The organism is Halorhodospira sp. 9622, from assembly GCF_022228025.1.
In the GTDB taxonomy this organism is placed as follows: Bacteria; Pseudomonadota; Gammaproteobacteria; order Nitrococcales; family Halorhodospiraceae; genus Halorhodospira; species Halorhodospira halophila_A.
In genome coordinates, this window is record NZ_JAJNRE010000003.1 from 113527 (window position 1) to 169540 (window position 56014).

Consider the following 56014-nt stretch of genomic DNA (forward strand, 5'->3'; position numbering starts at 1 on the left):
ATCCTCTTCGCCATCCGGCTCGACGGCGACCAGGGAATCCCAGAACAGATCGCTCTCCTGATGCCTTTGCGGCTCGGACGCAGTCCGGGCAATCGCGATGCGGTCATCGGCGCTTAGCTCATCAACCCGTTGCCAGCCCGAAGCCGTCAGTAAACGGTGCCGTCCTGTAGCCCGCAGCCCCCGTCCGCTCGCCAGCTGAACACGGTAGACCGGACGCCGACCAACACACCAAACCTTCTCCGCCCTCGCGCGCACCAACCGATGGCGCTCGTTGGCGGCAATGACCTCTGGCTCCTCTCCAACCAGTTCAGAGATGGGTGTGCGCCGCCCATCGGCGAGGAGCACCGGGGTATCACCGGTCACGCACTCCCTCAAATCCGACATGATCGGCCGCTTGTTCGGCCGCTGCTCCAGCGAGCGGTTGAGCTGCGACAGGGCGATGACCGGTGTGTTGAGTTCCTTGGCCAGCGCCTTCAGGCCCCGGGAGATCTCCGAAAGCTCGCCGGCGCGGTTCTCCCGGAACCCGGGGATCTGCATCAGCTGCAGGTAGTCGATGACGATCAGCCCGAGCTCATCGTGCTCCCGCTGCAGCCGCCGAGCGCGCGCGCGGATCTCTGTAGGCGTCAGCCCCGGGGAGTCGTCGATGAACAGCGGCGCCTCGGCGAGCAGGCTCATCGTCGAGGTCAGCCGCGGCCAGTCGTCGTCCTGCAGCTTGCCCGAGCGCACCCGCTGCAGGTGCACACGCCCGAGCGAGGCCAGCATGCGCATCGCCAGGGCATCCGCCGGCATCTCCATGGAGAACACCGCCACGGGCTTTTTCAACTGCATGGCCACGTGCTCGACCATGTTCATGGCCACGGTGGTCTTGCCCATGGACGGCCGCCCGGCGACGATCACCAGATCGCCATCCTGGAGCCCGGAGGTCAGGTGATCGAGGTCGTCGAAGCCGGTGGCCAGACCGGTGACGGCCTCTTGGGTGTTGTAGAGGGTATCGATCCGATCGATGACTTGCGGCATGAGCTGCCGCATCCCGACGAAGCCCTGCCGGTGGCGGCCGGTCTGCTCGGCGATCTGGAAGATGGTCTGCTCGGCGTAGTCGAGGAGATCCTCGCTGCTGCGCCCTTCCGGGCGGAAGGCCGCCTCGGCGACATCGGAGCCGGCGCGGATCAGCTGCCGCAGTACCGAGCGCTCGCGGACGATATCCGCATAGGCGCGGATGTTCGCCGCCGAGGGGGTCTCGCGGGCAATACCCCCGAGATAGCTGAGGCCACCAGCCTCTTCGAGCCGGCCCTGCTTGCGCAGCCACCCGGAGAGGGTGACCACGTCCATGGGGTGATTCCCCTCCGCGAGCTCGCCCATGGCCCGGTAGACCAGGCGATGCTCGCGGCGGTAGAAATCCTCCTCGTGGAGACGGTCGGCGACCTGATCCCAGGCGGCGTTGTCGAGCATCAGCCCGCCGAGCACCGCCTGTTCCGCCTCCAGGTCGTGCGGCGGAACCTTCAGGGCCTCGGAGTCCGAGGCGGATCCGTCACCCTGCACCGTCTCCTCCCCGGGTTACCCCCGGCTGGCGATCAGGACTCGTCGCCCTCGACCACAACCTTCACCGTGCCCTCAACGTCGGTGTAGAGCGACACCTGCACGTCGTACTCGCCGGCCACACGGATCGGCCCCTCGGGCATGCGCACCTCGCGCCGGGCCAGCTCGACACCGGCCTGCTCGGCGGCGTTGGCGATATCCGCCGGGCCCACCGAGCCGAACAGCTTGCCCTGCTCGCCGACCTTGGCCGCGATGGTCAGAGTCAGCTCCTGGAGCTGCTCCAGGCGGGCCTGGGCCGCCTGCTCGGCCTCCCGGGCGGCCTTCTCGAGCTCGGCGCGACGCTCCTCGAAGTAACGGATGTTCTCCTCCGTAGCCATCTTGGCCTTGCCGTACGGCAGGAGGTAGTTGCGGCCGTAGCCCGGACGCACCCGGACGCGATCACCCAGGTTCCCCAGGTTCGACACCTTTTCCAGAAGAATCAGTTCCATGCCTTGCACCTCGATCGTTCGTATTCGGTTGTGACGGCGCTACTGCGAGGACGTCCCGCCGCCGAGTCTTCGCCGCCACTGGAACAGCGCATCGCCGATCCCCACCAGCGCCAGCGGGCGGAACAGCAGTGGCGCCAGCACATACACCGGCACCAGCCACCCACCGCTGAGCCCCCGCGCCGCGACGATGGCGTGGCTGAACGCAATCGCCTGGACCACAAAAGCCGCGCCGGTGACCAGCGCCAGGTCGGTGATCAGACCCGGGCCGGCGAACAGCCCCCCGAGCCAGAGCACCAGGGCAACCAGCGCCGCCTCGCGCCCCAGATCAAGGGCGTGAAACTCCGCGCGCAGGCCGCCCGGATTGAACAGCAGCGCCTGCAGCCCCCGGCCGATGAGCAGCCCGGCGAGGACGACCAGCATCAGATTCACCGCCCAAAGACCGGTCATCACCGGCAGCAGCTCGTCCTGCAGCAGGACCCCGGCCTCGCCGCCGAGTTCCGCCTCACCGCCGGCGACGGCCAGGAAGGCCTCGACCACCGAGCGCCAGTAGGCCGCCGGGTCCGGCACCACCAGATGGAACCCGATCACGGCAACCGCGCCCAGGCCCATCCACAGCAACAGGGTAAGCGGCAGGGAGACGCTCCGGCGCAGCACCTCGGCAAGCAGGAGCACCGGCACCCACTGCTCGAGGATCAGTCGCAACGCGGGCTCGCCCGTTCCCAGCGCGGCGAACATCAGCGCAAACAGCGCAGCCCCCGCCATGGCGCCGACCACCACACCCTGGCGCAGCCCGTCGCGCAGGGTCACCAGCGCCAGGGCGCCGGCGGCCAGGACGGAGAGCAGCGGCAGCAGTGCCGCTGCCACCATGACCGTGGCCGCCTGGAACGGCCCGCGCAGAATGAAGGCGGCGAACGCCTTCACGGCCCCGGCTCAGTGACGGTCCGTGTACGGCAGCAGCGCCAGGAAACGGGCGCGCTTGATCGCCCGCGCCAGCTGGCGCTGGTAGCGCGCGCTGGTGCCGGTGATCCGGCTCGGCACGATCTTGCCGGTATCGGTGATGTAGTTTTTCAGCGTGTTGAGATCCTTGTAGTCGATCTCCTTCACGCCCTCCGCGGTGAACTTGCAGTACTTACGGCGCCGGAAGAAACGTCCCATGGTCTAGCTCCTCGTTGATCGTCGGTGTCGGCGGGCGCGTGGCGCGGTTTTACTCCGCGTCCTCGGACTCCTTGCGGTCCTCGCGCTTCTCGTTGCCCTTGGCCAGCGGCGACGGCTCGGTGACGGCCTCGTCGCGGCTCAGCACCAGGTTGCGGATGACCGCGTCGTTGAAGCGGAAGGCGGAGGTGAGCTCGTCGATCTCATCCTTGCCGCACTCGACGTTCATCAGCACGTAGTGGGCCTTGATCAGCTTGTTGATCGGATAGGCCAGCTGCCGACGACCCCAGTCCTCCAGGCGGTGCACGGTGCCGCCGCTGGACTCGACGATGCTGCGGTAGCGCTCGACCATGGCGGGAACCTGGTCGCTCTGGTCCGGGTGGACCATGAAGACAATCTCGTAGTGTCGCATCCATCACTCCTTACGGTTATTCGAGCCGCAGGCTCAAACAGCCTCCACCCCCACGGATGTGAGGCAAGGTTGCACCTCGGGTTAAGCGGGCAAGTTTACCCGAGATCGCCGCCCTGTGGAAAGCGCTGACGGACAGCCTCGAAAAGTAGGACGCCCGCGGCCACGGACACGTTGAGGCTTTCCATCGTACCGGGCATGGGGATCGCCACCAGTGCGTCACAACGCTCCCGGGTCAGCCGCCGCAGGCCCTCGCCCTCGCCGCCGAGGACCAGCGCCAGCGGGCCGCGCAGATCGATCTGATAGCAGCTGCGCTCCGCCTCACCAGCGGCCCCCACGGTGTAGACCCCAGCCGCGCACAGCTGCTGCAGGGTCCGCGCGAGGTTGGTTACCTGGAAGAAGGGGATGCGCTGAACCGCGCCGGCGGCGGTCTTGTGCACTGCCGGGCTCAGCGCCGCCGCCCGGTCCCGCGGCGCCACCACGCCGTGGGCGCCTGCCGCCGCGGCGCTGCGCATGCACGCGCCGAGATTGTGCGGATCCTGAACCCGATCGAGCACCAGTAGCAGCGGCTCGGGCTCGGTAGCCAACAGATCCGCCAGCTCCTCTTCGCCGCGGGCTGGGGTACCGCTGTAGCGCAGGATGACGCCCTGGTGGTTGCCCCCTTCAGCCATCTCATCGAGCGTCCGCCGATGCACGCGCTCGACGCTCACTCCCTGGCGGCCCAGCTTGTCGAGCAGGCGCTCGAGCCGGGCATCCCGTCGACCGCGCTCCACCCACACGGCTTCGACGCCGGCGGGATCGTAGGCGGCAGCCTCGCGCGCGGCGTGTTGGCCGTAGACCAGTTGAGCCCCGTCCTCGGCGGTGTCCGCAGCCGCGGACCCCTTGCCGCGGCTACGGCGTCGTCTGCCCTGTGCCATGACCGTCAGTTACTGCGATCGCTACCGCTGCGGCGCCGTCCGGAGCGCCGGCTCCGGCTGCTGCGGCGGCTCTTACCGCTGCCGCCCCCCTCCTCCTGCGATTCGTCGCCCGACTCGCCGCCCTTGGCGGCCGTTTTGCGCTTCCCGCCGCTCTCGGACTTGGCGGATTTCGACGACCCGCTGCCGGACGGGCCGGCGCCGGAAGCCGACTTGCGGCCGCGGTTCGTACCGCCCTTGCCGCGCTTGCCCGACTTACGGCTGCCATCCAGAGGCTCGCCGTCAGCGTCCACCGGATGAGCGACCATCTCCAGATCGATCTTGCGGTCGTCCTTCTCCACGCGAGCCACGCGCACCCGGACCCGGTCGCTGAGCCGGTACTCCTTGCCCGTCCGGTCACCGACCAGCCGGTGTCCCACCGAGTCGTAATGGAAAAAGTCGCTCTCAAGATTGGTGATGTGCACCAGGCCGTCGACGTAGACCCCCTCCAGCGAGATGAACAGCCCGAAGGAGGTGACCGCCGCGATCACCCCGATGAACTCGTCACCCAGGTGGTCCGAGAGATACTCACACTTGAGCGTCATCTCGGCATCCCGCGTCGCCTCATCCGCCCGGCGCTCGGCCATGGAGCAGTGCTCACCGAGGGTGACCAGATCGTTGTGGGTCACCGGGAAACTGCGCCCGCGGTGACCGTCGATCACATGGCCGATGCCCCGGTGGACCACCAGGTCGGGGTAGCGGCGGATCGGCGACGTGAAATGCGTATAGGCGTCCAGCGCCAGCCCGAAGTGACCGGCGTTGTCCGGCCGGTATTCGGCGGCCTGCATCGACCGCAGCAGGACGGTCTCGATGAGGTGGCGATCGGGGCGCTCGCGGGCCTGCTCCATCACCCGGCCGTAATCCTTGCCCGTGGGCTCTTCACCGCCACCGAGTTCGAGCCCGGCCTGGGCCAGGAACTCCTTGAGCTGCTCGAGCTTCTGCTCGCCGGGGCGCTCGTGGACCCGGTAGAGCGACGGCACCTTGTTCTTGGTCAAGAACTTGGCCGCGCAGACGTTGGCCGAGATCATGCACTCTTCAACAACCTTGTGGAAGTCGTTGCGCTCCGTCGGTTCGACGGAGACCACACGCCCCTCGTCATCGAAGTGCATCTGCGTCTCGGTGGTGTCGAAATCGATGGCACCCCGCTCCTCACGGGACTTGCGCAGCGTCTTGTAGAGGTTGTGCAGGTTGCCCAGGTGACGCACCACGTCTTCGCCGATGGCCGAGCGCGCCTTGCGGTCGCCGTCGACCACCGCCGCCGCGGCCTGGTCGTAGGTCAACCGCGCCGCCGACTGGATCACCGCACGATAAAAGCGCGAGCGCAGGACCTTGCCGTTGCCCTGCAGGAGCATGTCGCAGACCATGGCCAGTCGATCGACCTTCGGGTTCAGCGAGCACAGCCCGTTGGACAGGGCCTCGGGGAGCATCGGCACGACCGATCGCGGGAAATAGACCGAGCTGCCACGCAGTCGCGCCTCCTGATCCAGCGCGGAGCCGGGGCGCACGTAGTGGGACACGTCGGCGATGGCGACCACCAGCCGCCAGCCCTTGGCGGTGGGCTCACAATAGAGCGCGTCGTCAAAGTCCTTGGCATCGGCGCCGTCGATGGTCACCAGCGGCAGCCGACGCAGGTCGGTGCGCCCCTGCTTGTCGGCCTCGGGGACCTCCTCACCGAAGGCGGCGACCTCCTCTTCCACCTCGGCCGGCCAGTCCATCGGGATGCCGTGGATGCGCGCGGCCACTACATCCTCTTCACCGACGTGGATCGTCCGCCCGAGCACCTGAGTAATGCGGCCAATGGGCTGTCGACGCTCGTTGGGCTGGGCCAGGATCTCGGCCACCGCCAACTCGCCGTCCTCGGCCCCGCCGCGCCCGTCCGGCGTCAGCAAAACGTCCTGCTGCAGCCGCTTGTTCTCCGGCACCAGGAACCCCACCCCGTGCTCCTCGAAGAACCGGCCGGTGATCTGCCGATTGCCGCGCTCAAGGATCTCGACGAGCTCACCCTGCGGCGTACCGTGCTCGTCGCGGCCGGTGATGCGCACGATGGCCCGGTCGCCGTGGAGCAGGCAGCGCATCTGGCGCGGTGACAGGGCGATCCGATCGCCGGTACCATCCGGCAGCAGGAAACCGGAGCCGTCCGGTCGCCCCATGACGCGGCCGCGAACCAGCTCACTGTGATCCACGACCAAGTACCCGCGGCGGCGATTGCGCACCAGCTGCCCGTCACGCTCCATGGCGCGCAGCCGGCGGCGCAGCGCCTCATGCTGATCCGGGCTCTCCAGCCCCAAGGCCTCGGCGATCTCGCGCCGACCCAACGGGCGACGGTGGGCGGCCAGGAGCTCCAGCAGATACTCCCGGCTGGGGATCGGGTTCTCGTACTTGGCCTGCTCGCGCTCCTGATACGGGTCGCGCTTGGGGGGTCGCTTCTTGGTTTGCTTCGCCATTTTCTATTCCTTGGATCAATCCCGGGAGGATACGCCAGCGGGCCGGGCCTCCACAAAGGATTCCGACCGCCTGGCGATGGCCTGTTGACACCTGCCCGGGGGCGCCGTTACAGTCTTGCGCACTCGCTGACGAGGTCTTCAGCGGGCATGCCGAGGTGGCGAAATTGGTAGACGCGCTAGCTTCAGGTGCTAGTGGGGGAAACCCCGTGGAGGTTCGAGTCCTCTCCTCGGCACCAATTTCGCAGAGCTTCTGAGCCACACGGCTTGGAACGTCGAAAGCCCCCGGGAGGCATCCTCCCGGGGGCTTTTTTGTTGCCGGGTCAAAACCCAGTGTCGCCGCTGACCCCTCGCGGGGAATGGTCAGCGGCGCTGGATGCATCGGATCACTGGGGAGGCGTCGAAGCCAAGGCGCAGAGCCCGCGCCGGGCGGATCAGAACGGGCTCTGGCGGACGATGGTCTCGTTGCGATCCGGGCCGGTAGAGATCATCGCCACCGGGACACCGACCAGCTGCTCGATGCGCTCTAGGTAGGCGCGAGCGTTCTCGGGCAGATCCTCGTAGTGCTCGATGCCCGAGGTGGTCTCCGCCCAGCCGGGCATGTCCTCGTAGACGGGCTCGCACTCCGACAGGGTTTCCACCTCCGACGGCAGCGTCTCGCAGAGCGCCCCCTGGCACCGGTAGCCGACGCACAGCCGGAGCGTCTCCAGGCCGTCGAGGACATCGAGCTTGGTGATGCACAGCCCGCTGAGGCTGTTGATCTGCGCCGCCCGGCGCGTGGCCACGGCGTCGAACCAGCCGCAGCGGCGCTGCCGCCCGGTGGTGGCGCCAAACTCATGGCCCCGCTCGCCCAGGTGCATACCCATCTCGTCGTCGAAGTCGAGTTCCGTGGGGAACGGCCCCTGCCCCACCCGGGTGGTGTACGCCTTGGTGATCCCCAGGATGTAGTCGAGGGTGCGCGGGCCGACGCCGGTCCCCGCGGCGGCGGCACCAGCGCAGGTGTTCGACGAGGTCACGAAGGGGTACGTGCCGTGATCGACGTCCAGCAGCGTACCCTGCGCGCCCTCGAAGAGGATATTGCGTCCGGTGCGCATCTCCGCGGTCAGCAGGGCACCGACGTCGGTGGCCAGCGGCCGCAGCTGCTCGCCGTGGGCCAGCGCCTGATCGAGGACCTCCTGGAAGTCCATGGTCGGGGCGCCGAAATAGTGCTTGAGCACGAAGTTGTGGTAGTCGAGCAGCTCGCCGAGCTTCTGCGCCAGGCGCTCGCGGTGGAACAGATCCGACAACCGCACGCCGCGCCGGGCCACCTTGTCCTCGTAGGCGGGACCGATGCCGCGGCCGGTGGTGCCGATAGCCGCCTTGCCTTTCGCCTTCTCCCGGGCGTGATCCAGCGCCACGTGGCAGGGCAGGATCAGCGGGCAGGAGGGGCTGATGCGCAGCCGTTCCCGCGCCGGAACCCCACGGGCCTCGAGCTCGCGGATCTCTTCGAGCAGCGCCTCGGCGGAGAGCACCACGCCGTTGCCGATCACGCAGGTAGCATCATCGCGGAGGATGCCGGACGGGATCAGGTGCAGCACCGTCTGCTCGCCGTCGATGACCAGCGTATGGCCGGCGTTGTGCCCGCCCTGGAAGCGCGCCACGACCCCGGCGTTCTCGGTCAACCAGTCGACGATCTTGCCCTTGCCCTCGTCGCCCCACTGCGTGCCGACTACGACCACATTGGTGCCCATACTCACTCCGTATCCAGTTCCCAGGTGCCGTTGCGCTCGACCAGGCGTCGATCGCAACCGTGGTTGTCCTGCTCGTCGCCGGGCAGCTGCCAGACCACCCGCTCACCGGCGGCGCGCAACTCGGCCACGCGTGCATGCAACGCCGGATCATCGCCCCAGGGGGCGAGCACGCCACCCCCAGCCGGCCCCGCAACGCCGCCGCCGAGGTTGAGCAGCGCCTTGAGGTCGGCGCTGTAGCCGGTGGCCGGCCGCGGCCGCCCGAACGCCCGGCCGATGCCGTCGTAGCGCCCACCGCGCGCCAGCTCCTGCCCATAGCCCGGGGTGTAGGCGGCGAACACCAGCCCGGTGTGGTAGCGGTAGCCGCGCAGCTCGCCCAGATCCAGGTGCAGCGGCAACTCCGGCTCGCGCCGCGCCAGGCTGTCGGCCACCACACGCAGCTGCTCCAGCGCCTCGGCCACAGCCGGACCGGCCCAGCCGAGCACCGTCTGCGCCCGCTCTAGGACCTCCACGCCGCCGTGCAGCCCGACCAGCGCCGAAAGACGCTCGGCCTGCGCCGTCTCCACGCCGGCCTCGGCGAGCACGACGGCGATCTCGTCGCCGGCCTTGCGCTGCAGGGCATCAAGCAGGGCCTCCTCGGCGGCCGGGCCGAGGCCGAGGTCCTCAAGCAGGGCCTCGAAGATACCCACGTGCCCCACATCCAGATGCAGCTGCTCCACCCCGGCGGCGCGCAGCGTGGCGAGCATCAGCGAGATCACCTCCAGATCGCTCTCCACCCCGGCGTGGCCGTAGAGCTCTGCGCCAAGCTGCACGGCATTGCGGCTGCCGGCGGGCCCTTCGGCCCGCGCCTGCAGGGTGCTGCCGATGTAGCACAGCCGGGTGATGCCCTCGCGGCGCAGCTGATGGGCGTCGATCCGGGCCGCCTGCGGGGTGATGTCGGGGCGCACGCCCAGCGTCCGCCCGGAGAGTTGATCGGTGACCTTGAAGGTCTGCACGTCCAGATCCCGGCCGGTGCCGGTGAGCAGTGCCTCCAGGTACTCAATGAAAGGGGGCATGATCAGCTCATACCCCCAGGAATCGAAGAGATCCAACAGCCGACGGCGCAACGCCTCGGCCTGTGCGGCCTCCGGCGGCAACAGCTCGTCGACGCCGTCCGGCAGCATCCACCGTGCCTTGCGATCCATTAACCTCGCACCCAGTATAGCAGCAGAACGCCCACCCCCATGGACAGGAGGCCGACGGTCCGCAGGCTTCGATCATCCATCTCGGCGGCCTGCAGGAACACCCGGCGCAGGGCGCCGGGATTCGCTGCAGGGAGGATGCCCTCGATCACCAGCAGGAGGGCGATCGCGGTGAGCAGGTCACCCATCTCCACGGCGATCCCCCCTCTCGGTCAGTCCTGATCGGGGGACCCGAGCTCGCCGTTCATCCCCGGCAGCTGCTCGCCGCCGTCGAAGAAGCGGAAGAACTGCGAGTCCGGCGACAGGACGAACAGATCGTCCTCACCCTGGAAGGACTCGCGATAGGCCCTGAGGCTGCGCTGGAAGGCGAAGAAATCCGGCTCCTGGCTGTAGGCGCTGGCGTAGATCTCCGCCGCGGTGGCATCACCCTCACCACGCAGGGACTCACCGTCCCGGTAGGCCTCGGCGAGGAGCACCGTCCGCTGACGGTCGGCGTCGGCGCGGATGCGCTCGCCGGCCTCCTCACCGCGGGCGCGGATCTCGCGGGCGACCCGCTCACGATCCGCCACCATGCGGTCGAAGATCGAGTCGGTAACGTCCTCGGGCAGATCGATGCGCTTGAGGCGCACATCGAGCACCTCCAGCCCCAGGCTCTGCGCCGCCTCGGCGGTGGTCACGCGCAGGATGTCCATGATCTGCACGCGCTCGCCGGAGATGATGTCCTGCACCGTGCGCTTACCGAACTCGGCACGCAGGGCATCGCGGATGATCTCGCGCAGGCGTTGGTTGGCCCGCTCCGGCTCACCACGGACGGTGGTGTAGTAACGCTCGGCATCATCCACGCGCCACTTCACGAAGGAGTCGACGATCAGGTTCTTCTGCTCCACCGTCAGGAACCGTTCCGGCTCCTCGTCCAGGTTCTGCACCCGGGCGTCGAACTTGCGGACGTTGTTCACGAACGGGGTCTTGAAGTGGAGCCCCGGATCAAAGTCCGACTTGATGATCTCACCAAGCCGGAACTTGAGCGCGACCTCCTTCTCGGAGACGGTGAACACCGAGAAGTAGCCGAGGATCGCGGCCACCACCAGCAGGGGCAACACGACGTTCTTCAGGATTCGCATCAGCGCGTCCCCCTATCACGGAGCGCCTCTCGTGCTCGCTGCGTCGGCGAGATGGCGTCCCGTTCCTGCGGTACATCGATATTGGATTCGCCGGCAAACGCCGTCGTGCCACTCCGGCGATCCATGAGCTTGTCCAGCGGCAGGTACATCAGCGACTGGCTGGACTCGGAGTCGAGCATCACCTTGGGCACGCGCCCGAGGATCTCCTCCATGGTCTCGAGGTAGATCCGCTGACGCATCAGCGACGGTGCGTTGCGGTACTCGGCCACCAGCGCCTCGAAGCGGGCCGCGTCACCCTCGGCCTGGGCGATAACCTGCTCGCGGTAACCGTCTGCTTCCTCGAGAATGCGCGCCGCCTGGCCCTGGGCCCGCGGGATCAGCTCATTGGCGTAGGCCTGGGCCCGGTTGATGGTGCGCTGCTCGTCCTCCCGGGCGCGGATGGCGTCCTCGAAGGCCGGCTGCACCGGCTCGGGGGGCTGGATATCCTGGACCGCCACCTGCACCACTTGCAGCCCGGTGCGGTACTCGTCCATCACCTCTTGGAGCAACCGCCCGGTCTCCTGCGCCACCTCGGTGCGGCCTTCGGTGAGCACATACTGCAGTTCACGCTTGCCGATGATCTCGCGCACGGCACTCTCGGTGACCTGCTTGAGGGTCTGCTCCGGCAAGCGGAAGTTGAACAGGTAGAGGAAAGGATCATTGACCTCGTACTGCGCCGCGATCCGCACATCGACGATGTTCTCGTCGCGGGTGATCATCAGCGCCTCGGCCGGCACGGGACGGGCCCGATTCTGCATCGACTCGTAGCCGACCTCGGCGATGCGCCGCTGGTCGACATTGACCCGCTCGATCTGGCCGATGGGGCGCGGCCAGTGCCAGTGCGGCCCGGGCTCCGTCGTATCGGAGTGGCGACCGAAGGTCAGCTCCACCCCGCGCCAGCCCTGGTCGACGATATAGATGCCGGATAGCATCCAGACCACGAAGGCGCCGAGCGCCAGCAAGCCGATGCCGGTTGCGCCGGGCCCGCGGGAGGGCCCGCTGGGCATGCGCCCGCCGAACAGGCCCTGCAACTGCTCACGCAACTTGCGGAAGACCTCATCCAGATCGGGCGGCCCCCCACTGCCGCCGCCTTTGGGGCCGCTGCCCCAGGGGTCGCGGCTGCCGCCGCCGGGCTCATTCCACGCCATTCGGGACTCCGTATGTGACTAAGACGATCCGCCGTCAGGTCGGTCGAACGGTCAGATTCTAGGGAGCTGCCCCGCCAACCGCAACCGAAGTCAGGTAGGGACAACCTCTCCGCGCGGCAGCCCCTCACGGACATGGAGCCTTTCCAGCTCATGCACGGGGAGCTCCACCTCCAGAGCGAGCTGGCCGTCGTCGGCGCAGTGCTCCTCGATGACACAGCCGAGCCGGAACAGCTGGGCACGCAGGCGCCCCTGATCCGGCCGCAGATGGACACGGCGCCGGGTGCGCTCCGGGCCGAGCCGCTCGGCCACCGCCTCGAGCAGGGCTTCCACCCCCTCACCGGTGGCCGCCGAGATCCGTACGCCGGTCACCAGGCCTTCGTCGTCCTCGATCCGGCCCGGCGCCAGGGCGCAGGTATCCACCTTGTTGTAGACACGCAGCGTGGGCACCGCATCGGCACCGAGTTCCGCGAGGACCGCCTCCACCTGCTCGATCTGGTGCTCGCGCTCCTCGGCCCCGGCGTCGATGACGTGAAGAAGCAGATCCGCGTCGGTGACCTCCTCGAGGGTCGAGCGGAAGGCCGCCACCAGATCGTGGGGCAGCCGGCTGATAAAGCCCACCGTATCCGAAACCACCGCCGCCGAGCCACGGGCCAGCTCCACGCGGCGCCACGAGGGATCGAGTGTCGCGAACAGCCGATCCTCGGCCAGGCGCTGTGAGCCGGTAACGTGATTGAACAGGGTGGACTTGCCGGCGTTGGTATAGCCGACCAGCGAGACCACGGGCAGCTCGCGCTTGCGCCGGGCCTTGCGGCCCTGCTCACGGGTTCGGCGCACCTTGGCCAGGCGCCGTTCGATCTGCTGGATGCGCCCGCCGATGAGCCGGCGGTCCATCTCCAGCTGCTTCTCGCCCGGGCCACGCAGGCCGATCCCGCCTTTCTGCCGCTCCAGGTGGGACCAGCCGCGGACCAGGCGACTGGCGACGTGCTTGAGCTGCGCCAGCTCCACCTGGAGCCGGCCCTCGAAGGTTCGCGCCCGCTGCGCGAAGATATCCAGGATCAGCCCGGTGCGATCGAGCACACGGCAGCCCAGGTCGGTCTCCAGGTTGCGCTCCTGAGCCGCCGACAGCGGCTGGTCAACCAGCACCAGCCCGGCGTCCAGTTCGCGCACCCGCTCGGCCAGCTCGGCGACCTTGCCGCGGCCGATGAAGGTCCGCGGATCCGGGGTGTCGCGTCGGTGGCGAAAGCGGCCCACCACCTCGGCGCCGGCGGAGTCACCCAGCGCCTCGAACTCCTCCGCGGCGTCCAGGGCGTCCCCTGGAAGCCGGACGTGCAGCACCACGGCCCGTTCGCCCCCAGAAGGCCGCGCGAACAGATCCGCCGGACCGCTACCCTTGCGCTGATTAGTTATCGCTTGCCTCCTCGCCGACGACCGCCTCGGCGGATGCCTCTTCGCCCTGCTGCGGCAGGCGCACGCGCCGTGCCGGGACGATGGTCGAGATGGCGTGCTTGTACACCATCTGGTTGACGTTGTTGCGCAACAGCACCACGAACTGATCGAAGGACTCGATCTGCCCCTGCAGCTTGATCCCATTGACCAGGTAGATCGAGACCGGAACCTTTTCCTTGCGCAGGGTATTCAGAAAGGGTTCCTGCAATGACTGCCCCTTCGCCATGACGATTCGCCCCCAATGATTGTTGTTGTTATGACCCGCGAACCCCGCCGCAGGGGCGCCACTTGCTCATGGGAAAAGTGTATCACACGCCCCCGAGGGCCCCGGTGACATAGCTGTGAACCCGCGCCTCCAGCCCGTCGCCCGCCATGAACCGGACTCCGTCGTCCTGCCCGCGCAACCAGGTGATCTGCCGCTTGGCGTACTGACGCGTGGCGCGCAGCCCCTGGCGGATCATCGTGGGGTGGTCGCAGGCGCCTTCCAGGTAATGCCAGACTTGCCTGTATCCGACCGCACGAATCGCCGGGAGTTCCTCGCCCAGATCGCCGCGGCGGTGCAGCGCCACCACCTCGCCCACCAGCCCGGCAGCGAGCATGGCCCGGAAACGGGCCTCGATGCGCCGGTGCAGCCAGGCACGCTCCGGCGGCTCGAGGATGACCTTCAGCGGCGCCTCGTCCAGCCCCGGCAGCCCCGGCTCGCGCTGGACCTCGCTCAGCGGTCGGCCGGTGAGCCGGTAGACCTCCAGCGCCCGCTGGATGCGCTGGCTGTCGTTGGGGTGCAGCCGTGCGGCACTCTCCGGATCCAGGGCCCACAGCCGCCGATGCAGCGCCTGCACGCCGTGGGCCGCCTCCTCCGCCGCCAACTCGGCGCGGATCCGGGTATCCGCCGGCGGCATGGGTGAGAGCCCGTGCTGAAGCGCCTGGAAATAGAGACCGGTCCCACCGACAAGCACCGGCAGCCGCCCGCGGCCGCGGATGGCGGCGATGGCCGCCTGGGCGTCGCGGGCGAACTCCGCCGCCGAGTAGCGCTCGACCGGGTCGCGGATGTCGATCAGATGGTGCGGGCAGCGCGCGCGCACCGCGCGGGAGGGCTTGGCGGTCCCGATATCCAACCCTCGATAGATCTGCGCCGAATCGACACTGACGATCTCCCCGCCCAGCCGCTCGGCCAGGGAGAGGGCCAGCTCGCTCTTGCCGACGGCGGTAGGCCCCATGATGAAGACCACCGGCGCCGCCATCACCGCCCCCGCATGAACAGCCGCGCCAGCGCCTCGTCGTCGAGCACGGTGTAGGTGGGCCGGCCGTGGTTGCACTGTGCCGCCCGCGGGGTGCGCTCGATATCACGCAACAGGGCGTCCATCTCGGCCCGCTCCAGGCGGCGCCCGGCGCGCACCGAGCCGTGGCAGGCCATCTGCGCGAGTAGCGCGTGCACCCGGTCCTCCACGCCACCGCCCGCCCCTTCCGCCTCCAGCGCCGCCACCGCGTCGCGGACCAGCGCCGCCGCGTCGGCCTCGGCGAGCAGCGCCGGCACCCGGTGCACCCGCACCGACTCCGGGCCGGCCCGATCCACCTCCAGACCGGCCTGCGCCAGGGTGGCTGCGTGCAGCTCCACCCGCTCGGCTTCGGCGGGGGGCACCGGAACGCTCACCGGCACAAGCAGCGACTGGGTGGCGATCCCCGAGGCCGCCAGCTGCGCCTTCATCCGCTCGTAGACCACTCGCTCGTGGGCGGCGTGCATGTCCACCACCACCAAGCCCCGCTGGGACTCGGCAAGGATGTAGGCGTCACGGATCTGCCCCACGGCGTGGCCGAGCTCCGGCTCGGCCTCCTGCCGGGTGGCCGGATCCCCCGGGGTGGCTGGCTCTGCGGGGGCAGCCGGTGCCCCCGCGCTCCCCGGGGTACCGGCGGGCGCACCGGCGCCACCGCCATAGAGCTGCCGGGCCTCAGCCAGGGGCAGCCCCAGCTCCGCGGTGCCACCCTGCGATCCGTCGGCCCCGGCACGCGGCGCTACAGCCGACGCCGCCCCCGGGGCCGTGCCAACACCGGCGGACGGGGCCCTACCAGGCGAACCCGTCGCCGCGGGTGCCGCCGCGCCGGCCGGATCCACCGTCGCCAGGGCGTCGGCAATCCGCCGTGCCAGGAAGTCGTGCACCGTGCGCCCGTCACGGAAACGCACCTCGTGCTTCATCGGGTGGACGTTAACGTCGACCCGCGCCGGATCCATCTCCAGGAAAAGGACATAGGCGGGGTAGTGGTCCCGGTAAAGGCAGTCGCTGTAGGCCTGGCGAATCCCGTGGGCCGCCCCCCGGTCACGCACCAGCCGCCCGTTGACGAACAGATACTGCAGATCCCCCTGGCGCCGCGCCGCGGTGGGCAGTCCCAGCCAGCCGCTGAGTTGCAGCCCGGCGCCCTCCAGCTCCACCGCCAGGGCGTGATCGGCGAAGGCACGCCCCAGCAGCTCGGCAAGGCGCTCGTGGCGCTCCGTCTCACTGACCGCCGGGGCCACCGACCACAGCCGCCGCCCCTGGTGGGCGAGCGAGAAACCGACATCGAACCGGCTCAGCGCCAACCGGCGCAGCGCCTCCTGGACGTGGTAAAGCTCGGTTCGCTCGGTGCGCAGGAACTTGCGCCGCCCCGGGGTGTTGTAGAAGAGATCATCGACGGTGACGGTGGTCCCCGGCAGCTGGGCCACCGGCTCCGGCGCGCCCAGCGCCCCGCCGTCGCACCGCAGCTGATAACCGAGCTCGTCGTCGGCGGTGCGCGAGGCCAGGGTCAGCCGCGAAACGGCGGCGATACTCGGCAGCGCCTCGCCGCGGAACCCGAGGCTGGCGATCCGCTCCAGCTCCTCGAGGCCGGTGAGCTTGCTGGTCGCGTGCCGACGCAGGGCCAGCTCCAGCTCCCCGGGCGGGATGCCGCCGCCGTCGTCGGCGATGCGGATACGCTGCTTGCCGCCGCGCTCGATCTGCACCTCGATGCGCCCGGCGCCGGCGTCAAGGCTGTTCTCGACCAGCTCCTTGACCACCGACCCGGGGCGCTCGACCACCTCGCCCGCGGCGATCTGGTCGATCAGATTATCCGGCAGGGGGTGAATGCCGCGCGTACTCATGCGCGCATTCTAAGGGATCACCAGTGTGCTGCCAGCGCGGATCTGATCCCCGGAGAGGTCGTTGGCCTCGCGCAGGCGCTCGGTGCTGACCTCGTACCGCTGCGCAATCACCGACAGGTTCTCACCGCGCTGAACCTCGTGCTCGCGCTGGCCGTTCTGGCCTGCATCGGCCATGCGCAGCTCAGGGAGGATGTGGCGCTCGGCGTACTCGCGTACGCCGGCGACGATCCCCTCGGCCAGGTCACGCTGATAGCTGCGGGTGTTCAGCCGGCGCTCCTCCTCGGGGTTGGTCAGAAAGCCCAGCTCGATGAGCAGCGAGGGCATGTCCAGGGACTTGAGCACGGCAAAACCGGCCTGGTCGACGCGGTTGCGCAGCAGATCCGCGTGGCGGTCGAGCTGGGGCAGCAGGTACTCACCCATCTCCAGGCTCGCCTCAATCGTGTGCCCCCGGGAGAGGTCCACCAGCACCGAGGCCACGGTGTCGTCCTTGTCCTCCAGCGAGACCCCGCCGATGAAGTCGGCCGCATTCTCCCGCCGCGCCAGCACCCGCGCCTGCTCCGAGGTGGCCCCGTCCAAGGACAGCGCGTAGACCGAGGCGCCCTTAACGTTGGGATTCTCCGCCCCATCAGCGTGAATGGAGAGGAAGATGTCGGCGTTGCCCTCCCGGGCGACCCGGGTGCGGTCGCGCAGGTTCATGTAGTAGTCGCCCTCGCGGACCATCAGCGGCCGCAGGCCCTGGGCCTCCTTCATCAGGTCGTAGAGCTTGCGCGACACATCCAGCGCCACGTCCTTCTCGAAGGTCCCGTCGGGACCGATGGCGCCGGGGTCGACCCCGCCGTGGCCAGCGTCGATGGCGACGATCACCTCGCGTGTCTCGCGCTCCGAGGCAGAGCGCACCGCCTGCCGGCGCTCGCCCTGCTTGCTGCCCAGATCCACCACCAGGCGCTGGCCGCCGTCGTCGCCGCCGCCGATCACGAAGCTGCGCGCCTCCACCTCGCGGCTGACGTCGAGGACCACGCGCAGCCCCCCGCCTTCCTGCCGGCCGGTGCGGATTCCATCGAGCACCCCGCCCCGCGGCAGATCGGCGGCACCGAGCTCGACGCCTTCGAAGTCGATCACCACCCGGTGCGGATCCGGCAGGGTGAAAACCCGATGCTCAGGCACCTGATCCAGGTCGAAGACCACCCGGGTGCGGTCGTCCTCATCCGAAAGCCGCACATTGTCGATAGTCGCGGCCGGCGCCGCATGGGCCGCCAGCAGCCCGATCAGCAGCCCGATCCATGCCAGGCCATAGCCCCGCCTCAATGCTCCTCCTCGCACCTCGCGGTCGCCCGTTGCTGCCTCTCAAGGCTATGCCGGGCGCCGGCCGGCTTCAAGGGTTTTTTCCCGATAGACGAGAAGATAAGGAGCAAAACTCAAGCGCTACCTGAATCCAGCGCCGCCACCGCTCCGCGGCCTCGCGCCGTCTCGGCGCGGACCGTCGCACGCCGTGCGGCGCCGATGTACCCCAACGTCACCGACAGATCCGCGGGCGGCAGCACCCCGGCGCCGCGCCCCGGCCACTCGACCAGCGCCAGCGTCCCCGTCGCCTCGATCTCCTCGACGCCCAGGAAGTAAAGCTCCTCGGGGTCGGCCAGGCGGTAAAGATCCAGGTGTAGGACGGACCCGGCGGCCGTGGCGTAGGGCTCGAGCAGCGTGTACGTGGGGCTGCGCACCGGGCCGGCCACCCCGCGGGCGCGCAGCAACCCGCGGGCCAGGGTGGTCTTGCCCGCTCCCAGGTCGCCGTGCAGGTAGACCACCCCCTCGGGGAGCACCGCGGCCAGCGCCGCCCCCAGGGCTTCGGTGGCCGCGGCGTCGGCGAGATCACACTGCCACATGCTCACGCCGCCGCCTCCCCCTCGGCGAGAACCGCCGGCAACCAGCCGAGCAGGTCGCTGGCGAGCAGGCCGCGCTCACCGCCCAGAGCCGCAGCGGCCCGCTCCCCGGCCCGGCCGTGGACGTGGGCCGCCACCGCCGCCATACGGGCCCGATCGGCCCCCGGACACTGGGCCCACAGCCCGGCCACCACCCCGGTGAGCACATCCCCCATGCCGCCGCTGGCCATCCCCGGCGTCCCGGCGCTGGCCAGATAGCGCGCTCGACCGTCGTCGACCAGGGTCCCCGCCCCCTTGAGCAGGGCCACCGCCTGCCACCCCGAGGCCAGCTCGCGCACAGCGGCGAAGCGGTCAGCGGCGATCGCCGTGGTGTCCCAGTCGGCGCCGAGCAACCGCGCCGCTTCACCGGGGTGCGGCGTCAGCACAGCGTCGGCCAGCGGCCGCCCGTCGGCGGCGAGCAGGTTGAGCCCGTCCGCATCGACCACGCGGGGGCGGGCCACATCCCGGCAAGCCGCCCACATCGCACGCCCCCAGGCCCCCTGGCCCAGCCCCGGACCCAGGGCGACCACGCTGGCGCGGCTGAGTAGCGGCGCCAGCTCCTCGGCACGATCGATGCCGTGGGCCATGACCGCCGGACACGGACCCACCACCGCCGGCACGTGCTCCGGGCGCGTCGCCACGCTCACCAGCCCGGCGCCGCTGCGCCCCGCCGCCTCGGCGGCCAGGCGCACCGCACCGGCCATACCGCGATCCCCGCCGACCACCAGCACATGCCCCTGCTGCCCCTTGTGCGCATCCCGCGGCCGGGGCGGCAGCAACGCGCCGACATCCGCCGGTGTCGCCTGCCACGCATGGGGCAACTCCGCGCCGGCGGTCCACGTCGCCGTACCGAGATCGTCGAAGACCACCGCCCCGGTGCAGGCCGGGCCGCGACCGGTGAACAGCCCACTCTTGCGGGCGACGAAGGTCGCGGTAAGCTGCGCCCGGACCGCGACCCCCATCTCGGCCCCGGTGCGCCCGTGGATGCCGGAGGGGATATCCACCGACGCCACCGGCGCGGGGGTGGCATTGACGGCCGTCACCGCCTCGGCGAACGCCCCGCTCACCGGCCGATCCAGCCCGGTGCCGAGCAGCGCGTCGACGATCACGTCGACCCCGTCCAGGGCCTCGGGCTCGAACGGTCGACAGATCCCGCCCCCGTCGAGGTAACGCTGCGCGTGGCGGGCCGCATCCCCGCTCAGCCGCTCCGGCGGCACCAGGTAGAGGACCTCCACCGCCAGCCCGGCCCGGCCGGCCAGACGGGCCACCACGTATCCGTCACCACCGTTGTTGCCGCCGCCGCAGACCACGGCCAACCGCCCTGCCCCCGGCCAACGCTGGCGTATCTCCTGCCAGAGCCGCCGACCGGCACGGTCCATGAGCACCTCGCCGGCGATACCGGCACGGATGGCCGCCTGATCCAGGCGGGCCACTTGGTCGGGGGTGTAGAGCTCACGCATGGGGTTCTGCTCACCTCCAGGTCGAACGCGCACGGCGGGGGGGGTTCCCCCCGGCCCCGGAACGCTCCATTCTGAACGGTCTATGCCCGACGCTGAACCGACCGCACTCCAGTCCGCCGCCCTCGCCGGCTCCATCCGCACCTGGGCCGCCGAGTTGGGCTTCTCGGCCTGCGGCATCGCCGGCACCGAGCTGGCGCAGGACGAAGCGCGCCTGATCCGCTGGCTGCAGGCTGGTCACCAGGGCGAAATGGGCTTCATGGGCCGCCATGGGCGCAAGCGGGCGCGGCCCCGGCAGCTGGTCCCCGGGACCCGTTCGGTGGTCGTGGTGCGCATGGACTACACCCCGGATCGGGCGGCGGAGCCCCGCGCCGTGCTCGAGGCCCGCCAACGCGCCTTCATCACCCGCTACAGCCTGGGCCGCGACTACCACAAGCTGATGCGACGGCGGCTGCAGCGACTCGCCGAACGCATCCAGTCCACCATCGGCCCCTTCGGCTACCGCGCCTTCGTCGACAGCGCCCCGGTCCTCGAGCGCGCGCTGGCTCGCGAGGCCGGGCTGGGCTGGATCGGCAAGAACACCATGCTGCTCAATCGCCACGCCGGGTCGTACTTCTTCCTCGGCGAGCTATTCACGGACCTGCCGCTGCCCACGGACGATCCGGTCCGCGCGCATTGCGGCAGCTGCCGACGCTGCCTGCGCGCCTGCCCGACGAACGCCTTCACCGGCCCCTACCAGCTCGACGCGCGCCGCTGCATCTCTTATCTGACCATCGAGCATCCGGGCTCGATCCCCGAGCCCCTGCGCCCGGCCATGGGCAACCGCATCTTCGGCTGCGACGACTGTCAGCTGGTCTGCCCCTGGAATCGTTACGCCCACCCCACCGCCGAGGACGATTTCCAGCCCCGCCACGGTCTGGACGACGCGGATCTGGTGGCGCTGTTCAACTGGGACGAGGCCACCTTCCTCGAGCGCACGGCGGGCTCCGCCATCCGGCGGATCGGCCACGAGCGGTGGCTGCGCAACCTGGCGGTGGCACTGGGCAACGCCGCACCCACGCCCGAGGTGGTGGAGGCGCTCGGACAGCGGCTCAACCACCCCTCGGCCCTGGTACGGGAACACGTGCGGTGGGCCCTAGCGCGGCACGGAGCCACGCCGCGGGGGACGGACTAGGCGACCTGCAGCGGGATGCTGCCGCGCCGCTGGGTAATGCGGTTGTCCGCATCGAGATAAGCCAGACGGGGCTGGAACTCGCCCAGCTCCGACTCCGGGACACCGGCGTAGGCGCAGATGATCACCCGATCACCCTCGCTGCACTTGTGGGCCGCCGCCCCGTTCATGGAGATCATCCGCGAGCCCCGCTCACCGATGATGGCGTAGGTCACAAAGCGCTCGCCGTTCTCGATGTTGTAGACGTGGATCTGCTCGTACTCGTGGATGCCGACTGCTTCCAACAGGTCCAGATCAATGGCGCAGGAGCCCTCGTACTCGAGCTCGGTCTGCGTGACGCGGGCCTGATGCAGCTTGCCCTTGAGCATGTTCAGTTGCATGGCTCAAACCTCTATGCCGCGAAATCACATGCCGATCCGATTGATGAAGAACCGGTCATGTGCACCTGCACAATCGGCAGCTCAGCGATTATGCACGCCCTCGGTTACCGGTTCAATCGCGCCTCGACGTTGTCGATCAGCCGCGCCGTACCCAGGCGCGCCGCCCCCAGGCACACCAGCCGCGGCTCATCCCCGCGCGGCTCGGCCAGATCATCGCAGCGGCGGACCGCTACGTACTCGGCGGCGTCGAACCCCGCCGCCTCCAGCCGCCGGCAGGCCTCGGCTTCGAGCTGCTGCCAGTCCCGCCGCCCGGCCTCCAAGGCCGCCGCCAACTCGCGGAGCGTGACGTAGAGCGCCGGCGCCCGCCGACGCTGCTCCGCATCCAAGTAGCCGTTGCGTGAACTCAGCGCCAGACCGTCGCCCTCGCGGACGACGGGCACCTCGACGATCTCCACCGGCAGATCCAGATCGGCCACCACCCGGCGCACCACCTGCAGCTGCTGGTAATCCTTGCGCCCGAAGGCCGCCGCATCCGGCTCGACGATGTTGAGCAGCTTGATCACCACCACCGCCACCCCGGCGAAGTGGCCCGGCCGGGCCGCCCCGCACAGGGTCTGCGTCAATGCCGGCACGTCGACCCCGGTCCAGGGCGGCTCGACGCCGGGGTACATCTCCCGCGCGGTGGGCGCGAAGACGGCGTCCACGCCGCGCCCCTGCAGGGCGGCCAGATCGGCGTCCAGCGTGCGCGGGTAGGCGTCGTAGTCCTCCCCGGGGCCGAACTGCAGCGGATTGACGAAGATCGACACCACCAGCCGGTCCACGCACCCGGCCAGGCGGTCGACCAGCTCCAGGTGGCCGCGATGGAGGTTGCCCATGGTCGGCACCAGCCCGACGCGCTCGCCGCGCCCGCGCCAGGCGCGCGAGAGCTCGCGCATGGCGTTGCGTTCGGTAACCCGCCTCAAGCCTCGAACCCGTGCTCTGACCCCGGGAAGGTACCGGCGCGCACCGCCTCCACATAGGCCGCAAGCGCCGCCTGCACACTGCCCGTCTCGGCCCCGAAGGCCCGCGCGAAACGCGGCGGCTGTTCGGTGACCCCCAGCACGTCGTGGAGCACCAGGATCTGCCCATCGCAGCCGCCGCCGGCGCCGATACCCACCACCGGGATGCTCAGCTGCTCGCTGAGCTGCCGCGCCAGGGGGGTGGGCACGCACTCGAGGATGAGCAGATCGGCCCCGGCCGCCTCCAGCGCCCGGGCATCGGCCTCCATGCGCTCGGCGTCGGCCTGCTCGCGCCCCTGCACCCGGTAGCCGCCGAGCTTATGGACCTGCTGCGGCTTCAGCCCCAAGTGGCCGCAGACCGGGATCCCGTTCACGGCCAGGCGCTCGACCAGCGCTGCCTGCTCGGCACCGCCCTCGAGCTTGACCATTTGCGCCCCGCCCTCCTTCATCAGACGCCCGGCGTTGTGCAGCCCCTGCTCCACGTCGGTATGGCTCATGAAGGGCAGATCCGCCACCACCAGCGCCCGCTGGCAGGCCCGTGCCACGCAGCAGGTGTGGTAGACGATGTCGTCCACGGTTACCGGCAGGGTGGTCTCGTGACCCTGGACCACCATGCCGAGGGAGTCGCCGATGAGCAGCAGATCCACCCCGGCGCGCTCGCAGGCGGCCGCGAAGCCGTAGTCGTAGGCCGTCAGACAGACCAGGGGCCGGCCCTCGCGCTTCATCGCGCGCATGCGGGAGACCGTCACGGCCCCGCCGGAGGCGTGCTTGCGATCACCGCTGGACATGGGAGTCAACCTCGGCTTGAGAAAGGTGGGACAGAGTACAGCGCCACTGGCTCCCGATTGAAGTACCCATCGCCGTAACGCGTCCAGCCTTCAGGCCGGTTCCTGCAGCGACCGGTGCTCGAAGCCGGCCACGGCGCCAACCCGCTCCAGGGCATCGACGCCGAGCGCCGCGGCGGCGTCGGCCAGCGCCCCGGCGCCGGGCAGGCGAACCCCGGGGGCGATCTCAAGCAGCGGATGGACCACGAACGGCCGCCGGGCCAGCTCCGGATGCGGCACCTGCAGCCGCGGCTCCTCCACCTGCATCTGACCGTAGAGCAGCAGGTCCAGATCCAGGGTCCGCGGCCCCCAGCGCACCCCGTCGCGCCGCCGCTGCTGCGCGGCCTCAATGCCGAGCAGGGCGTCGAGCAGGGCCAGCGGGCCCAGCCGCGTCTCCAGCGCCGCCACGGCGTTGATGAAATCGGGCTGTGCCGGCACGCCCGGCGCCTGCAGCGCCGGGTTGCGGTAGAGGCTGGAGACGGCCTGGACCCGGCAGTCGGCGAGCAGATCCAGGCGCACCACCGCCCGCTCGACCTGCCGGCGCGGCTGCTCGAGGTTACTGCCCAGGCCGACGTAGGCCGTGATGGCCGTGCTCATTCCGCCGACTCCTCCGGGGTCGACGCCGCGGTGCCATTCCCGCCACCCTCGCCATTGCCCTTGCCACGGCCCCGGCCGCCGCGCCGGCGCCGCCCACCGCGGCTGCTCTTTTTCTTCTGCGAGGGCGGGCGCTCGGGCTGCTCCTGGAACTCGCGCCACCACTGCGCCAGCTCGGCGGGGGCGTCACCCGCCCCGGCGCGCAGCTCGAGGAAGTCGTAAGCGGCGCGGAAGCGCGGATGCCCGAGCAGCCGCTGTGCCCGCTTGCCACCGCGCCGCGCGAAACGCGGCTGCAGGGTCCAGATCTCGCGCATGGGGATGCTGAAACGCTTGGGCAGCGCGATGCGCGCCTGCTGCATGGCCTGCACCTCGGCGGCCGCCTGCTGCAGCGCCGGGATCGGCGCCTCGCCGGCCTCGACCAGATCGGCCTCGCGCCGACGGACCGCCGGCCAGAGCAGCGCCGCAAACAGGAAGGCCGGGGTCACCGGCTTGTCGGCGCCGATGCGCTCGTCGGTATTGCGCAGCGCCGCGGCGATGAACGGCACCCACTGCTCGTTGCCCTCATCCTCCAGCGCCTCGGCGGTCAGCGGCAGCAGCGAATCGAACAGCCCATAGTGGCGCAGCATCTCGAAGGCATCCAGCGCGTCGCCGGACATGAACAGCTTCAGCGCCTCGTCGAAGAGCCGCGCCGGAGGCATGTCGGCCACGCTGCCGGCCATCTCGTGCATCGGCGCCGCCGTCTCCGGATGGATGCGGAAGCCGAGCTTCAGGGCGAAACGCACGGCACGCAGCATGCGCACCGGGTCCTCCTGGTAGCGCTCGCGCGGATCGCCGATCAACCGGATGACCCCGGCCTCCAGATCGTCCATGCCGCCGGCGTGATCGACCACGGAGAAGTCGTCGATGTTGTAGTAGAGGGCGTTGACGGTGAAATCGCGGCGCAGGGCATCCTCGGCCAATGTGCCGTAGACGTTGTCACGGACAATGCGGCCGTTCTCGATCACCCGCTCGCCGTCGGCACCATCGCCATCGCCGTCGCCATCGCCGTCCTCCGGCGGATGCAGGGCGCGGAAAGTGGCCACCTCGATGATCTCGGCGCCGAAGTGGACGTGAGCCAGGCGGAAGCGCCGGCCGATGAGCCGGCAGTTGCGGAAGAGCCTGCGCACTTCCTCGGGCCGGGCGTCGGTGGCCACATCGAAGTCCTTGGGCTCGCGGCCGAGCGAGAGGTCGCGCACCCCGCCACCGACCATGTAGGCCTGGTAGCCGGCGTTGCGCAGACGATAAAGGACTTTCAGGGCGTTATCGCTGATGTCCGCGCGCGAGATGCTGTGCGCATCCCGGGGGATGATGGTTGGCTCGGCTTCGGCCAGCCGTTGAAGTTGGAGACCATTGTCGGACGTAATGGCTAACCACCCTTGTGTGAGTGACGAAGATCGTTATAATACCACCCTCGTTGCTGACGGTTGAGCCGTACAGGACGAGACAGCGCTCCCATCGTCTAGCGGTTAGGACGCCGCCCTCTCAAGGCGGAAACAGGGGTTCGAATCCCCTTGGGAGCGCCACCTTACTCCTCTCTTCTTGAGCCGCGCAGCGGCCTCCCGGGTCCGCGCGCCTGCTGCCGGGAATCCCGACGTGAGCAAGACCGCCCTTGACGCCCCCAGCCGAGTCCTACGCGGCGGCCGTGTCTTCTCCGCCTTCGGCCTGCGAATCGGGGCACTCCTCTACGACCTGCTGCTCGTCGTCTCGATCATCTTCCTCGGCAGTGCGGTCTTCCTGCCGGTTTCGGGGGGTGAGGCGCCGGCGCCGGGCACTTGGCTGTCGGTCGCCTATCAGGTCTATCTGCTGGCGCTGGTCTATCTCTTCTTCGTGCTCTTCTGGACCCGTGGCGGCCGGACGCTGGGAATGCTGGCGTGGCGGCTGCGGGTGGTTAACGCCGAGGGGGTGCCGCCGACGCTGGGTCAGGCGAGCGCGCGTTTTGTGGCCGCGGGGCTGTCCTGGGCGCTGCTGGGTCTGGGCTTCGTTTGGGCGCTGTTCGATGCGGAGCATCGGGCGTTGCACGATCGTCTGGCGGGGACTTGGCTGATTCGCGAGCCCCACGAGGGTTGATGCGGGTCGAGGGCTGACGGCGCCCGCGCGTGGTGCCCGCGCTTTGGGGCGGCCGGGGTTTGGGGCGCCGCTGTGCGCGCCGCTGCCCGGGTCGGCTGACGGCGCCCGCGCTTGGCGCCCGCCCGATCGGTGCCCGCGCCTTGGAGCGGCCGGGGTTCGGGGCGCCGCTGTGCGCGCCGCTTCGCGGTCCCCTGCGCGGCTCGCCCGAGCGGGTCGCTCGCTTAACTCGCTCCGCTGACGCTTCGCTCGGACAAAACCTCGCTAAAAGCGCCGACGCGCGGCGTCGGCGCTTTTCCCCGCTCGGGCTGCGCTGCTCGGCGCGCCCAGAAAGGCGCCCCGAACCCCGGCCGCCCCAAGGCGCTCTAGCCGTCGGCGACGCTTCCCCTATCGCCCCCGGTATGGGGTGTGGCCATCAAGGATCTCGATTGCCTCGGCAACCCGCTCGCGCTCTCGGGTGAGGAAGTCGGCCACTGCGTCGCGCAGCCCGGGGTGGGCGATCCAGTGGGCGGCGTAGGTCGGTACCGGGGCGTAACCCCGCTGGAGCTTATGCTCGCCCTGGACGCCCGCCTCGACCCGCGGCAGGCCGGTCGCGATGGCCCGCTCGATGGCCTGGTAGTAACAGAGTTCGAAGTGCAGGTACGGGACCCGCTCGCGGACGTCCAGCCGGCAGCCCCAGTTGCGCCCGTAGAGCGCGTCGGTGCCGAAAAGGTGCAGCGCACCGGCGATCCATGCCCCGTCCAGGCGCGCCATGACCCAGAGGGTGCGGTCACCGAGCCGTGCGGCCAGCTCGTCGAAGAAGCGGCGTGTCAGGTACCCCGGGCCAAGCTTTTGCCAGCAAGTTTGCTGATAGAGCCGGTCAAAGGCGTCCAGATGCTCGGCACCGACCTCGTCGCCGCTCAGCGCGTGGATCTCCACCCCGCTCGCCGCCAAGGCGCGGCGCTCGCGGCGGATCTCCTTGCGCCGACGTTGGCTGAGGTGGGCGAGGAAATCCTCGAAGTCCCGGTAGCCCGCGTTGTGCCAGTGGTACTGGTGGGCAGTCCGCTGGAGCCAGCCGAACTCGCCGAGAACCTCCCACTCCTCGCGCCGCGGGAAGGTGATATGCACCGAGGAGAGGCCGAGTTCGGCGCAGATCCGTGTCAGCTCACCGGCCAGGGCACGGCGGATGGCTTCCGGTTCCGCGGCATCGGGGTGAACGGCCAGACGCGGCCCGGTGACCGGGGTGAAGGGAACAGCAACCTGGAGCTTGGGATAGTAACGTCCGCCGGCGCGCTCGAAGGCGTCGGCCCACCCCCAATCGAAGATGAACTCGCCGAAGGAGTGGTCTTTGATGTAAGCCGGACAAACGCCTTGTGCGGTCCCGCCGGGGCCGCGGGCCAACAGATGGCAGGGCTGCCACCCGGTGGCGGTGGTGGCCGAACCGCTGCGCTCCAGGGCGGCCAAGTAGCCGTAGCTCGTGAACGGATCCTGTTCCCCGGCGCAGGCATCCCACTCAGCCGCCGGGACCTGCTCGATGCTCGCAAGGCGCTCGATGGCGATCACCCGTTGTTCCCTCATCCTCCCGATCGGCCCGGGGTCTGCCCGTCTGTCTGGGTGGTCAACGTAACTTTCGGCCATGATGGGCGTTCGAAGCCGCATGATCGGCGCACCCGCGCTGGGGGATTCCCGGCCTTCCGCATGCGGGGTGGCACGACAGCCGAAGCGCCTTGGGGCGGTCGGGGTTCGGGGCGCCTTTCTGGGTGCGCCGAGCAGCGCAGCCCGAGCGGGGAAAAGCGCCGACGCCGCGCGTCGGCGCTTTTAGCGAGGTTTTGTCCGAGCGAAGCATCAGCGGAGCGAGTTAAGCGAGCGACCCGCTCGGGCGAGCCGCGCAGGGGACCGCGAAGCGGCGCGCACAGCGGCGCCCCGAACCCCGGCCGCTCCAAGGCGCGGGCACCGATCGGGCGGGCGCCAAGCGCGGGCGCCGTCAGCCGACCCGCGCAGCGGCGCTCACAGCGGCGCCCCGGACCCCGGCCGCTCCAAGGCGGGGGCACCAAGCGCGCGGGCACCAAACGGCCACCCGCTAACGAACCCGCAGCGTTCCCCACAGCCCCAGCGCCGCAAAGGCCAACACCGGCAACAGCGCCGACAGCGACGGCGGCACCCCATAAACCACCCCCGCCTGCCCCAGCGCCCGATTGAGCAAGAAGAACGCCACCCCCACCAGCACACCAATGACAATCCGCTGCCCCGCCCCCGACGAACGTACCGCCGTGAATACCAGCGGAATGGTCACCAGCAACATCGCCAACGTCGCCAGCGGCGTCGCCACCTTCTCCCAAAGCGCCAACCGATACGGCCCGCTGTCGAGTTCATTGGCCTCCAGATAGCGGATGTACGTCCACAGCTCCGGCACCGGCAGCGTCGAGGGATCCGCCACCACCACGGCGAGCACCTCCGGGCTCAGCGCCCCCTCCCACGACCACTGCGCCAGCTCCCGGCGCTCCAGCTGATGCTCGCCGTAGACCGTCTTGACCACGTCCTCGAGCCGCCACTGTCCGTCGTGGTAGTGGGCGCCCTCGGCATCGATCCGCTCGGTCAGACGCCCCTCGACGAAGCGGAAGAGCGTCACCGACTCCAGGTGGGACGCCGAGCGCGGCCGCTCGGCGCGCAGGAAATCCCGCCCATCCCGGGCCCACAGCGCCCCGTCCGGTCCGGTGCGCAGCTCGTCGGCCTCGGACAGCCCGCGCACCGCCGCGGCCTGCCGCTCGGCCGGCGGCACCACCAACTCGCCCACCGCCGTCGCCAACAGGGCCAGGATCACCCCACCAACCAGCACCGCACCGGCGATCTGCACCACCGAGACCCCGGCGGCGCGCATGGCAGTCAGCTCCTGCCGGGCGGCCAGGGCACCCAGACCCATCAGGGCGCCGATGAGCGTTGCGAAGGGGAAGGCCTCGTAGGCCAGCGCCGGCGCCTCGAGCAGGGCCTTGAGCAGCGTGGTGGGGGTATCCAGGTCGTCGTCGGCGACCCCGTCGACCATGCTAAAGACAAAATCCAGAGCGAGGATGGCGGCCAGGGCAACCAAGGACGCCGCGATAACCGTCCGCGCCAGGTAACCGGTGAGGATGCGCATCAGCCACGCCCCCGGGCCGCCGACCGCAGCCAACCCGGCCCAGCGCCGAAGCGCCGGCGGGTCCAGAGCACCACGGCCACCCCAGCCAGGACGTGGACCCACCACAGCCCCAGGGGGGCCGGCACGATACCCGCCTCCAGCCACTCGCGTCCGCTGCTCAGCAGCTGGAAATAGGCGACGAAGACCAGCACCGCGCTGAGCAGCTTGCCGTAGCGGCCATCGCGGGGCTCAGCCTTAGCCAGCGGCACCGCCAGCAGGCTCAGCACCACCACCATCACCGGCATGGAAAGCCGCCACTCGATCTCGGCCCGGTCCTGCAACCCGCCGGCGGCCCACAGCTCACCCATCGGCGTGCCCTCGCGGTCGCGGCTCACCTCCCGCGGCGTGCGGGTGTCGATCAACAGCCCGTGGCGATCGAAAGCCGTCACCCGCCAGTCCAGCTGCCCCGGATGACCGTCGTAACGGTACCCGTCCTCAAAGACGAAGAAACGCTGCCCCGTCTCCGGGTCGATCAGCTGCCGGCCCCGGTCAGCGCGGATGACGGTCTCCAGCTCGCCATCGCGGGCGTGGGCGAAGACCTCGCGCAGCACGCCGTCGCCCTCGGTACGGCTGGCGTAGACCGTGCCGGCGTCACCGCCGCCGATGAACCGGCCGGCCTGCAACGCACCGAGATCCGCGGTGCGCGCCGCCTGTTCGGCGTAGACATCAGCGGTGTGCGAGGCCCACGGTGCCGCCACGGTGGACAGCCCCCCCACGGCCAGCGCGACCGGCACGGCGAGGAGCAACAGCCCGCGCATCTGTCGCCCGGGGCCAACCCCGCAGGCGGCGAGCACGGGCAGCTCGCTGTCGCGGTAGAGCCGGCCCAGCGCCAGGACGATGCCGAGGAACAGCGCCGCCGGGATCACCACACCCAGATAGCGCAGGATCTGCAGGCCCATGAGCACGGCCACCGCCTCGCCGGGCAGATCCCCACCGGCGGCATCGGCCAGGTAGTCGATGAGCTGGTTCGCCGACAGGACCGCGAAGAGAACGGCGAGCACGGCCAGCGCCGCCCAGGCCGCCTCGCGGACCAGATAGCGATCGATGATGGTCAGACCCAAGGGTGACGGCCCCATCCCGGCGTGCGCTGCAAAAAAGCTACACGATTCCGTAGACTGTGCGTCTGCGCAAGGCAACCGACGCAGCGCGGCCGAGCATAACCGAGCCAGCGCGCGGTGACGAGGGCACGGGAGGCTTCATGGAGCTCAGGACCAAAAGCGGCGATCCGGCACGGCAACGCACGGCGTGCGTGGTAGTGGGCGTCTACGAGCGCCGACGGATGAGCGAGGCAGCACGGGCGGTGGATACCGCCAGCGACGGCTACATCAGCCATCTGCTGCGCCGGGGGGATCTCGACGGCGAGGCCGGGCAAACCCTGCTGCTGCCCGACTGCCCCGGGGTGCGCACCGACCGCGTGCTGCTCGTCGGCTGCGGGCGCGAGCGCGACTTCAGCGAGCGCACCTACCGCAAAGCCGTCGCCGCCGCCGCCCGCGCCCTGGAACAGGCCGGCACCGGCGAGGCGACCCTGTTCCTGCCCGAGCTGCCGGTCCGCGGCCGCGACGTGGCCTGGCGCGTGGCCACCGCGGCCGAGCTGCTCGAGACCACGCTCTACCGCTTCGACGCCTACAAGAGCGACCCGCGCCCGCCGCGCCGCCCGCTGCGCCAAGCCACACTGGCCGTGCCGCGCCGCGCCGATCTGCGTCGCGCCCAGCCGGCCCTGACGCTGGGCCAGGCCGCCGGACGCGGCGCCAACTTCACCCGCGACCTGGGCAACACCCCGGCGAACATCTGCACCCCCGGCTATCTGGGCGAGCAGGCCGAGGCGCTGGCCGAGCGCTTTGACAGCGTCCACGCGGAAGTCCTTGGCCCGGCGCAGCTCGAAGAGCAGGGCCTGGCGGCCCTGATGGCCGTGGCCCGGGGCGCCGAGACGCCGCCCCGGCTGATCGTGATCCATTACCGCGGCGGCGCCGACGATCAGGCGCCGGTGGCGCTGGTCGGCAAGGGCATCACCTTCGACAGCGGCGGCATCTCCATCAAGCCGTCGACGAGCATGGACGAGATGAAGTACGACATGTCCGGCGCCGCCGCCGTCTTCGGCGCCGTCCACGCCGCCGCCGAAGCGCAGCTGCCGCTCAATCTGGTGGCCATCATCCCGGCCACCGAGAACATGCCCGACGGCCGCGCCACGCGCCCCGGGGACATCATCGACAGCCTGGACGGCCAGCGCATCGAGGTGCTCAACACCGATGCCGAGGGCCGGCTGGTGCTGGCCGACGGCCTGGCCTACGCCCGGCGTCTGGAGCCGAGCGAGGTGGTCGACGTGGCCACCCTCACCGGCGCGGCCATCGTCGGACTCGGCCACCATCGCCACGCGTTGATGGGCAACGCCCCGGGGCTGGTGCGCGACCTGCTGCAGGCCGGCGAGCGCGCCGCCGACCGCGGCTGGGAACTGCCCCTGGACGAGGAGTACGACGAGCAGCTGCGCTCGCCCTTCGCCGACGTGGCCAACATCGGCGGGCAGCCGGCGGGCACCATCACCGCCGGCTGCTTCCTGCAGCGCTTCGCCCGCGGACTGCGCTGGGCGCACCTGGACATTGCCGGCACGGCCTGGAAAAGCGGTGAGCACAAGGGCGCCACCGGCCGTCCGGTCCCGCTGCTCACTCACTTCCTCGCCGGCCGTGCCGGCTGGACCCTGTGAGCCGGGTCGACTTCTACATCCTCGGCGGTCCCGGTGCGGCGCTGCGCGAGCGCTTCGCCTGCCGGCTCGCCGAGAAGGCGTACGAAAACGGCTACGGCGTGCTGCTGCTCACCGAGGACGACGAACAGAGCGAGCGGCTCGACGCCCTGCTGTGGACCTTCCGCCAGGGCAGCTTCGTCCCCCACGCCACCCTCGCCGCCCGCGACGGCGAACCGGTGGCGGTGGGCCGCGACGAGCACGCCGCCGACGACGCCGTGCTGGTCAACCTCACCGAGCACACCCCGGCCACCTGGCGGGAGCGCCGGCGCGTGGCCGAGGTGGTCGACCAGCGCGAGGCGGTCCTGCGCGCCAGCCGCCAGCGCTACCGCCTCTACAAGGAGGCCGGCTGCGAGCCGCACACCCACCGCATCGAGGAGGGGCGCCGATGAACCCGTCCAACGACGAGCCGCAACCGCCGCTGCTCTATGACGTCGTCGTCCCCGGCGAGCAGGTGCGCGCCAACGACGGCCCGTGGCTGCGTCCCGAGGCCGACGGCGACGCCCCCGGGGAGCAGCCGCAGCCGCCCTTCGCGGAGGCGGCAGCAGCGCCCGCCGCCTCCGAGCCCTCAACGGCGCATGATGCCGCGCAAGCGCCGCCGGCCGGAGCGGCGCCCCCCCTAACCGCGGCGCAGCGCGCCGATATCGAGCGCCACGCCACCCGGGAGCTGGCCCGGCACCTGCGCAGTGAACTCGAGCGCCGCCTGCCCGACGCCCTGCGCGAGGCCGAGGCGCCCATCCGCAAGGCGGTGGACGATGCGCTGATCGACGCCGTGGCGGCCAGCCGCCGCCAGCAGCCGCCGGAGGAGCCGAGCGGCGGCTCCGGGGGCACCACCCCCGGAGCGGACGACTCCGAATATCCGAACACGAACCAACCCGCACCGAATCGCTGAGGATCGAGGCCCCGATGGAGAAGACGTACGACCCGAGCGCAATCGAGTCCCGACTCTACGAGCTCTGGGAGCAGGGCGGCCACTTCGCCCCCTCCGGCGAGGGCAGCCCGTACTGCATCATGATCCCGCCGCCGAACGTCACCGGCACCCTGCACATGGGGCACGCCTTCCAGGACACAGTGATGGACGCCCTGGTGCGCTACCACCGCATGGAGGGCCACAACACCCTCTGGCAGCCGGGCACCGACCACGCCGGGATCGCCACGCAGATGGTCGTCGAGCGCCAGCTCGAGGCCGAGGGGCTGAGCCGCCACGACCTGGGCCGCGAACCATTCCTGGAGCGCGTCTGGCAGTGGAAGGCGGAGTCCGGCGGCACCATCCAGAACCAGCTGCGCCGCATGGGCGCCTCCGTGGACTGGAGCCGCGAGCGGTTCACCATGGATGAGGGCCTCTCCGAGGCGGTCACCGAGGTCTTCGTCCGCCTCTACGAGGAGGACCTGCTTTACCGCGGCGAGCGCCTGGTCAACTGGGACCCGGTGCTGCACACCGCCGTCTCGGACCTGGAGGTGGTCTCCGCCGAGGAGCAGGGCCACATCTGGCACATGGTCTACCCCCTCGCCGACGGCAGCGACTCCGTGGTGGTGGCCACCACCCGCCCGGAGACCATGCTCGGCGACACCGCCGTGGCGGTGAATCCGGAGGACGAGCGCTACACCCACTTGATCGGCAAGAGCGTGCGCCTGCCCCTGGTCGGCCGCGAGATCCCGATCATCGGCGACGACTACGTCGACCCGAGCTTCGGCAGCGGCTGCCTGAAGATCACCCCGGCCCACGATTTCAACGACTTCGCCGTCGGCGAGCGCCACGGCCTGGCGCGGATCAACGTCCTGACCGAGGATGCGCGCATCAACGACAACGCCCCGGAGCGCTATCAGGGCCTGGATCGCTACGAGGCGCGCGAGCGGGTGGTCGAGGACCTGCGCGCCGAAGGCCTGCTCCAGCAGGTCGAGGACCACAAGCTGATGGTCCCCCGCGGCGATCGCAGCGGGGCGGTCATCGAGCCGTACCTGACCTGGCAGTGGTTCGTGCGCGCCGAGCCCCTCGCCCGCCCGGCCATCCAGGCCGTCGAAGACGGGCGCATCCGCTTCATCCCCGGCAACTGGGACAAGACCTACTACGAGTGGCTGCGCAACATCGAGGACTGGTGCATCTCGCGGCAGATCTGGTGGGGCCACCGCATCCCGGCCTGGTACGACGAGCAGGGCCGCGTGTACGTTGGCCGCTCCGAGGCCGAGGTCCGCGAGCGCCACGGCCTGGGCGACGCGGTGCTCACCCGCGACGAGGACGTCCTCGACACCTGGTTCTCCTCCGCCCTGTGGCCCTTCTCGACCCTGGGCTGGCCGCAGGAGACCGAGGCACTGCGCACCTTCTATCCGACCTCGGTGCTGGTCACCGGCTTCGACATCATCTTCTTCTGGGTGGCCCGGATGATCATGTTCGGGCTGCACTTCATGGGCGACGTCCCCTTCCGCGAGGTCTACATCCACGGCCTAGTCCGCGATCCGGAAGGGCAGAAGATGTCCAAGTCCAAGGGCAACGTCCTCGACCCGCTGGACATCGTCGACGGCATCGACCTGGAATCGCTGGTGGCCAAGCGCACCGCCGACATGATGCAGCCACAGCTGGCCGAGCGCATCGAGCAGATGACCCGCCGCCACTACCCGGAGGGCATCAAGCCCCACGGCACCGACGCGCTGCGCTTTACCTTCGCCTCGCTGGCGACCACCGGGCGCGATGTCGTCTTCGACCTCGGCCGCGTGGAGGGCTACCGCAACTTCTGCAACAAGCTCTGGAACGCCGCCCGCTACGTGCTGATGAACACCGAGGGCGCCGACTGCGGCAGCGGCGGGCCGGTGGAGCTGGGCGCGGCCGAGCGCTGGATCCGCTCGCGGCTCGATCGCACCGTCGCCGAGGTCCGTCAGGCCTTTGCCGACTACCGCCTGGACCAGGCCGCGCAGGCGATCTACGAGTTCACCTGGGACGAGTACTGCGACTGGTATCTGGAGCTCTCCAAGCCGGCCCTGCGCGAGGGCACCGAGGCCCAGGCCCGCGGCACCCGCCAGACGCTGATCCAGGTCCTCGAGGAGCTGCTGCGCCTGACCCATCCGCTGATGCCCTTCATCACCGAGGCGATCTGGCAGCGCGTCGCCCCGGTGGCCGGCATCACCGGTGAGACCATCATGCGCCAGCCCTACCCGACCCCGCTGGCCGAGCGGCGCGATGAGACCGCCGAGGCGGAGATCGACTGGGTGCAGCGGGTGATCCTCGGCGTGCGGCGGATCCGCGGCGAGATGGACATCTCACCGAGCCGGCCGGTGCCGGTGCTGCTGCGCCACGCCGGCGAGCGCGACCGCACCCGCCTGGCCGAGCACGAGGGATTCGTCACCACCCTGGCCCGGCTCGAGTCGATCCGCATCCTCGAGGCCGACGAGCAGCCGCCGGAGTCGGCCCTCGCCCTGGCCGGCGAGATGGAGGTCCTGGTGCCCATGGCCGGGCTGGTGGACAAGGACGCCGAACTCGCCCGCCTGGCCAAGGAGCGCGCCCGGCTCGAGGGGGAGATCGAGCGCGCCGAGAAGAAACTCGGCAACGAGAGCTTCGTCGCCAAGGCGCCGGCCGAGGTGGTGGACAAGGAGCGGGCGAAGCTCACCGAGGCGCAGCAGGCGCTGGAGAAGGTCGCCGAGCAGGAGCGGCGGGTGGAGGCGCTCTAGAACGGGGGCGTCACCACCCTGGCCATGATCAGCGCATCCTCACGGCCGGAGGGGACCGGATAGTAGTCCGGCCGCCGGCCCACCTCATGGAAGCCGTGGCGCTCGTAGAGGGCGATCGCCGCGGTGTTGGAGGGTCGCACCTCCAGGAAGAGGTTCTCGGCCTGCATCACCTCGGCGCGCTCGACGGCCACGCGCAGCAGATGAGCGGCGATGCCCTGGCGCCGCCACTCGGGGTCGACGCAGATATTGAGGATGCTCCCCTCGCCGCCGGCGCAGCTGACCACCAGGTAGCCGAGGAGCTCGCGCCCGTGCGCTTGGACGAAACAGCCGTAGCCGGCCGCCATGCAGTCGCGGAAGATGCGTCCGCTCCAGGGATAGGCCACCGAGCGCTGCTCGATGGCGAGCACAGTACGAAGATCCTCGTAGGTCATCGGCCGGGGTTTGCCGATTGAATCCGCCATGGCTGTTTCTTGCTTGTTATGGGCAGCCCCGGAAGCACTACTGCATCCGTACGATCGCGAAGATCGCCGCCAGGATCACGGCCGTCTGCCCGGCAAGTAGACCGACCAGCCAACGCAGGACGCTGGAGCGCAGCTGCTCGATCTCCTTTTGCAACCGCAGTTCCGTCTCGCGCAGGTGCGTCTGTGTCGCCAGGTCCTTGACCTCCGGATCCTTGACCTCCGGATAGCGCTCCTCCATACGCTCGAACGCCTCCGCAATCAGACGCGCGCGCGTTTTATCGTCAGGCGCGGAGGCCAGCTGCTCGTAGAGTTCGACAACGGAAGTCATGCCTTCGACGCTAGCACCAGCGAGATCCGACGGCAACGCGGTAGGCCCTGGGCATCGGCCGCCGCTCTATCCCACCTGCTTGGGCACCGAGTCGTTCTCCACCAGCGCGCGGATCCGCTTGAGATCCTGCCACACCTTGGCCTTCTCACCGGGGGAGCGCAGCAGGTAGGCCGGGTGGTAGGTCACCCAGACCGGGATCGACTGCTCGCCGTAATGGTGGAGCTGCCCGCGCAGCTTGGCCAGCGGTGCTTTCGTTTCCAGCAACTGCTGTGCTGCCACCCGCCCGAGGGCGACGATGGCCTTCGGCTCCAGGAGCTCGAGCTGCCGGCGCAGGTAGGGGGTGCAGGCGGCCACCTCGTCGGGCCGCGGATCGCGATTGCCCGGCGGCCGGCACTTGACGATGTTGCCGATGTAGACCCCGCCGCGGTCGCGGCCGCGATCGATGGCGGCGAGCATGGCATCAAGGAGCTGCCCGGCGCGGCCGACGAAGGGCTCACCCTGACGATCCTCCTCCGCACCGGGCCCCTCGCCGATGATCACCAGATCCGCCTGCCGATCACCAACCCCGAAGACTGTCTGCGTGCGCCCCTCGCAGAGCTTGCAGGCCTGACACCCGGCCACCCGCGCCGCCAGGGCGTCCCAGTCGAGGCCGTCGCAGTCGTTGCTCGGATCGGCCGGCGCCGCGGGGGCAACCGGCTCCGGTGCGGCGGCAGCCTGCCCGCCCGTCTTGTCCTCGGGGGTCGCGGTGGCGGAGGCATCGGACGTCGCCGGCACCGCACTCTCTGCGGCACCACGCTCCGGCGGATGGCCGTCGACCGCCGTCCGCGCCGGGCCGTCACCGGCGGCGCCGGCGGCAGTCGACGCCAACGGCGCCTCCGGCTCTAGCACGGCGGCGTCGCGGGGGATGTAGCAGTCCACCCCCAGCCGGCGCAGGTAGCTGAGCCGCCGGGTATCCACGCCCTAGACGTCCGCGGCCTGGGGGTGGCGCCGATCCGGCGAGGCGAGGAGCTTGTTCAGGGCGTTGATGTACGCCTTCGCCGAGGCGATGACGATGTCCACATCGGCGCCCTGGCCGTTGGCCACGCGGCCGCCGCGCTCCAGCCGCACGGTGACCTCACCCTGGGAGTCGGTGCCGGAGGTGATGTTGTTCACCGAGTAGAGCAGCAGCTCGGTGCCCGACTGCACCAGCGAGTCCACCGCCATGAACGCCGCATCCACCGCACCGCTGCCCGGGGCCACGGCCTGGCGCTCCTCGCCGTCGATCAGCAGCGAGACGGTGGCCTCCGGCTGCTCGCCGGTCTCGGAGCAGACGTGCAGCGAGAGCAGCCGGATGCGCTCGTTCTCCAGCGCCGCGCCGGCCTCGGTGACCAGCGCCTGCAGGTCCTCGTCGAAGATCTCGTGCTTCTTGTCGGCCAGCGTCTTGAAGCGCGCGAAGGCCTCGTTGAGCTGCTCCTCGGAGTCGAGGTGGATGTCCAGCTCCTCGAGCCGCGAGCGGAAGGCGTTGCGGCCGGAGTGCTTGCCCAGGACCATGCGGTTGGTGTGCCAGCCGACGTCCTCGGCGCGCATGATCTCGTAGGTCTCGCGGTGCTTGAGCACGCCGTCCTGGTGAATGCCGGACTCGTGGGCGAAGGCGTTGACGCCGACGATGGCCTTGTTCGGCTGCACGTGGAAGCCGGTGATGTTGGCCACCAGCTTCGACGTAGGCACGATCTCGCGCGCGTTGATCCGCGTCGAGCAGGAGAAGACGTCCTGGCGGGTCTTGACCGCCATGACCACCTCCTCGAGCGCGGCGTTGCCGGCGCGCTCGCCCAGACCATTGATGGTGCACTCCACCTGCCGCGCCCCGGCCTGGACCGCGGCCAGGGAATTGGCCACCGCCACGCCCAGGTCGTTGTGGCAGTGCACCGAGAAGACCGCCTTGTCCGAGTTGGGGATGCGCTCGCGCAGGGTGCGGATCAGCCCGCCGAACTGCTCCGGCAGGTTGTAGCCCACCGTATCCGGGATGTTGATCGTCCGCGCGCCGGCGTCGATGGCCGCCTCGATGATCCGGCAGAGGAAATCGTGCTCGGAGCGCCCGGCGTCCTCCGGCGAGAACTCCACGTCGTCGCACAGCTGCCGGGCCAGACTCACCGCGTGCACCGCCGCATCCACCACCTGATCCGGGGTCATGTGCAGCTTGTTCTGCATGTGGATCGGCGAGGTGGCGATGAAGGTGTGGATGCGCCCGGCCTCGGCCTGGGCCAGGGCCTCGCCGGCGGCGTGGATATCGGGATCCCGGGCCCGGGCCAAGGCGCAGACCCGGCTCTCCTTGATGGCCTCGGCCACGGCCCGGACGCTCTCGAAGTCGCCGCTGCTCGCCGCCGGGAAGCCGGCCTCGAGGACGTCGACGCGCATGCGCTCAAGCCCCTTGGCGATGCGCACCTTCTCCTCGCGGGTCATGGAGGCGCCGGGGCTCTGCTCCCCGTCGCGCAGCGTGGTATCGAAGATGTAGAGATGGTCGCTTGCACCCATGGCTGCTCAGCCCTGTGTCGTGGCGGCCTACGCCGCCGAATGGAATACGTTCACGGCGCCGCCGCGGGCGCCCGTGCAGAAACGGTCTTGGGGAAGGATTCGAGCCGGCCGTCAGGCCGGCAGTCGATCCCCGCCGCGCAGGCGGGCGTTGCTAAGCAGCCGCACGCCGCCGGCGCCGCTGCAGCGAAGCCAGCGGACGTGGGGCGCGGGATTGGCCGGGCAGGTATTCATGATGCCTTCGAATATATCGCCGCAGCGCCGCCCGGGCAAGCGTTCAGGCGCGCCGGTGGCGACGCCGGCGGCGCAGCCGCAGCACGGTCAGCACCGGGCCGGAGAACATGTAGATCAAAAAGCCCAGACAGATCGCCGTCGGCGGGTGCACCGCCACCAGCGCCATGGCCAGCACCAGCCCCACCACCGAGGTGAACCGCACCCGGTAGCGGAAGTCGAGCTCCTTGAAGCTCTCGTAACGGACGTTGCTGACCATCAGCACCGCCCCAAGCACCACCACCACCCCCACCGGGATGGCGGCCTCAAGCCCGGTCAGCCCGATACGGTCGCCGAACCAAACCAGACCGACCACCGCCCCGGCCGCCGCCGGACTGGGCAGCCCCTGGAAGTGGCGCTTGTCGTCCACCCCGCTCTGGGTGTTGAACCGCGCCAGGCGCAGCGCGGCCCCGGCGACGAAGAGGAAGGCCACCAGCCAGCCAACGTTATCCCAGGGCGTGCCGGCGCCGGTGTTGCCCAGCGCCCACAGGAAGGCCACCGCCGCCGGGGCGAGGCCGAAGCTGACCATATCGGCCAGGGAGTCGTACTGCACCCCGAAGTCGCTCTGCGTCCCGGTCAGCCGCGCCACCCGGCCGTCGAGGCCGTCGAAGACCATGGCCACCAGCACGGCCACCGCGGCGCGACCGAACTCGCCGTCGATGGCGGAGATCACCGCCATGAAGCCGAAGAACAGGCACCCCGTGGTGAACAGGTTCGGCAGCAGGAAGATGCCGCGGCGACGGACCCGCTTATTCATGCCGCGCCCCCGGCGCCGTATCCAGCGGGAGGCCGTCGGCGTTCCAGGCCATCACCCCGCCCTGCAGGTTGAAGACCGGCTCGAAGCCGTGCCGGGTGAGCAGGTGCGCCGCGCCGGCCGAGCGCATGCCGCTATGGCAGTAGACCACCACGGGACCACCATCCGGGCAGTGGCCGCGCAGCTCCTGCAGACGCCGACGCAGTTGATGCTTGGGGATGTGCACGGCGCCGGGGAGGACGCCGCCGCGGACCTCGGGACCGGTCCGCACATCGAGGAACAGCGTCTCGCCGTCGTTGACCCGGCGCACCGCCTCGGCCACCGGCAGCGGCCGATAGCGACGCGTCAGGCGACGCCAGAGCAGCCGCCCGCCGAGCACCGCCACGGCGGCGATCGCGACGAAACGGACAGGGTCCTGCTCGATCCAGTGAAGCAGCTCGGTCATGGGGCTCCCGGCGCCACCGGCGGGCGGGCCCGACGGGCCCGCCCCACGCGCGGACGCTGGCTCAGTCGCGGTCGACCAGCTTGTTGGCCGCGATCCACGGCATCATGCCGCGCAGACGCTCGCCCACCTCCTCGATGGGGTGCTCGGCGGCCAGCCGGCGGCGGGCGTGCAGGGTCGGCGCGCCGGCCTTGTTCTCCAGCACGTACTCCTTGGCGAAGTCGCCGTTCTGGATCTCCTCGAGGATCTCGCGCATCGCCTCGCGGGACTCCTCGTTGATGACCCGCGGGCCGCGGGTGAAGTCGCCGTACTCGGCGGTGTTGGAGACCGAGTAGCGCATGTTCGCCAGGCCGCCCTCGTAGAGCAGATCCACGATCAGCTTGGTCTCGTGCAGGCACTCGAAGTACGCCATCTCGGGGGCGTAGCCGGCCTCCACCAGCGTCTCGAAGCCGGCCTCGATCAGCGCGGCGATGCCGCCGCAGAGCACGGTCTGCTCACCGAAGAGGTCGGTCTCGGTCTCCTCGCGGAAGGAGGTCTCGATGATCCCGGAGCGGCCGCCGCCGTTGGCCACGGCGTAGGCCAGGGCGATCTCCTTGGCCTGGCCGCTGGCGTCCTGCTCGATGGCGATCAGCGACGGCACGCCGGCGCCGGCGACGTAGGTCGAGCGCACGGTGTGGCCGGGGCCCTTGGGGGCGATCATGATCACGTCGTGATTGGCCGCCGGCTGGATCTGGCCGTAGTGGACGTTGAAGCCGTGGGCGAAGGCGATCGCCGCGCCCTCCTTGAGGTTCGGCGCCACCTGCTGGTGGTAGATATCCGGCGCCGCCTCGTCGGGGACGAGCATCATCACCACGTCGGCCCCCTGGGTGGCCTCCTCCACCGAGGCGACCTCCAGGCCGGCCTCCTGGGCCTTCGCCGCCGAGCCCGAGCCCGGGCGCAGGCCCACGACCACGTTGACGCCGGACTCCTTGAGGTTGTTGGCGTGCGCATGGCCCTGGGAGCCGTAGCCGATGATCGCCACGCGGCGGCTGGTGATCAGCGAAAGATCGGCGTCCTGATCGTAATAGACCTTCATGTTTCCCCCTGAACGGATTCGCGAGTCCGCCCGCCGCCGGGCGGGCGGGGATGAGACGGGACGGCGCTAGACGCGCAGATGGCGCTCGCCGCGGCTGATGCCGATGACACCGGAGCGGACCACCTCCAGGATGTTGCTCGGGCCGATGGCCTCGATGAAGGCGTCGAGCTTGTCGCTCGTGCCGGTCATCTCGATGGTATAGATCTTCTCGGTGACGTCGAGGATGCGGCCGCGGAAGATGTCCGTCAGGCGCTTGAACTCCTCGCGCTGCTCGGCGACGCCGGCGGTGACCTTGATCAGCATCATCTCGCGCTCGATGTGCTTGCCCTCGGTCATGTCCACGACCTTGATCACATCGAGCAGCTTGTTCAGCTGCTTGATGATCTGCTCGATGATCTGGTCGTCGCCGATGGTGACCAGGGTCAGCCGCGAGATGCTCGGGTCATCGGTGGGGGCGACCGTCAGGCACTCGATGTTGTAGCCACGGGCCGTGAACATGCCCGAGATGCGCGACAGCGCACCGGACTCGTTCTCCACCAGCATCGAGATGATGTGCCGCATGTAGCTCTCCCCCGGACCGCAATGTGCGGAGTAAATGCGGGAAAATACTGGCCGGTGGGGCGGAGGTCAAGCGGAGCGGGGACCCTCCACCACTGACCAACGCACGGGCAGCCTCCACAACCCACAACCACCGGACACCCCGTTTCGACTGGGGCCAAGAGATCGAGGGGCCGCCCAGCCGCAGAGCGACCTGCGGATACCTTGCCCTTACTCCGGCGAAATCAACTGCTCAGCGGCGTCTTCGGACCAGTAGACGACGCGATCCAGCGGGGCCCGATCCGTCGGCACCTCCACCGGCTGCGCGGTATCTAGGGCCTCTCCATTGCGTTCGCGGACATCGGCCACAAGGGCCTCCATGCCGCCTTCCGGCTCGTCCGCGCCCATGCGCGCGAGGAGCGTCTCCAGCTGCTCGCGGAGTTCTTGTGCGCTGTCTACCCGAAGCTTCAGGGGTTCGCTAGCGCTCTTGGGACGGTGCGCCTGGACGAACGCCCCGCCACTGTGGACAACGAGATCGTACCCGCTGACAAGATCACCGCCGCCCTCCACCTCGACCTGCTGAGCCGTCGCCGCCTGCGGCACGCCGAGCCGCTCGGCCTGCGCTTCGGTGGCCCGGACCTGATAGACGCCGGGAGGGAGCTGATCCAGGAGGTAGAGCCCGTCGAAGGCGCTGGTATCCTGCTGCACCACCTCGCCGGTCTCCTGGTTGACCGCTTCGAGTTCGAAGCCGGAGACCTCGCTTCGACGGCCGTCGCCGTCCTCGCGATAGACGATACCGTCGATCTCGCCGGTCACATGCAGATCGACGTCCACATCCAGCACCCGCCCAGGGCGCGGGGTAAAGCTGTAGCCCCGCTGTGCCGGGCGCACGAACGGGTCTTCGATGGAGCTGATATCCACCTCCAGATTGACGCGCTCGTGGGGGCGGATCCGCGGGACCCAGGCCTCCCCGCTGTCATCGCTTTTGCCGCAATGGAAACCGGCGCACACCTCGACCCCCTCGGCGGGCTCACCATCCAGGCGGACATCGGCCACGGCCGCTCCGCGGTCGTAGCCGCGCCCGGCCGCCGGATCGAGGGTCCACCCCCCGTCCGGATGCGGCAGCCCCCCGATATCCAGACCGGCGAAGACCCGCCAACCTCCTTCGGTGTCAGCCTCGGCGCGGCTGGTCAGCCGCCAGTAGGAACCACCGCGCCGGGAGAGCCCGATCCGTACATCATGGGGATCGTCATTGAACGAGCCGGTCAGCTGCGTATCCATCCGCCAGTCCTGGGCGAGCTGACGCGAGTAGCCGACCTCGGCGGCCTCGACCTCGGCCCCCGGGGCGAGGCGGTAGTCGGCACCGAACTCGAGGCGCCCCGAATGCGCGTGCCCTCGGCGCAGCCGGATCTGGCCACTGGCTGTGCGGTCGCGGCCGTCGCCGTCCCGGGCGCTCAGCCGGTTGGTGATCCGCTGATCCCCCACGCGCATACTCTCGCGGGTGCGCAGCCGGTGCCGTTCGCGCCCGTCTTCATCCCGCTCGAACTGGTACCGCAGCCGTGAGCGCAGCCCACCGATCGAGCCGGAGGCCTCCAGCTCATGCCGCTGGGCAAGACCATCCGGCAACTCCGGGGTGTTGAGCCCGTTAACCTGGTCCGTCTTGTAGCTGAGATCCCAGGCACCGAGCGCACGGGTCGCGGCGAACCGCCAGGCCTGTTCGCCGGTGTCGTTCGCCGCTGCGCGCAGCCGCATCCACAGCCCGAAGGCGCTCAGGGAGAGATCCGCCGCGCCCACATCCTGCTCGGGGGCCACGTCTTGCCCCCCCGGCACGAACCGGTGCACATCGGCGCCAGCGGCCAAGCTGGGCGTAATCCCCACCTCGGCGCGGGCACTGGACCAACTCGCGCGATCTCGCTCCGTGGCGCGGTACAGGCTGCGCCCGGGGCTGCCGGCGTCCAGCGTATAGTGCACCGTCCCCGGCGGCAGCAGACCGGGACCGATCTCGATGGTCCTGCGTCGGGTTTCGCGCTCGCCGTGGGGGCCGTAGAGCTCGATCTCATAACGGTTGGTGCCGGGGAACGCATCGATCTGTGTAAATTCGAAGCGCCCGTCCTCATCGACCTCCTGAAAATCGATCAGATCCCCCTCACGATAGAGCTCCGCTGCCCAGCCTGCGGGGGCCTCCCCGTCGATCACATGGTCCGAAAACGTGGCTTGGGCGGCACCCTCCGGACGGTTGGTGACACTAACTCCGGCCCCGGTTCGCCGGCGGCGGACGAGATCGTGCCCAGTCAGGGTCGTGCGCCCGAGTTCGTAACGCTGCAGGTACGAGCGGTCGAACTCCCGCGCCAGGGTGCCATCGAACCGCCGCACCCCCTGGTCGTCCGTCATCTGGACCCGCCATTGCGACTCGTGCCAGAACAGATCCCCGGCCACTCCCAGGTCGCCGCGGCTACGGCCGCCGGCCTCATCCAGGGACTGGCTCATCGATAAGGACCAGGCCGGCCGGGAGACCGCCCGGGGCGGGTGCTCGCGCCGTGGCAGCCAGTCTTCGCCCCCTGCGCGCCCCGACTCGCCACTGAAGCTCTCCCAGCGCGCCTCTCGTTCCAGTCGCGTCAGGATGGGCAGTGATTCCCCGGCCGTTGCCTGGATCGCGCTCTGATGGGACTGGTATTCCAGCTCCAGGGGGATGATCGAGGTGAGCACGTCCTCGCGCAGATAGATATCGCTGTGCTCCTCGATGTATTCAGAGCTCGCAAGCTCGCGACGCTGATCGCCCAACCGCCACTCGCGGCGATCGAGGGAGAATTCGAACTCCCGCTCGGGATCAAGGACCCAGCCCTGCGCCTCACCGGCAAGCGGGTCGACCTCGATATCCAACTCCAGGTGGCGTGCGAGCTGATCCAGAGGATAGAAGATCCGGTCGTCCTTACGGATCAAATATTCGCTATCCGCAAGGACGTGGCCCTCCAACTCCAGCCGGACCACCATCTCCTCGCGGCCAACGTCCTCTTCAGACTCCAGGCTGTCGAGAGAGAGCGGGGAGGCCGATACCCCGTTGCACAGGACGACGACCGTCCAAAGCAGAGGGAACCACCGACCGCCGCGGGCCATAACGCCACCTCGGTGTCCCACTGCCCCGGCACGCCTCGGTTCACTCCACGGTCAGAGTGCGCTCGGCCTTGATATGGCCACCGGTCTCCCCGGGGATTTCATCCTCCTCCTCATCGAAGGCGCGGAAGACCACGCGCACCTCGTCGCCGGGCTCGACCGGCGGGTTGTCGCTGGTAAAGGTGAACTGCCGCTCGTCCAGGGCGCGGACAACCACGGCACGCGAGCGCTCGAACACCGGCTCCTGCCCATCGGCCCGGTAGACCTCCAGGGCTCCGTAGACACCGCGATCGCCCTCGCGGCCCACCGCGACCTGCAGCTCCCCATCGTCGCCATCGTCATCAGCGCGATAGCGCACGGTCTCGATCTTTGGCTCTGCATCGGGATCGCCCACGGTGATCGAGATCGGGATCGTCATGGCGAAGAGCGTCTCCACGCCGGCACGGACCGCCTCTTCCTCGTCATCCGCCTCCGGCGGCGCGAACGCCTCCTCATCCAGCCCGGAGGGCATGGTGCGCACGGCAAGCCGCGCCATGTACTCGCCCTCCTCGACCTCATCGGGGATCCTCGCCATCAGCCGGATGGTCTGGCGCTGATTAGGTTCCAGCACGCCCTGGCGCGGGTGGTAGCGAAGGAACTCCGCCCCGAAGTGTCCACGATCTTCTCCGGCATCCGGCTCCACCGGATCAAGCAGCTCGATGTCCCCGGCGGGCTCGATCTCCGTGTCGGTCAGCACGACACGGTACTCCTCCGCCTCATTGCTCTGGCTGTAGATGTCCACCTGCGCATCGCGCTGCGTCTCATCCAGGTAGATACGCTGCGGGGAGAGCTGGAACGACCCGAGGACGGGGCCGGCCGCCAACAGACCTGCGGCCAGCGAGCACGCCACCGCGGTCCGGGAGCATGAGGGGAGGAACGGCTTCTGCACGGGCATCGGTCCACCTCCTGCGGTTTGGCTTGATCCAAACAGCTGGCCCCGGTCAATGCCGGGGCCAGCTCTGCAGGACGACTCACGGCCGTCCGTGTCTTACCACATGTAATCGGCCGAGATCGTCACGTTGCCCTCGACAGTCTCGCCATCGACATCGTTCTCGGCCTGAAGCTCGATGCTGCCCTCGATGTCCGCCGAGCCGCCGTCCAGATCACCGTTACCGGTATCCAGATTGGTACCGAGCGTGGCGGCATCGGCGTTCTCGGTCAGCTCACCCTCGATATCGGCGGTGAACTCGGCATCGTCTTCACCCTCGACTGTGGCCAGCACACCATCGTGGGTGACCTGCTGCCCCGGGAAGACCGTGCCGAAGCTATGATCGTTTTCCACGTCCACCGAGATCGCCTCGGCCATGTCCGCATCAACGCTCATCTCATCCGAGTCACCGGACTGAGCCAGAACCTGGCCGCTGCCGATGGCCAGCACAGAGCCCGCGGTCAGCGCCAGCGCACCCTTGGTCCAGTCGAAATTCCGCATGACTTGCTACCTCCTATCGCTCTCTCGAGGGATACTCTCCGCGTCTCACGGAACCCCAGCCCCCGAGCCCAATTCTCCGGTTACCGACCCGGGATTGGCTGGTACTTGGGACGCTACCAAAGGGCCCTGACCGCGCCCGTCCAGCTGTTCCGACGAATCACCCGGCCAATCTGCCCAATTTTTCCGACATTTGCTGAGCCATGAATCCGTCCACGGATCTGGACAGCGGGCCCTTTCGTGGGCCACCGCCCTTTCTGTTAGTTAATTGTTTACCGCAAAGCAGGCCGCAACGCGGGCCCGGGAGGAGCGCAAGCGCGGGGCCACTTGGACAAGGAGTGCACCGATGAGCACGGAGCTCGAGGTCTTCATCCGCCGCTGTGCCAACGAGCAGGGCCTGTCCCTGGCCGAGGTCGCCCGGCGGGCCGGGATGAGCCGGCAGTCGCTCTACGATTTCTGGTCCCGCGACGGTTATCCGAACCTGGGCACGGTGGCGGAGGTGGCCGAGGTGCTCGGGGTGCACCCGCTGCGGCTGCTGGAGCTGCAGTTCCCTGACCACGGCGACGGCGAGGATCGCTGCCACACCCTGCGCTGGAACCTGGACCGGGCCGGTCTGGCCGCCGCGCTGCTTGAGCACGGCCCACAGCCCGTCGTCGGCCTGGACGCTGAGGGCCGGGTGGCGCTCTGCAATCCGGCCGCCAGCGAACTGCTCCAGCGCGCACCGCAGCGGGTCTTGGGCGAGCCGGCCGAGCGCATCCTCCCCGGCGAGGCGCTGGCGCGGATCCGCACCCAGTGCCCGCTGATGACCGGTGGCCCCGCCCCGCCCCACGCCACCCCGCGCGGCGGCGTCCGGCTGAGCACCCGTCGCGGCGAGGACGGCAGCCTGCTGCAGGCCCGGGCGCAGCTGATCGAGGCGCCGCTGCACGAGCGTCCGCTGGTCCTGCTGCTGTTCGACCCCCGGGAACCGGGCCCCGGGGCCACAGCCGAGGGGCCGCCACAGCCCATCGATCGGGAACCGCTTACCGGCCTCCCCGACCGGGACTCCACCGAGGCGCTGCTGCGCTGGACCATGCAGCGCGCTGAGGCCCGGGGCACCGAGCTGGCCGTACTGGTAGTCCAGCTCGACGGCTTCGAGCGCACCGAGGCCGGGCTGGGTGCGGAGATCGCCGATCGGGTGGTGCACGGCGTCGCCGAGCGTGTGGGCGGGCAGTTGCGCCACGCCGATCTGCTCGGCCACCTGGGACGCGGCCAGTTCGCCGCCATCCTGCCGGAGACCGGCTCGCGCAGCGGCGCCCTGCAGGTCGCGCAGCGCATCGGCCAGGCCCTCGAACAGCCGGTGGAGACCGGCACCTGCACCTGCCGGCTGCAGCCGCGCATCGGCATCGCCCTGTTCCCCGAGCACAGCCGCCACGCCGCCACACTGCTCGAGCAGGCGCGCTCGGCGGCCACGCACACCGCTGCGGACCACCAGCCCGGGCAGATCGTCGAGCCAGACTTGGGCGATCGCGTCGCCCGGCGCGTGTCCCTGGTCCGCGACCTGCAGCGGGCCCTGACGCGGCACAGCCTGTGCGTGCATTACCAACCGATCTTCGACCTGGCCAGCGGTGAGCTCACCGCCCTCGAAGCCCTGCTGCGCTGGCCCGAGGATCACGCCGCGCGCCCTTCGATCCAGGAGGTCATCGACGCCGCCGAGCAGGCCGGGTTGCTCGGCGATCTGGACCGCCGGGTGGTGGAGCAGGTACTGGCCGACCTCGCCGACTGGCACGCCCAGGGGCGCCGCGTCCCGCGGGTGAGCGTCAATACCGCCGGGCGCACCCTGGGCACCGGCGCGCTGGATCCGGCGGTGCTCAGCAAGCGTCTGGAGCGGCTGGGCCTGCCGGCGCACACCGTGGACATCGAGCTCTCCGAGCGCCAGCTGCTGGAGACCGGCGGCGCCGGCCATGAGGGCCTGGCCCACGCCCGCCGGCACGCCCTGGGGGTGACCATCGACGACTTCGGCACCGGCTACGCGTCGCTCGTCTCCCTGCGCGATCTCCCCGCCGGGCGGCTCAAGGTGGACCAGACGCTGATCCGGGAGCTGCCCACGGACCCGGACCAACAGGCGCTAGCGACCAGCATCGCCGGGCTCGCCCAGCGCTTCGGTATGGGGCTGGCCGCCGAAGGGGTGGAAACCGGCCAGGAGGCGGAGCTGCTGCAGCAAATGGGGTTCAACGAGGCGCAGGGCTACCACTTCGGCCACCCCGCGCCGGCGGAGGTGATCGCCGGGCGGCTGACCGCGGCGTCCTGACCCGCTGCTCCCTTCGCCCCCGCGCCCCTGCTGCGCTACCCTAGTCCGGTTCCGCGGCCCAGCCGTCGCCGAAGACCGGATCCAGACAGGGAGCGAATCGATGCGCGTCACCCGTTTTCCGCTATCCACCACCCGCGAGACCCCGGCCGACGCCGAGATCGTCAGCCACCAGCTGATGCTGCGCGCCGGCATGATCCGCCGCCTCTCCTCGGGGCTGTACACCTGGCTGCCCCTGGGGCTGCGCGTGCTGCAGAAGGTGGAGCGGATCGTGCGCGAGGAGATGAACCGCGCCGGGGCGCTGGAGGTGCTCATGCCCGCCGTGCAGCCGGCGGAGCTGTGGCAGGAGTCCGGGCGGTGGGAGAAGTACGGCCCGGAGCTGCTACGCATCAAGGACCGCCACGACCGCGACTGCTGCTTCGGCCCCACCCACGAGGAGGTGATCACCGACCTCTTCCGCCGGGAGATCCGCAGCTACCGCCAGCTGCCGGTGAACTACTACCAGATCCAGACCAAGTTCCGCGACGAGATCCGCCCGCGCTTCGGCGTCATGCGCGCCCGCGAGTTCCTGATGAAGGACGCCTACTCCTTCCACCTCGATGACGACGACCTGCGCGCCGAGTACCAGCGCATGCACGAGGCGTACTGCCGGATCTTCCAGCGCACCGGACTGGCCTTCCGGCCGGTGGAGGCCGACACCGGGGCGATCGGCGGCAGCGTCTCCCACGAGTTCATGGTCCTCGCCGACTCCGGCGAGGACGCCATCGCCGTGTGCGAGCCCAGCGGCTACGCCGCCAACGTCGAGCTGGCCCCGGCGCTGCCGCCGCAGGAGCCGCGCCCGGCGCCCGGCGCGAGCCTGGAGGAGGTGGCCACGCCGGAGCAGCGGACCATCGCCGAGGTGGCTGCCTATCTGGGGCTGCCCGAGTCGCGCAACCTCAAGACCCTGGTGGTCGAGGGCGCCGAGGGCGGACTGGTGGCGCTGCTGCTGCGCGGCGACCACGAGCTCAACGCGCTCAAGGCCGAGAAGCACCCGGCGGTCAAGGCGCCGCTGACCTTCGCCGAGGCCGAGCGCGTCGAGCGCCAGCTGGGCTGTCCGTTCGGATCGCTGGGGCCGGTGGGGCTGACGGGGATCCCCTTGATCGCCGACCACGCCGCCGCCGCGATGGCCGATTTTGCCTGCGGCGCCAACCGCGAGGGCTACCACCTGACCGGCGTCAACTGGGGCCGCGACCTGCCCGAGCCGGAGACCGCCGACCTGCGCGAGGTCGAAGCGGGCGACCCGAGCCCCGACGGCGAGGGCACCCTGACCCTGCGCCGCGGTATCGAGGTGGGGCACATCTTCCAGCTCGGCACCACCTACAGCGCGGCCATGGGCGCCAGCGTACTCGATGAGCAGGGCCAAGAGCGCACCGTGACCATGGGCTGCTACGGCATCGGCGTCTCGCGGGTGGTGGCCGCGGCCATCGAGCAGAACCACGACGATCAGGGCATCTGCTGGCCGGCGCCCATCGCCCCGTTCCAGGTCGCCCTGGTGGCCATCAAGGCCGAGGATCCGGCGGTGGCCGAGGCCGCCGAGGCGCTCTACGGTGAGCTGACCGCCAGCGGCATCGATGTCCTCTACGACGACCGCGACGCCCGCCCCGGGGTGAAGTTCGCCGACATGGAGCTGATCGGCATCCCCCACCGGGTGGTGGTCAGCCCCCGGGCGATCCAGGACAGCAGCGTGGAATACAAGGGTCGCCAAGACGACAACCCCACCAGCGTCCCCCGCACGGAGATCGTGACATGGCTGAAGAACCGTCTGACCTAGGCCCTCGCGGCCGCGTCCTCATCGCCGGCTGCGGCCGCATCGGCCAGGCCCTGGGCAGCCGCCTGGCCGCCGGCGGGGCCGAGGTCTTCGGCCTGCGCCGCCAGCCCGAGGGCCTGCCCGAGGGGATCACCCCGATCGCCGCCGACCTCGAGGACCCGGCGACCCTGGCCGAGGCGGTGCCCACCGGGCTCGACACCGTCTACTACATCGTCACCCCAGGGAGCTACGACGACGACGGCTACCGCCGCGCCTTCGTCGACGGCCTGCACAACCTCGCCGGCGTGCTGCGTCGCCACCCGGCCGCGCCGCGGCGGCTGGTCTTCGTCTCCAGCACCGCCGTCTACGGCCAGCAGGCCGACGAGTGGATCGACGAGGACAGCCCCACCGAGCCCGGGCGCTTCTCCGGGCAGCGCCTGCTCGAGGCCGAGGCCATCGCCCTCGCCGGCCCGTGGGCCGGGGTGGCCGCCCGCTACGGCGGCATCTACGGCAGCGGCCGCGACTTCCTCATCCGCAAGGTCGAGGCCGGCGAGCCGTGCCAGGAGGGGCAGTACACCAACCGCATCCACAGCGAGGACGTGGTCGGCAGCCTCGCCCACCTCGGCCGCGACGAGGTCCCCGGCGGGGTCTACCTCGGGGTGGATGACGCCCCCTCGACCCAGTGCGAGGTGATGGACGGCATCGCCGAGCTGCTCGGCGTACCGCAACCCCCGCGCGGCGAACCGGGCAGCGGCGGCATGCGCGGCGTGGGGAGCAAGCGCGGCTCGAACCGCAAGCTCAAGGCCAGCGGCTACCGCTTCCGCTACCCGACGTTCCGGGAGGGGTATGCCGCACTGATCGGCGGCGGGGCGTAGCGCGCCGGCGTACGCGGCCGGTGTGCGGCAGCCACAGCCGCCAATGGCCCGTCAGCGGACGGTGAAATCCGCCGGGGCCGGGTCGTCGGCCGGCTCGCAGTGGACCGCGGTGACGCTGGCCGCCGGCGGCCCCTGATGCAGCCACTCGCGCAGCTGCGCGACCGCCTCCGGCGGCCCGCAGGCGAGCACCTCCACGCGTCCGTCGCGCAGGTTGCGGGCGTAGCCGGTCACGCCCAGGCGCACCGCCTGCTCCTGGGTGGCGGCCCGGAAGCAGACCCCCTGCACCCGGCCGCTGATGGTACAGCGTGTCTTCTCGTCGGTCGTCGTCATGCTACCTCCGCACGCGCCGCCGGGTGCCCTGCGTCGGCCGCCTCCTCGGCGGTGGGCTCAAGCAGGGCGCTCAGCGGCAGATCAAAGCTCTGCTCCCAACGTTCCTCCACCCGGCGCAGCCGCTCGGCCAGCCGGCGATCCCACGCCACGCCCGACTCCAAGCCCGCCGCCGGGGGCAGCGGGTAGGCGAGCATGCGGTGGAGCTCGGCCAGCCTGAAGGTCGAAGGATCCCGCGCCAGGAGCCAGGCGCCGTCGGCGCTGCGCTCGATGACGTGGTGCCGGCGCAGCGCCTCGAGGGCCTCGGCCAGGCCGGGCTCGCCGGCCTCCGGCTCCTGCTCGAGCAGCTCGGCGAAGGTGACCCCCTCGCCCCGGCGCTGCGCCTGATAGAGGTGCCCCAGGATATGCACCGCCAGCACCAGTGCCCACCGGTCGCGGGCCAGGTGGCCGCCGGTGCGCCAGCGGTAGCCACGCAGCGCCTGGGTGACCTCCGCACCGATGAGGATCACCAGCCAGGAGATGTACAGCCAGACCAGGAAGATGGGCAGCGCCGCCAAGGCCCCGTAGATGACCTCGTAGGTCGGCGCGCGGGCGATGAACGCCGCGAAGCCGCCCTTGGCCAACTCGAACAGCCCCGAGGCCACTACGCCCCCGATCACGGCGTGGTGCACCGGCACGCTGCGGTGCGGCACCAGGCTGTAGAGCAGCGTAAAGACAACGGCCTGCACCACGAAGGGCGCCAGGTTGAGCAGCTGGGCGATGAGATCCGACGGTGGCTCCAGCGGGCCGAGGCTCACCGTGCCCATGTACGAGGTGGAGGCCACGCTCACGCCCAGGAGCAGCGGGCCCATGGTCAGCACCGTCCAGTAGACCATGAACCGCTGCAGGGTCGGCCGCGGCCGCTCCACCCGCCAGATCTCGTTGAGCACCCGCTCGATGGTGTTGAGCAGCAACAGTGCGGTCACCGTCAGACCGGCGATGCCCACCGCCGTGAGCTCGGCGGCGCGTCCCATGAAGTTCTCCAAGTGCTCGTCGATGGCGTCGCTCGCCGCCGGCACTAGGTAATCGACCATGGCCTCGCGCAAGCGGTCGGTGACCCCCTCAAAGACCGGGAAGGCCGCCAGCACCGAGAAGCCGATGGTCATCAACGGCACGATGGCCAGCAGGGTGACGTAGGCGAGCATGCCGGCGCTCTTGGCGCACTGATCGGCCTGGATGCGCTGGACTAGGTACTCGCCGAACCCCCACGCCTGGCTGACCAGCGGGTGGGCGGGCAACGCCCGGAGCCTGTCGGCGGCGGCGCGGAGGCGGCCGCGCAGTTCCGTCATGGTGGAGCCTCTCCGTGCAGGCGTTAGAATGCCGGGTACCGCAACCAACGGAGATACCGCCGTGGCCAGGATCCTGGTGCTCTACTATAGCCGAAGCGGCGCCACCGCCGATATGGCTCGCCACGTGGCCCGGGGCGTGGAGGCCGTCAACGGCGCCTGCGCCGTGGTGCGCACGGTCCCGCCAGTCTCGCCGGACTGGGAGAGCGTCGCCCCGGCGGTCCCCGACGAGGGGGCGCCCTACGCCATCGTCGAGGAACTGGAGCACTGCCACGGGCTGATCCTGGGCAGTCCCACGCGCTTCGGCAACATGGCCGCCCCGCTGAAGTACTTCCTGGACACCACCAGCGGCGCCTGGCTCTCCGGGACGCTGGCCGGCAAGCCCGGGGCGGTGTTCACCTCCACCGGCAGCCTCCACGGCGGGCAGGAGTCCACCCTGTTGAGCATGATGCTGCCGCTGCTCCACCACGGCATGTACCTGGTCGGCCTGCCGTACACCGAGCCGACCCTGGCCAAGACCACCAGCGGCGGCACGCCCTACGGCCCCAGCCACACCGCCGGGACGGCGGGTAACCGGCCGATCACCGACGAGGAGCGCAAGCTGTGCAACGCCCTCGGCCGCCGCGTGGCGCGGTTGGCCGTCCAGCTCTACGGACCCGAGGCATGATGTCGGCCAAGGCCCTGCACCGGATCGCCATCACCGCCTTCATCGGCCTGGTCGTGCTGATGACCAGCTGGCTGCTGTGGCTGCATCCGCCCGCGGATGCGCTGATGCCCATCGCCCTGATCACGCTGCTCGGCCCGCTGGCGCTCACCGCCCGCGGGGTCCTCTACGGCCGCCGCTACACCGTGGCCTGGAGCGCGATCTTCGTGTTGATCTACTTCATCCACGGGGTTACCTACGCCGCGGTGCCCGGCCCGGAGCGCTGGCTCGGCGTCCTCGAGATCGCCCTGGCGGTGGTCTACTTCACCGCCGCCCTGATGTATCTGCGTCAAGCCGGGAGCGCTCGGCAAGGATCTCGCGGACAAACGGCACCGTAAGCCGACGCCCGGCGGCCAGCGAGGCCCGATCCAGGGTCTCGAAGAAGGCCAGCAGCCCGGGCAACTCCCGCGGCAGGCGGCGGATCAGGTAGCGCGCCGTGGCGTCCGGCAGCTCCAGCCCGCGCTGTGCCGCGCGCTGGCGGAGGATGGCCAGGCAGGTGGCCTCATCCGGCTCGCGCACCGCGACCACCGGTCCCCACCCCAGGCGCGAGCGCAGATCCGGCAGCCCCAGCGGCAGCTCCGCCGGCGGCCGTTGCCCGGCGAAGAGCAGCCGCCCGCCGCGCTCCACCACCCGGTTGTAGAGATGGAAGACCGCACCCTGCCACTCGTCGCGCCCGTGCAGCGCATCGAGATCGTCGAGGGCGATCAGCTGCGCCTGCTCCCAGCCGTCGAGCACCGCCGCGCCGTGGCCGAGCAGCTGATCCAGCGGCAGGTAGACCGCCACCCCGCCGGCGCTGGTCACGCGGCGGCAGGCCCCCTGGAGCAGGTGGCTCTTACCGACCCCGTGGGGGCCGTGCAGGTAGAGCGCCGGCGCCTCGAGCACGCCGTCGGCCAGGTCCGTGACCAGGCGCAGGGCCGTATCGTTCTCGCCGGGCACGAAGCGGTCGAGCTCGGCGGCGGCGTTCCAGCGGATGTTCAGTGGCAGTTGCACCGATCCCCCCGGTGGGCATTGCGGGTGGGCTCATTCCAGGGCGCCGTCGCCGCCCTGTCAAGCGCCGCCTTGTCCAGCGGCGCAGGCCTGTTAATCTCCCGCGCACGGAACCCGGCCCGCGGTCGCCGCGGGCCGCCGACCCGACACCCACACGGATCGAGGAGCCGCTCACCATGCGCAGACGTTCCATCCACCTGGCCGCGGCCGTGGCACTGGCCACCGCCGGCGGCAGCGCAGCCGCCGATGGCCGCGAGGCCTCGGCCAGCCTCGGTATCGCCATCAACCAGGGCAACACCGAGTCCGAGCGCTACAACCTCAACGCCGACTACCTGGAGCGCACCAACGCCCACCGCTTCACCGCCAACCTGGAGCTCAACCGCGGCAAGGACGGCGACGGCGATGAGGACGTCAACAACTCCCGCATCGGCGCCGGCTACGACTGGTTCTTCCACGGCCCCTGGTACGCCAACTCCAATCTCTCCTGGCGCCAGGACCGCAAGGCCGACCTGCGCCAGCGCTACGTCGCCGGTATCGGTGCCGGCTACCAGTTCTTCGACGACGATCGCATCCGCCTCTCCGCCGAGGCCGGCCCCACCTACATCAGCGAGGAGAAGCTGGACTCCGGCGATCGCAACCGCGAGGCCGCCGCGCGCTGGGCGCTGGACTACCGGCAGTACTTCATGGAGGGGGCCCTGCGCTTTTTCCACCGCCACGAGCTGATCGCCGAGCTGAGCGACTCCGACGAGTGGTTCGTCACCTCGCGCACCGGGCTGCGCATGCCGCTGATGGAGAACCTCAGCGCCAGCCTGCAGCTCAATTACGACTACGACAACAACACCGAGGCCGACTCCCGCTACGACGCCACCACCCTGGTCAACCTGACCTACGACTGGTGAGCCGCGCACGCAGCGGCTACGGCTGCCAGCGGTAGCTGCGGGTCAGCTGCCCGCCGCCGGGGCCGACCTCGGCGGCGGGCAGGGCCTCCGGCCAGAGCGTCTCGGCGTCGTCCAGATCCTCGGCCACCCGCTCGGGGCTGCG

Annotated in this window: 54 protein-coding genes and 2 tRNA genes (2 of these 56 running past the window's edge); 14 read left to right on the forward strand and 42 right to left on the reverse strand. The window is 70.2% G+C overall.

What is annotated here, in order from left to right:
* The 7 genes from dnaB to rnr all read right to left on the reverse strand — a co-directional run.
* On the reverse strand, nt 1–1539 hold the 5' portion of the coding sequence (gene dnaB, locus LRG07_RS02765; protein WP_238641750.1) for a replicative DNA helicase. It extends 276 nt beyond the left edge of the window; 1539 of the gene's 1815 nt are visible here — the first part of the coding sequence; the start codon lies at nt 1537–1539; its stop codon lies off the left edge, out of view.
* Between the two features lie 32 nt (nt 1540–1571).
* Entirely contained in the window at nt 1572–2024 is a 453-nt protein-coding gene (gene rplI, locus LRG07_RS02770; RefSeq protein ID WP_201241728.1) for a 50S ribosomal protein L9, read from the reverse strand.
* A 39-nt stretch (nt 2025–2063) separates the two neighbouring features.
* A complete protein-coding gene (locus LRG07_RS02775) occupies nt 2064–2945 on the reverse strand; it encodes a hypothetical protein (RefSeq protein WP_238633819.1) in 882 nt (293 codons plus the stop codon).
* Nucleotides 2946–2954: 9 nt separating this feature from the next.
* Complete coding sequence (gene rpsR, locus LRG07_RS02780; protein ID WP_201168890.1) at nt 2955–3179, reverse strand: 30S ribosomal protein S18; 225 nt, start codon at nt 3177–3179, stop codon at nt 2955–2957.
* A gap of 49 nt (nt 3180–3228) precedes the next feature.
* Nucleotides 3229–3588 (reverse strand): 30S ribosomal protein S6, encoded by a 360-nt coding sequence (rpsF, locus tag LRG07_RS02785; protein WP_201168894.1) that lies wholly within the window; start codon nt 3586–3588, stop codon nt 3229–3231.
* Between the two features lie 95 nt (nt 3589–3683).
* Nucleotides 3684–4502, reverse strand: a complete 819-nt coding sequence (gene rlmB, locus LRG07_RS02790; protein WP_238641751.1) for a 23S rRNA (guanosine(2251)-2'-O)-methyltransferase RlmB — start codon at nt 4500–4502, stop codon at nt 3684–3686.
* Between the two features lie 5 nt (nt 4503–4507).
* The gene (rnr, locus tag LRG07_RS02795; RefSeq protein ID WP_238641752.1) at nt 4508–6982 is read right to left on the reverse strand and encodes a ribonuclease R; all 2475 of its coding nucleotides are present in this window, start codon (nt 6980–6982) and stop codon (nt 4508–4510) included.
* A 149-nt stretch (nt 6983–7131) separates the two neighbouring features.
* Here rnr and LRG07_RS02800 point away from each other — a divergent pair.
* Nucleotides 7132–7218 (forward strand) — tRNA-Leu (locus LRG07_RS02800).
* A gap of 195 nt (nt 7219–7413) precedes the next feature.
* Here the strand turns inward: LRG07_RS02800 and LRG07_RS02805 are convergent.
* From LRG07_RS02805 to LRG07_RS02860, 12 genes are all read right to left on the reverse strand, one after another.
* Entirely contained in the window at nt 7414–8709 is a 1296-nt protein-coding gene (locus LRG07_RS02805) for an adenylosuccinate synthase (protein WP_238641753.1), read from the reverse strand.
* 2 nt (nt 8710–8711) lie between these two features.
* On the reverse strand, nt 8712–9890 hold the full coding sequence (locus LRG07_RS02810) for an ATP phosphoribosyltransferase regulatory subunit (protein WP_201168906.1): 1179 nt from the start codon (nt 9888–9890) through the stop codon (nt 8712–8714).
* Complete coding sequence (locus LRG07_RS02815) at nt 9890–10075, reverse strand: DUF2065 domain-containing protein (protein ID WP_207189659.1); 186 nt, start codon at nt 10073–10075, stop codon at nt 9890–9892. Before LRG07_RS02815 ends, LRG07_RS02810 begins: the two co-directional genes overlap by 1 nt.
* Before the next feature lie 24 nt (nt 10076–10099).
* A complete protein-coding gene (gene hflC, locus LRG07_RS02820) occupies nt 10100–11008 on the reverse strand; it encodes a protease modulator HflC (protein WP_201168911.1) in 909 nt (302 codons plus the stop codon).
* Entirely contained in the window at nt 11008–12195 is a 1188-nt protein-coding gene (gene hflK / locus LRG07_RS02825; protein ID WP_201168913.1) for an FtsH protease activity modulator HflK, read from the reverse strand. The genes hflC and hflK overlap by 1 nt, the downstream gene beginning before the upstream one ends.
* A 90-nt stretch (nt 12196–12285) precedes the next feature.
* Entirely contained in the window at nt 12286–13566 is a 1281-nt protein-coding gene (gene hflX / locus LRG07_RS02830) for a ribosome rescue GTPase HflX (RefSeq protein WP_255772162.1), read from the reverse strand.
* Between the two features lie 28 nt (nt 13567–13594).
* Entirely contained in the window at nt 13595–13867 is a 273-nt protein-coding gene (gene hfq, locus LRG07_RS02835; RefSeq protein ID WP_201168915.1) for an RNA chaperone Hfq, read from the reverse strand.
* An 82-nt stretch (nt 13868–13949) separates the two neighbouring features.
* Complete coding sequence (gene miaA / locus LRG07_RS02840) at nt 13950–14882, reverse strand: tRNA (adenosine(37)-N6)-dimethylallyltransferase MiaA (protein WP_238641754.1); 933 nt, start codon at nt 14880–14882, stop codon at nt 13950–13952.
* Nucleotides 14882–16750 carry a DNA mismatch repair endonuclease MutL gene (gene mutL / locus LRG07_RS02845; RefSeq protein ID WP_238641755.1) on the reverse strand — a complete coding sequence of 623 codons (1869 nt, stop codon included), beginning with the start codon at nt 16748–16750 and terminating at the stop codon, nt 14882–14884. Before mutL ends, miaA begins: the two co-directional genes overlap by 1 nt.
* A 9-nt stretch (nt 16751–16759) precedes the next feature.
* Entirely contained in the window at nt 16760–18055 is a 1296-nt protein-coding gene (locus LRG07_RS02850) for an N-acetylmuramoyl-L-alanine amidase (protein WP_238641756.1), read from the reverse strand.
* Nucleotides 18056–18165: 110 nt separating this feature from the next.
* Nucleotides 18166–18627: a tRNA (adenosine(37)-N6)-threonylcarbamoyltransferase complex ATPase subunit type 1 TsaE gene (gene tsaE, locus LRG07_RS02855; protein WP_238641790.1), complete on the reverse strand. Its 462-nt coding sequence runs from the start codon at nt 18625–18627 to the stop codon at nt 18166–18168.
* Between the two features lie 2 nt (nt 18628–18629).
* The gene (locus tag LRG07_RS02860; protein WP_238641757.1) at nt 18630–20123 is read right to left on the reverse strand and encodes an NAD(P)H-hydrate dehydratase; all 1494 of its coding nucleotides are present in this window, start codon (nt 20121–20123) and stop codon (nt 18630–18632) included.
* An 82-nt stretch (nt 20124–20205) separates the two neighbouring features.
* Here LRG07_RS02860 and queG point away from each other — a divergent pair, with 82 nt between their 5' ends.
* Nucleotides 20206–21294, forward strand: coding sequence for a tRNA epoxyqueuosine(34) reductase QueG (gene queG, locus LRG07_RS02865; protein WP_201168933.1), 1089 nt, complete (start codon nt 20206–20208; stop codon nt 21292–21294).
* Here the strand turns inward: queG and panD are convergent.
* The 5 genes from panD to pcnB form a co-directional block, all read right to left on the reverse strand.
* Nucleotides 21291–21671 carry an aspartate 1-decarboxylase gene (panD, locus tag LRG07_RS02870; protein ID WP_201168936.1) on the reverse strand — a complete coding sequence of 127 codons (381 nt, stop codon included), beginning with the start codon at nt 21669–21671 and terminating at the stop codon, nt 21291–21293. The genes queG and panD overlap by 4 nt on opposite strands.
* A gap of 104 nt (nt 21672–21775) precedes the next feature.
* Nucleotides 21776–22633 (reverse strand): pantoate--beta-alanine ligase, encoded by an 858-nt coding sequence (gene panC / locus LRG07_RS02875; RefSeq protein ID WP_255773103.1) that lies wholly within the window; start codon nt 22631–22633, stop codon nt 21776–21778.
* Nucleotides 22630–23457, reverse strand: coding sequence for a 3-methyl-2-oxobutanoate hydroxymethyltransferase (gene panB / locus LRG07_RS02880; RefSeq protein WP_238633802.1), 828 nt, complete (start codon nt 23455–23457; stop codon nt 22630–22632). The genes panC and panB overlap by 4 nt, the downstream gene beginning before the upstream one ends.
* 90 nt (nt 23458–23547) lie before the next feature.
* Nucleotides 23548–24090 (reverse strand): 2-amino-4-hydroxy-6-hydroxymethyldihydropteridine diphosphokinase, encoded by a 543-nt coding sequence (folK, locus tag LRG07_RS02885; RefSeq protein ID WP_201241347.1) that lies wholly within the window; start codon nt 24088–24090, stop codon nt 23548–23550.
* Nucleotides 24087–25397 carry a polynucleotide adenylyltransferase PcnB gene (gene pcnB, locus LRG07_RS02890; protein WP_346655019.1) on the reverse strand — a complete coding sequence of 437 codons (1311 nt, stop codon included), beginning with the start codon at nt 25395–25397 and terminating at the stop codon, nt 24087–24089. The genes folK and pcnB overlap by 4 nt, the downstream gene beginning before the upstream one ends.
* Nucleotides 25398–25574: 177 nt before the next feature.
* On the opposite strand from pcnB, the gene LRG07_RS02895 reads away from it, so the two are divergent.
* Nucleotides 25575–25649 (forward strand) — tRNA-Glu (locus LRG07_RS02895).
* Nucleotides 25650–25719: 70 nt separating this feature from the next.
* The gene (locus LRG07_RS02900) at nt 25720–26193 is read left to right on the forward strand and encodes an RDD family protein (RefSeq protein ID WP_201168948.1); all 474 of its coding nucleotides are present in this window, start codon (nt 25720–25722) and stop codon (nt 26191–26193) included.
* A gap of 384 nt (nt 26194–26577) precedes the next feature.
* On the opposite strand, the gene LRG07_RS02905 is transcribed toward LRG07_RS02900, so the two are convergent.
* The 3 genes from LRG07_RS02905 to lptF form a co-directional block, all read right to left on the reverse strand.
* A complete protein-coding gene (locus LRG07_RS02905; protein ID WP_238641759.1) occupies nt 26578–27747 on the reverse strand; it encodes a GNAT family N-acetyltransferase in 1170 nt (389 codons plus the stop codon).
* Between the two features lie 502 nt (nt 27748–28249).
* On the reverse strand, nt 28250–29302 hold the full coding sequence (lptG, locus tag LRG07_RS02910; RefSeq protein ID WP_238637047.1) for an LPS export ABC transporter permease LptG: 1053 nt from the start codon (nt 29300–29302) through the stop codon (nt 28250–28252).
* A complete protein-coding gene (gene lptF / locus LRG07_RS02915) occupies nt 29302–30402 on the reverse strand; it encodes an LPS export ABC transporter permease LptF (RefSeq protein WP_238635159.1) in 1101 nt (366 codons plus the stop codon). Before lptF ends, lptG begins: the two co-directional genes overlap by 1 nt.
* A gap of 137 nt (nt 30403–30539) precedes the next feature.
* Between lptF and LRG07_RS02920 the strand changes: the two genes are divergently transcribed.
* Genes LRG07_RS02920 through LRG07_RS02935 form a run of 4 tightly spaced genes read left to right on the forward strand, consistent with a single transcriptional unit; the run spans nt 30540 to nt 35735 of the window.
* The gene (locus LRG07_RS02920) at nt 30540–32039 is read left to right on the forward strand and encodes a leucyl aminopeptidase (RefSeq protein ID WP_238641760.1); all 1500 of its coding nucleotides are present in this window, start codon (nt 30540–30542) and stop codon (nt 32037–32039) included.
* On the forward strand, nt 32036–32467 hold the full coding sequence (locus tag LRG07_RS02925) for a DNA polymerase III subunit chi (RefSeq protein WP_201168955.1): 432 nt from the start codon (nt 32036–32038) through the stop codon (nt 32465–32467). Before LRG07_RS02920 ends, LRG07_RS02925 begins: the two co-directional genes overlap by 4 nt.
* Nucleotides 32464–32967, forward strand: coding sequence for a hypothetical protein (locus tag LRG07_RS02930; protein WP_238641761.1), 504 nt, complete (start codon nt 32464–32466; stop codon nt 32965–32967). Before LRG07_RS02925 ends, LRG07_RS02930 begins: the two co-directional genes overlap by 4 nt.
* 14 nt (nt 32968–32981) lie before the next feature.
* Nucleotides 32982–35735, forward strand: a complete 2754-nt coding sequence (locus LRG07_RS02935) for a valine--tRNA ligase (RefSeq protein WP_238641762.1) — start codon at nt 32982–32984, stop codon at nt 35733–35735.
* Here LRG07_RS02935 and rimI read toward each other — a convergent pair.
* The 11 genes from rimI to LRG07_RS02990 form a co-directional block, all read right to left on the reverse strand.
* On the reverse strand, nt 35732–36196 hold the full coding sequence (rimI, locus tag LRG07_RS02940) for a ribosomal protein S18-alanine N-acetyltransferase (protein WP_238641763.1): 465 nt from the start codon (nt 36194–36196) through the stop codon (nt 35732–35734). The two genes, LRG07_RS02935 and rimI, sit on opposite strands and share 4 nt — an antisense overlap.
* A gap of 37 nt (nt 36197–36233) precedes the next feature.
* Nucleotides 36234–36524 (reverse strand): hypothetical protein, encoded by a 291-nt coding sequence (locus LRG07_RS02945; protein WP_370641483.1) that lies wholly within the window; start codon nt 36522–36524, stop codon nt 36234–36236.
* A gap of 66 nt (nt 36525–36590) precedes the next feature.
* Nucleotides 36591–37481, reverse strand: a complete 891-nt coding sequence (locus LRG07_RS02950; RefSeq protein WP_238637040.1) for a uracil-DNA glycosylase — start codon at nt 37479–37481, stop codon at nt 36591–36593.
* A 3-nt stretch (nt 37482–37484) separates the two neighbouring features.
* Nucleotides 37485–39035 (reverse strand): 2-isopropylmalate synthase, encoded by a 1551-nt coding sequence (locus LRG07_RS02955; RefSeq protein ID WP_201168970.1) that lies wholly within the window; start codon nt 39033–39035, stop codon nt 37485–37487.
* Between the two features lie 274 nt (nt 39036–39309).
* The gene (gene pssA / locus LRG07_RS02960) at nt 39310–40059 is read right to left on the reverse strand and encodes a CDP-diacylglycerol--serine O-phosphatidyltransferase (RefSeq protein ID WP_201243064.1); all 750 of its coding nucleotides are present in this window, start codon (nt 40057–40059) and stop codon (nt 39310–39312) included.
* Nucleotides 40052–40501, reverse strand: a complete 450-nt coding sequence (locus LRG07_RS02965) for a rhodanese-like domain-containing protein (RefSeq protein ID WP_201243065.1) — start codon at nt 40499–40501, stop codon at nt 40052–40054. Before LRG07_RS02965 ends, pssA begins: the two co-directional genes overlap by 8 nt.
* Before the next feature lie 61 nt (nt 40502–40562).
* Nucleotides 40563–41573: a ketol-acid reductoisomerase gene (gene ilvC / locus LRG07_RS02970; protein ID WP_238641764.1), complete on the reverse strand. Its 1011-nt coding sequence runs from the start codon at nt 41571–41573 to the stop codon at nt 40563–40565.
* A 66-nt stretch (nt 41574–41639) separates the two neighbouring features.
* A complete protein-coding gene (ilvN, locus tag LRG07_RS02975; protein ID WP_011813499.1) occupies nt 41640–42134 on the reverse strand; it encodes an acetolactate synthase small subunit in 495 nt (164 codons plus the stop codon).
* Between the two features lie 207 nt (nt 42135–42341).
* Nucleotides 42342–45224: a carboxypeptidase-like regulatory domain-containing protein gene (locus LRG07_RS02980; protein ID WP_238641765.1), complete on the reverse strand. Its 2883-nt coding sequence runs from the start codon at nt 45222–45224 to the stop codon at nt 42342–42344.
* Nucleotides 45225–45264: 40 nt separating this feature from the next.
* On the reverse strand, nt 45265–46155 hold the full coding sequence (locus LRG07_RS02985; RefSeq protein ID WP_238641766.1) for a hypothetical protein: 891 nt from the start codon (nt 46153–46155) through the stop codon (nt 45265–45267).
* Nucleotides 46156–46248: 93 nt separating this feature from the next.
* Entirely contained in the window at nt 46249–46689 is a 441-nt protein-coding gene (locus LRG07_RS02990; protein ID WP_238641767.1) for a hypothetical protein, read from the reverse strand.
* 343 nt (nt 46690–47032) lie between these two features.
* Between LRG07_RS02990 and LRG07_RS02995 the strand changes: the two genes are divergently transcribed.
* The 3 genes from LRG07_RS02995 (at nt 47033) to LRG07_RS03005 (ending at nt 51631) form a co-directional block, all read left to right on the forward strand.
* On the forward strand, nt 47033–48973 hold the full coding sequence (locus LRG07_RS02995) for an EAL domain-containing protein (protein WP_238641768.1): 1941 nt from the start codon (nt 47033–47035) through the stop codon (nt 48971–48973).
* Nucleotides 48974–49073: 100 nt separating this feature from the next.
* Nucleotides 49074–50780: a proline--tRNA ligase gene (locus LRG07_RS03000; protein ID WP_238641769.1), complete on the forward strand. Its 1707-nt coding sequence runs from the start codon at nt 49074–49076 to the stop codon at nt 50778–50780.
* Nucleotides 50756–51631, forward strand: a complete 876-nt coding sequence (locus LRG07_RS03005; protein ID WP_238641770.1) for an SDR family oxidoreductase — start codon at nt 50756–50758, stop codon at nt 51629–51631. The genes LRG07_RS03000 and LRG07_RS03005 overlap by 25 nt, the downstream gene beginning before the upstream one ends.
* 51 nt (nt 51632–51682) lie before the next feature.
* Here LRG07_RS03005 and yccX read toward each other — a convergent pair whose 3' ends face one another.
* Both yccX and LRG07_RS03015 read right to left on the reverse strand, forming a co-directional pair.
* Entirely contained in the window at nt 51683–51961 is a 279-nt protein-coding gene (gene yccX, locus LRG07_RS03010; protein WP_201168999.1) for an acylphosphatase, read from the reverse strand.
* On the reverse strand, nt 51958–53286 hold the full coding sequence (locus LRG07_RS03015; protein ID WP_238641771.1) for a virulence factor BrkB family protein: 1329 nt from the start codon (nt 53284–53286) through the stop codon (nt 51958–51960). Before LRG07_RS03015 ends, yccX begins: the two co-directional genes overlap by 4 nt.
* A gap of 61 nt (nt 53287–53347) precedes the next feature.
* Between LRG07_RS03015 and wrbA the strand changes: the two genes are divergently transcribed.
* Nucleotides 53348–53950: an NAD(P)H:quinone oxidoreductase gene (gene wrbA, locus LRG07_RS03020; RefSeq protein ID WP_238635173.1), complete on the forward strand. Its 603-nt coding sequence runs from the start codon at nt 53348–53350 to the stop codon at nt 53948–53950.
* The gene (locus LRG07_RS03025) at nt 53950–54324 is read left to right on the forward strand and encodes a DUF2069 domain-containing protein (protein WP_238641772.1); all 375 of its coding nucleotides are present in this window, start codon (nt 53950–53952) and stop codon (nt 54322–54324) included. Before wrbA ends, LRG07_RS03025 begins: the two co-directional genes overlap by 1 nt.
* On the opposite strand, the gene hda is transcribed toward LRG07_RS03025, so the two are convergent.
* Nucleotides 54251–54976, reverse strand: coding sequence for a DnaA regulatory inactivator Hda (gene hda / locus LRG07_RS03030; protein ID WP_238641773.1), 726 nt, complete (start codon nt 54974–54976; stop codon nt 54251–54253). The two genes, LRG07_RS03025 and hda, sit on opposite strands and share 74 nt — an antisense overlap.
* Before the next feature lie 173 nt (nt 54977–55149).
* Here hda and LRG07_RS03035 point away from each other — a divergent pair, with 173 nt between their 5' ends.
* Nucleotides 55150–55872, forward strand: coding sequence for a YdiY family protein (locus LRG07_RS03035; RefSeq protein ID WP_238641774.1), 723 nt, complete (start codon nt 55150–55152; stop codon nt 55870–55872).
* Between the two features lie 16 nt (nt 55873–55888).
* Here LRG07_RS03035 and LRG07_RS03040 read toward each other — a convergent pair whose 3' ends face one another.
* On the reverse strand, nt 55889–56014 hold the 3' portion of the coding sequence (locus LRG07_RS03040) for a DUF2066 domain-containing protein (protein ID WP_238641775.1). Its footprint extends 978 nt past the window's final position; 126 of the gene's 1104 nt are visible here — the last part of the coding sequence; the start codon falls outside the window, past its right edge — the gene reads right to left on this strand; it ends in the stop codon at nt 55889–55891.

Excerpts from the sequence above, each read along its gene's own strand:
- rplI (WP_201241728.1), bottom strand. The coding sequence starts at position 2,024 with ATGGAACTGATTCTTCTGGAAAAGGTGTCGAACCTGGGGAACCTGGGT.
- rpsR (WP_201168890.1), bottom strand. The coding sequence starts at position 3,179 with ATGGGACGTTTCTTCCGGCGCCGTAAGTACTGCAAGTTCACCGCGGAG.
- rpsF (WP_201168894.1), bottom strand. The coding sequence starts at position 3,588 with ATGCGACACTACGAGATTGTCTTCATGGTCCACCCGGACCAGAGCGAC.
- rlmB (WP_238641751.1), bottom strand. The coding sequence starts at position 4,502 with ATGGCACAGGGCAGACGACGCCGTAGCCGCGGCAAGGGGTCCGCGGCT.
- rnr (WP_238641752.1), bottom strand. The coding sequence starts at position 6,982 with ATGGCGAAGCAAACCAAGAAGCGACCCCCCAAGCGCGACCCGTATCAG.
- LRG07_RS02805 (WP_238641753.1), bottom strand. The coding sequence starts at position 8,709 with ATGGGCACCAATGTGGTCGTAGTCGGCACGCAGTGGGGCGACGAGGGC.
- LRG07_RS02810 (WP_201168906.1), bottom strand. The coding sequence starts at position 9,890 with ATGGATCGCAAGGCACGGTGGATGCTGCCGGACGGCGTCGACGAGCTG.
- LRG07_RS02815 (WP_207189659.1), bottom strand. The coding sequence starts at position 10,075 with ATGGGTGACCTGCTCACCGCGATCGCCCTCCTGCTGGTGATCGAGGGC.
- hflC (WP_201168911.1), bottom strand. The coding sequence starts at position 11,008 with ATGCGAATCCTGAAGAACGTCGTGTTGCCCCTGCTGGTGGTGGCCGCG.
- hflK (WP_201168913.1), bottom strand. The coding sequence starts at position 12,195 with ATGGCGTGGAATGAGCCCGGCGGCGGCAGCCGCGACCCCTGGGGCAGC.
- hfq (WP_201168915.1), bottom strand. The coding sequence starts at position 13,867 with ATGGCGAAGGGGCAGTCATTGCAGGAACCCTTTCTGAATACCCTGCGC.
- miaA (WP_238641754.1), bottom strand. The coding sequence starts at position 14,882 with ATGGCGGCGCCGGTGGTCTTCATCATGGGGCCTACCGCCGTCGGCAAG.
- mutL (WP_238641755.1), bottom strand. The coding sequence starts at position 16,750 with ATGAGTACGCGCGGCATTCACCCCCTGCCGGATAATCTGATCGACCAG.
- tsaE (WP_238641790.1), bottom strand. The coding sequence starts at position 18,627 with ATGTGGCAGTGTGATCTCGCCGACGCCGCGGCCACCGAAGCCCTGGGG.
- LRG07_RS02860 (WP_238641757.1), bottom strand. The coding sequence starts at position 20,123 with ATGCGTGAGCTCTACACCCCCGACCAAGTGGCCCGCCTGGATCAGGCG.
- queG (WP_201168933.1), top strand. The coding sequence starts at position 20,206 with ATGCCCGACGCTGAACCGACCGCACTCCAGTCCGCCGCCCTCGCCGGC.
- panD (WP_201168936.1), bottom strand. The coding sequence starts at position 21,671 with ATGCAACTGAACATGCTCAAGGGCAAGCTGCATCAGGCCCGCGTCACG.
- panB (WP_238633802.1), bottom strand. The coding sequence starts at position 23,457 with ATGTCCAGCGGTGATCGCAAGCACGCCTCCGGCGGGGCCGTGACGGTC.
- folK (WP_201241347.1), bottom strand. The coding sequence starts at position 24,090 with ATGAGCACGGCCATCACGGCCTACGTCGGCCTGGGCAGTAACCTCGAG.
- LRG07_RS02905 (WP_238641759.1), bottom strand. The coding sequence starts at position 27,747 with ATGAGGGAACAACGGGTGATCGCCATCGAGCGCCTTGCGAGCATCGAG.
- lptG (WP_238637047.1), bottom strand. The coding sequence starts at position 29,302 with ATGCGCATCCTCACCGGTTACCTGGCGCGGACGGTTATCGCGGCGTCC.
- LRG07_RS02920 (WP_238641760.1), top strand. The coding sequence starts at position 30,540 with ATGGAGCTCAGGACCAAAAGCGGCGATCCGGCACGGCAACGCACGGCG.
- LRG07_RS02930 (WP_238641761.1), top strand. The coding sequence starts at position 32,464 with ATGAACCCGTCCAACGACGAGCCGCAACCGCCGCTGCTCTATGACGTC.
- LRG07_RS02935 (WP_238641762.1), top strand. The coding sequence starts at position 32,982 with ATGGAGAAGACGTACGACCCGAGCGCAATCGAGTCCCGACTCTACGAG.
- rimI (WP_238641763.1), bottom strand. The coding sequence starts at position 36,196 with ATGGCGGATTCAATCGGCAAACCCCGGCCGATGACCTACGAGGATCTT.
- LRG07_RS02945 (WP_370641483.1), bottom strand. The coding sequence starts at position 36,524 with ATGACTTCCGTTGTCGAACTCTACGAGCAGCTGGCCTCCGCGCCTGAC.
- LRG07_RS02955 (WP_201168970.1), bottom strand. The coding sequence starts at position 39,035 with ATGGGTGCAAGCGACCATCTCTACATCTTCGATACCACGCTGCGCGAC.
- pssA (WP_201243064.1), bottom strand. The coding sequence starts at position 40,059 with ATGAATAAGCGGGTCCGTCGCCGCGGCATCTTCCTGCTGCCGAACCTG.
- LRG07_RS02965 (WP_201243065.1), bottom strand. The coding sequence starts at position 40,501 with ATGACCGAGCTGCTTCACTGGATCGAGCAGGACCCTGTCCGTTTCGTC.
- ilvC (WP_238641764.1), bottom strand. The coding sequence starts at position 41,573 with ATGAAGGTCTATTACGATCAGGACGCCGATCTTTCGCTGATCACCAGC.
- ilvN (WP_011813499.1), bottom strand. The coding sequence starts at position 42,134 with ATGCGGCACATCATCTCGATGCTGGTGGAGAACGAGTCCGGTGCGCTG.
- LRG07_RS02980 (WP_238641765.1), bottom strand. The coding sequence starts at position 45,224 with ATGGCCCGCGGCGGTCGGTGGTTCCCTCTGCTTTGGACGGTCGTCGTC.
- LRG07_RS02985 (WP_238641766.1), bottom strand. The coding sequence starts at position 46,155 with ATGCCCGTGCAGAAGCCGTTCCTCCCCTCATGCTCCCGGACCGCGGTG.
- LRG07_RS02990 (WP_238641767.1), bottom strand. The coding sequence starts at position 46,689 with ATGCGGAATTTCGACTGGACCAAGGGTGCGCTGGCGCTGACCGCGGGC.
- LRG07_RS02995 (WP_238641768.1), top strand. The coding sequence starts at position 47,033 with ATGAGCACGGAGCTCGAGGTCTTCATCCGCCGCTGTGCCAACGAGCAG.
- LRG07_RS03000 (WP_238641769.1), top strand. The coding sequence starts at position 49,074 with ATGCGCGTCACCCGTTTTCCGCTATCCACCACCCGCGAGACCCCGGCC.
- LRG07_RS03005 (WP_238641770.1), top strand. The coding sequence starts at position 50,756 with ATGGCTGAAGAACCGTCTGACCTAGGCCCTCGCGGCCGCGTCCTCATC.
- yccX (WP_201168999.1), bottom strand. The coding sequence starts at position 51,961 with ATGACGACGACCGACGAGAAGACACGCTGTACCATCAGCGGCCGGGTG.
- LRG07_RS03015 (WP_238641771.1), bottom strand. The coding sequence starts at position 53,286 with ATGACGGAACTGCGCGGCCGCCTCCGCGCCGCCGCCGACAGGCTCCGG.
- LRG07_RS03025 (WP_238641772.1), top strand. The coding sequence starts at position 53,950 with ATGTCGGCCAAGGCCCTGCACCGGATCGCCATCACCGCCTTCATCGGC.
- LRG07_RS03035 (WP_238641774.1), top strand. The coding sequence starts at position 55,150 with ATGCGCAGACGTTCCATCCACCTGGCCGCGGCCGTGGCACTGGCCACC.